This window comes from Adhaeribacter aquaticus DSM 16391, assembly GCF_000473365.1.
GTDB classification, from domain to species: Bacteria; Bacteroidota; Bacteroidia; order Cytophagales; family Hymenobacteraceae; genus Adhaeribacter; species Adhaeribacter aquaticus.
The window spans coordinates 3,797,707-3,855,377 of the sequence record NZ_KI421517.1 but is presented as its reverse complement, the minus strand read 5'-3'; the positions used below and the strand labels follow the sequence as shown (position 1 = coordinate 3,855,377).

49 protein-coding genes (2 of these 49 only partly in view) are annotated in these 57,671 nt (G+C 41.5%); 22 read left to right on the top strand and 27 right to left on the bottom strand.

The genetic code is table 11. The annotated features are described in order from the left end of the window. On the top strand, nucleotides 1-281 hold the 3' portion of the coding sequence (locus tag ADHAQ_RS0119255; protein ID WP_026464335.1) for an aldehyde dehydrogenase family protein. Its footprint begins 157 nt before the window's first position; only the last 281 of its 438 coding nucleotides appear in the window; its start codon lies beyond the left edge, outside the window; it ends in the stop codon at nucleotides 279-281. A 9-nt stretch (nucleotides 282-290) separates the two neighbouring features. Further along, nucleotides 291-908: an NAD(P)H:quinone oxidoreductase gene (gene wrbA / locus ADHAQ_RS0119250; RefSeq protein ID WP_026464334.1), complete on the top strand. Its 618-nt coding sequence runs from the start codon at nucleotides 291-293 to the stop codon at nucleotides 906-908. Nucleotides 909-980: 72 nt separating this feature from the next. Here wrbA and rpiA read toward each other — a convergent pair whose 3' ends face one another. The 18 genes from rpiA to ADHAQ_RS0119155 all read right to left on the bottom strand — a co-directional run bounded on the left by rpiA (nucleotide 981) and on the right by ADHAQ_RS0119155 (nucleotide 19,893). Then, a complete protein-coding gene (rpiA, locus tag ADHAQ_RS0119245) occupies nucleotides 981-1,649 on the bottom strand; it encodes a ribose-5-phosphate isomerase RpiA (protein ID WP_026464333.1) in 669 nt (222 codons plus the stop codon). Nucleotides 1,650-1,700: 51 nt separating this feature from the next. Beyond that, entirely contained in the window at nucleotides 1,701-1,991 is a 291-nt protein-coding gene (locus tag ADHAQ_RS0119240) for a GNAT family N-acetyltransferase (protein ID WP_026464332.1), read from the bottom strand. Nucleotides 1,992-2,010: 19 nt separating this feature from the next. Further along, on the bottom strand, nucleotides 2,011-2,646 hold the full coding sequence (locus ADHAQ_RS0119235) for an alpha/beta hydrolase (RefSeq protein WP_026464331.1): 636 nt from the start codon (nucleotides 2,644-2,646) through the stop codon (nucleotides 2,011-2,013). Between the two features lie 56 nt (nucleotides 2,647-2,702). Further along, nucleotides 2,703-3,638 (bottom strand): ring-cleaving dioxygenase, encoded by a 936-nt coding sequence (locus ADHAQ_RS0119230; RefSeq protein ID WP_026464330.1) that lies wholly within the window; start codon nucleotides 3,636-3,638, stop codon nucleotides 2,703-2,705. Between the two features lie 7 nt (nucleotides 3,639-3,645). After that, entirely contained in the window at nucleotides 3,646-4,356 is a 711-nt protein-coding gene (locus ADHAQ_RS0119225; protein ID WP_026464329.1) for a pirin family protein, read from the bottom strand. Between the two features lie 101 nt (nucleotides 4,357-4,457). Continuing rightward, nucleotides 4,458-4,994 carry a YceI family protein gene (locus ADHAQ_RS0119220; RefSeq protein ID WP_026464328.1) on the bottom strand — a complete coding sequence of 179 codons (537 nt, stop codon included), beginning with the start codon at nucleotides 4,992-4,994 and terminating at the stop codon, nucleotides 4,458-4,460. Nucleotides 4,995-5,412: 418 nt separating this feature from the next. Beyond that, complete coding sequence (locus tag ADHAQ_RS26325) at nucleotides 5,413-6,819, bottom strand: glycoside hydrolase 5 family protein (protein ID WP_169728016.1); 1,407 nt, start codon at nucleotides 6,817-6,819, stop codon at nucleotides 5,413-5,415. A gap of 95 nt (nucleotides 6,820-6,914) precedes the next feature. Then, nucleotides 6,915-8,276, bottom strand: a complete 1,362-nt coding sequence (locus ADHAQ_RS0119205; RefSeq protein ID WP_157433464.1) for a DUF2254 domain-containing protein — start codon at nucleotides 8,274-8,276, stop codon at nucleotides 6,915-6,917. 47 nt (nucleotides 8,277-8,323) lie between these two features. Next, on the bottom strand, nucleotides 8,324-9,145 hold the full coding sequence (locus ADHAQ_RS26320) for a TIGR04290 family methyltransferase (protein WP_034256929.1): 822 nt from the start codon (nucleotides 9,143-9,145) through the stop codon (nucleotides 8,324-8,326). A 113-nt stretch (nucleotides 9,146-9,258) separates the two neighbouring features. Then, nucleotides 9,259-10,350: a CgeB family protein gene (locus tag ADHAQ_RS0119195; protein ID WP_026464325.1), complete on the bottom strand. Its 1,092-nt coding sequence runs from the start codon at nucleotides 10,348-10,350 to the stop codon at nucleotides 9,259-9,261. Beyond that, on the bottom strand, nucleotides 10,347-11,456 hold the full coding sequence (locus tag ADHAQ_RS26315; protein WP_034257479.1) for a CgeB family protein: 1,110 nt from the start codon (nucleotides 11,454-11,456) through the stop codon (nucleotides 10,347-10,349). The genes ADHAQ_RS0119195 and ADHAQ_RS26315 overlap by 4 nt, the downstream gene beginning before the upstream one ends. Beyond that, nucleotides 11,449-12,585 carry a CgeB family protein gene (locus ADHAQ_RS0119185; RefSeq protein ID WP_026464324.1) on the bottom strand — a complete coding sequence of 379 codons (1,137 nt, stop codon included), beginning with the start codon at nucleotides 12,583-12,585 and terminating at the stop codon, nucleotides 11,449-11,451. Before ADHAQ_RS0119185 ends, ADHAQ_RS26315 begins: the two co-directional genes overlap by 8 nt. A 32-nt stretch (nucleotides 12,586-12,617) precedes the next feature. After that, the gene (locus ADHAQ_RS26310; protein WP_034256928.1) at nucleotides 12,618-13,715 is read right to left on the bottom strand and encodes a glycosyltransferase; all 1,098 of its coding nucleotides are present in this window, start codon (nucleotides 13,713-13,715) and stop codon (nucleotides 12,618-12,620) included. A 3-nt stretch (nucleotides 13,716-13,718) separates the two neighbouring features. Next, entirely contained in the window at nucleotides 13,719-14,759 is a 1,041-nt protein-coding gene (locus tag ADHAQ_RS0119175; RefSeq protein ID WP_026464323.1) for a Gfo/Idh/MocA family protein, read from the bottom strand. Between the two features lie 156 nt (nucleotides 14,760-14,915). Further along, nucleotides 14,916-15,923, bottom strand: a complete 1,008-nt coding sequence (locus tag ADHAQ_RS0119170) for an MDR/zinc-dependent alcohol dehydrogenase-like family protein (protein ID WP_211240597.1) — start codon at nucleotides 15,921-15,923, stop codon at nucleotides 14,916-14,918. Next, nucleotides 15,923-17,986 (bottom strand): GDP-mannose 4,6-dehydratase, encoded by a 2,064-nt coding sequence (locus ADHAQ_RS0119165; protein WP_026464321.1) that lies wholly within the window; start codon nucleotides 17,984-17,986, stop codon nucleotides 15,923-15,925. The genes ADHAQ_RS0119170 and ADHAQ_RS0119165 overlap by 1 nt, the downstream gene beginning before the upstream one ends. A 40-nt stretch (nucleotides 17,987-18,026) precedes the next feature. After that, nucleotides 18,027-19,145 carry an NAD-dependent epimerase/dehydratase family protein gene (locus ADHAQ_RS0119160; RefSeq protein ID WP_026464320.1) on the bottom strand — a complete coding sequence of 373 codons (1,119 nt, stop codon included), beginning with the start codon at nucleotides 19,143-19,145 and terminating at the stop codon, nucleotides 18,027-18,029. Nucleotides 19,146-19,173: 28 nt separating this feature from the next. Beyond that, nucleotides 19,174-19,893, bottom strand: a complete 720-nt coding sequence (locus ADHAQ_RS0119155; protein ID WP_026464319.1) for an SDR family oxidoreductase — start codon at nucleotides 19,891-19,893, stop codon at nucleotides 19,174-19,176. 382 nt (nucleotides 19,894-20,275) lie between these two features. Between ADHAQ_RS0119155 and ADHAQ_RS0119150 the strand changes: the two genes are divergently transcribed. After that, the gene (locus ADHAQ_RS0119150) at nucleotides 20,276-20,749 is read left to right on the top strand and encodes a hypothetical protein (protein ID WP_026464318.1); all 474 of its coding nucleotides are present in this window, start codon (nucleotides 20,276-20,278) and stop codon (nucleotides 20,747-20,749) included. Nucleotides 20,750-20,751: 2 nt separating this feature from the next. Here ADHAQ_RS0119150 and ADHAQ_RS0119145 read toward each other — a convergent pair whose 3' ends face one another. After that, a complete protein-coding gene (locus tag ADHAQ_RS0119145; RefSeq protein WP_026464317.1) occupies nucleotides 20,752-21,648 on the bottom strand; it encodes a sulfotransferase domain-containing protein in 897 nt (298 codons plus the stop codon). A gap of 265 nt (nucleotides 21,649-21,913) precedes the next feature. On the opposite strand from ADHAQ_RS0119145, the gene ADHAQ_RS0119140 reads away from it, so the two are divergent. The 9 genes from ADHAQ_RS0119140 (at nucleotide 21,914) to ADHAQ_RS0119090 (ending at nucleotide 31,875) form a co-directional block, all read left to right on the top strand. Next, complete coding sequence (locus ADHAQ_RS0119140) at nucleotides 21,914-23,554, top strand: ABC-F family ATP-binding cassette domain-containing protein (RefSeq protein ID WP_026464316.1); 1,641 nt, start codon at nucleotides 21,914-21,916, stop codon at nucleotides 23,552-23,554. Between the two features lie 457 nt (nucleotides 23,555-24,011). Beyond that, nucleotides 24,012-24,971, top strand: a complete 960-nt coding sequence (locus tag ADHAQ_RS0119130) for a bestrophin family protein (RefSeq protein WP_026464315.1) — start codon at nucleotides 24,012-24,014, stop codon at nucleotides 24,969-24,971. Nucleotides 24,972-25,295: 324 nt separating this feature from the next. Beyond that, nucleotides 25,296-25,802 (top strand): hypothetical protein, encoded by a 507-nt coding sequence (locus tag ADHAQ_RS0119125; protein ID WP_026464314.1) that lies wholly within the window; start codon nucleotides 25,296-25,298, stop codon nucleotides 25,800-25,802. 83 nt (nucleotides 25,803-25,885) lie between these two features. Further along, nucleotides 25,886-26,407, top strand: a complete 522-nt coding sequence (locus ADHAQ_RS0119120) for a PEGA domain-containing protein (protein ID WP_071781134.1) — start codon at nucleotides 25,886-25,888, stop codon at nucleotides 26,405-26,407. Nucleotides 26,408-26,907: 500 nt separating this feature from the next. After that, nucleotides 26,908-27,951 (top strand): alpha/beta fold hydrolase, encoded by a 1,044-nt coding sequence (locus ADHAQ_RS26305; RefSeq protein WP_051360034.1) that lies wholly within the window; start codon nucleotides 26,908-26,910, stop codon nucleotides 27,949-27,951. Nucleotides 27,952-28,054: 103 nt separating this feature from the next. Continuing rightward, on the top strand, nucleotides 28,055-28,852 hold the full coding sequence (locus ADHAQ_RS0119105) for a PhzF family phenazine biosynthesis protein (RefSeq protein WP_026464312.1): 798 nt from the start codon (nucleotides 28,055-28,057) through the stop codon (nucleotides 28,850-28,852). A 5-nt stretch (nucleotides 28,853-28,857) separates the two neighbouring features. Further along, on the top strand, nucleotides 28,858-29,304 hold the full coding sequence (locus ADHAQ_RS0119100) for a DUF1572 family protein (protein WP_026464311.1): 447 nt from the start codon (nucleotides 28,858-28,860) through the stop codon (nucleotides 29,302-29,304). A gap of 268 nt (nucleotides 29,305-29,572) precedes the next feature. Then, nucleotides 29,573-30,562: a 23S rRNA (adenine(1618)-N(6))-methyltransferase RlmF gene (gene rlmF / locus ADHAQ_RS0119095; protein ID WP_026464310.1), complete on the top strand. Its 990-nt coding sequence runs from the start codon at nucleotides 29,573-29,575 to the stop codon at nucleotides 30,560-30,562. 410 nt (nucleotides 30,563-30,972) lie between these two features. Next, nucleotides 30,973-31,875, top strand: a complete 903-nt coding sequence (locus tag ADHAQ_RS0119090) for an NAD-dependent epimerase/dehydratase family protein (RefSeq protein WP_026464309.1) — start codon at nucleotides 30,973-30,975, stop codon at nucleotides 31,873-31,875. Nucleotides 31,876-32,323: 448 nt separating this feature from the next. On the opposite strand, the gene ADHAQ_RS0119085 is transcribed toward ADHAQ_RS0119090, so the two are convergent. Then, a complete protein-coding gene (locus ADHAQ_RS0119085; RefSeq protein ID WP_026464308.1) occupies nucleotides 32,324-34,000 on the bottom strand; it encodes a pectate lyase family protein in 1,677 nt (558 codons plus the stop codon). A 204-nt stretch (nucleotides 34,001-34,204) separates the two neighbouring features. On the opposite strand from ADHAQ_RS0119085, the gene ADHAQ_RS26300 reads away from it, so the two are divergent. The 3 genes from ADHAQ_RS26300 (at nucleotide 34,205) to ADHAQ_RS0119070 (ending at nucleotide 36,454) form a co-directional block, all read left to right on the top strand. Then, nucleotides 34,205-34,756 carry a GNAT family N-acetyltransferase gene (locus ADHAQ_RS26300; RefSeq protein ID WP_169728014.1) on the top strand — a complete coding sequence of 184 codons (552 nt, stop codon included), beginning with the start codon at nucleotides 34,205-34,207 and terminating at the stop codon, nucleotides 34,754-34,756. 125 nt (nucleotides 34,757-34,881) lie between these two features. Further along, complete coding sequence (locus ADHAQ_RS0119075; RefSeq protein WP_026464307.1) at nucleotides 34,882-35,379, top strand: hypothetical protein; 498 nt, start codon at nucleotides 34,882-34,884, stop codon at nucleotides 35,377-35,379. Nucleotides 35,380-35,560: 181 nt separating this feature from the next. After that, nucleotides 35,561-36,454, top strand: coding sequence for a phytanoyl-CoA dioxygenase family protein (locus ADHAQ_RS0119070; RefSeq protein WP_084523908.1), 894 nt, complete (start codon nucleotides 35,561-35,563; stop codon nucleotides 36,452-36,454). Between the two features lie 85 nt (nucleotides 36,455-36,539). Here ADHAQ_RS0119070 and ADHAQ_RS0119065 read toward each other — a convergent pair whose 3' ends face one another. Next, a complete protein-coding gene (locus tag ADHAQ_RS0119065) occupies nucleotides 36,540-36,854 on the bottom strand; it encodes a hypothetical protein (protein ID WP_026464305.1) in 315 nt (104 codons plus the stop codon). Between the two features lie 101 nt (nucleotides 36,855-36,955). Here ADHAQ_RS0119065 and ADHAQ_RS28210 point away from each other — a divergent pair, with 101 nt between their 5' ends. Next, nucleotides 36,956-37,138, top strand: coding sequence for a hypothetical protein (locus ADHAQ_RS28210; RefSeq protein WP_157433463.1), 183 nt, complete (start codon nucleotides 36,956-36,958; stop codon nucleotides 37,136-37,138). Between the two features lie 606 nt (nucleotides 37,139-37,744). Here ADHAQ_RS28210 and ADHAQ_RS27375 read toward each other — a convergent pair. The 5 genes from ADHAQ_RS27375 to ADHAQ_RS0119030 all read right to left on the bottom strand — a co-directional run bounded on the left by ADHAQ_RS27375 (nucleotide 37,745) and on the right by ADHAQ_RS0119030 (nucleotide 46,619). Further along, a complete protein-coding gene (locus ADHAQ_RS27375) occupies nucleotides 37,745-39,922 on the bottom strand; it encodes a T9SS type B sorting domain-containing protein (RefSeq protein ID WP_026464304.1) in 2,178 nt (725 codons plus the stop codon). 445 nt (nucleotides 39,923-40,367) lie between these two features. Continuing rightward, nucleotides 40,368-41,666, bottom strand: a complete 1,299-nt coding sequence (locus ADHAQ_RS0119045; RefSeq protein ID WP_026464303.1) for a sensor histidine kinase — start codon at nucleotides 41,664-41,666, stop codon at nucleotides 40,368-40,370. 13 nt (nucleotides 41,667-41,679) lie between these two features. Beyond that, a complete protein-coding gene (locus ADHAQ_RS0119040; RefSeq protein ID WP_034256926.1) occupies nucleotides 41,680-43,101 on the bottom strand; it encodes an alkaline phosphatase PhoX in 1,422 nt (473 codons plus the stop codon). 365 nt (nucleotides 43,102-43,466) lie between these two features. After that, the gene (locus ADHAQ_RS0119035) at nucleotides 43,467-46,073 is read right to left on the bottom strand and encodes an MGH1-like glycoside hydrolase domain-containing protein (RefSeq protein WP_034256925.1); all 2,607 of its coding nucleotides are present in this window, start codon (nucleotides 46,071-46,073) and stop codon (nucleotides 43,467-43,469) included. 294 nt (nucleotides 46,074-46,367) lie between these two features. Next, nucleotides 46,368-46,619 (bottom strand): hypothetical protein, encoded by a 252-nt coding sequence (locus ADHAQ_RS0119030; protein WP_026464300.1) that lies wholly within the window; start codon nucleotides 46,617-46,619, stop codon nucleotides 46,368-46,370. A gap of 416 nt (nucleotides 46,620-47,035) precedes the next feature. Here ADHAQ_RS0119030 and ADHAQ_RS0119025 point away from each other — a divergent pair, with 416 nt between their 5' ends. The 6 genes from ADHAQ_RS0119025 (at nucleotide 47,036) to ADHAQ_RS0118995 (ending at nucleotide 55,622) form a co-directional block, all read left to right on the top strand. After that, nucleotides 47,036-48,220 carry a Gfo/Idh/MocA family protein gene (locus ADHAQ_RS0119025; RefSeq protein ID WP_026464299.1) on the top strand — a complete coding sequence of 395 codons (1,185 nt, stop codon included), beginning with the start codon at nucleotides 47,036-47,038 and terminating at the stop codon, nucleotides 48,218-48,220. Between the two features lie 464 nt (nucleotides 48,221-48,684). Further along, on the top strand, nucleotides 48,685-49,818 hold the full coding sequence (locus ADHAQ_RS0119020) for an MFS transporter (protein WP_026464298.1): 1,134 nt from the start codon (nucleotides 48,685-48,687) through the stop codon (nucleotides 49,816-49,818). 1,092 nt (nucleotides 49,819-50,910) lie between these two features. Further along, entirely contained in the window at nucleotides 50,911-51,423 is a 513-nt protein-coding gene (locus ADHAQ_RS0119015; RefSeq protein ID WP_026464297.1) for a cupin domain-containing protein, read from the top strand. Nucleotides 51,424-51,605: 182 nt separating this feature from the next. Further along, on the top strand, nucleotides 51,606-52,652 hold the full coding sequence (locus ADHAQ_RS0119010; protein ID WP_026464296.1) for an aldo/keto reductase: 1,047 nt from the start codon (nucleotides 51,606-51,608) through the stop codon (nucleotides 52,650-52,652). An 808-nt stretch (nucleotides 52,653-53,460) separates the two neighbouring features. Next, on the top strand, nucleotides 53,461-54,942 hold the full coding sequence (locus ADHAQ_RS0119000; protein WP_211240596.1) for a glycoside hydrolase family 43 protein: 1,482 nt from the start codon (nucleotides 53,461-53,463) through the stop codon (nucleotides 54,940-54,942). A gap of 374 nt (nucleotides 54,943-55,316) precedes the next feature. Then, nucleotides 55,317-55,622, top strand: coding sequence for a GIY-YIG nuclease family protein (locus ADHAQ_RS0118995; RefSeq protein WP_026464293.1), 306 nt, complete (start codon nucleotides 55,317-55,319; stop codon nucleotides 55,620-55,622). Nucleotides 55,623-56,507: 885 nt separating this feature from the next. On the opposite strand, the gene hrpB is transcribed toward ADHAQ_RS0118995, so the two are convergent. Next, nucleotides 56,508-57,671 carry the final stretch of an ATP-dependent helicase HrpB gene (gene hrpB, locus ADHAQ_RS26290; RefSeq protein WP_034256923.1) on the bottom strand. It continues 1,275 nt past the right edge of the window, so 1,164 of the gene's 2,439 nt are visible here — the last part of the coding sequence; its start codon lies beyond the right edge, outside the window; it ends in the stop codon at nucleotides 56,508-56,510.

Genomic DNA, 57,671 nt, shown 5'->3' with positions numbered 1-57,671 from the left:
TAGCCAAAGGTACCGCTAATTCCTGGCGCAACACCAAAACCCTTGAGCGACAGGAAATATTACTTAAAGCAGCCAACCTTTTAAAAGAGCGAAAAGCCGAAGTCGTGGACTGGCTGGTTAAAGAAGTTGATAGAACAGTAATAAAAGCAAACATGGAAGTGCAGCAAACCCATGACCTAATAGTTGAAGGTTCATCGTTTCCAACCCGAATGCACGGTATTATTCCAAACGCCTCTGTACCTGGTCAAAAAAATATATTCATATCTCTTATCCATAACTAAAATAAAACTATGGCAAACGTAAATTTGGCGATTATCTACTACAGTGCTACCGGCACTAATTACCAATTATCTAAATGGGCAGCCGAAGGTGCCCAGCAGGCAGGAGCAGATGTAAAAATTCTTAAAGTAAAGGAACTGGCACCGCCCGAAGCCATTGCTCAAAATCCGGCCTGGCAAGCCCACGTAGAAGCTGTAAAAGAAGAACCCGAAGTATCTTTGGCTGACCTGGAATGGGCAGATGGTATAATTTTTAGTGTACCTACCCGCTATGGCGTCATGGCGGCTCAACTAAAAGAATTTCTGGACTCTACCGGTGGTTTATGGTTTAATGGTAAATTAGCTAATAAAGTAGTAAGTGCCATGACCAGTGCACAAAATCCGCACGGAGGACAGGAAGCCACCTTACTTTCGCTGTATACCATGATGTTCCACTGGGGAGCTATTATCGCTGCCCCGGGCTACACCGATCAGGTTATTTTTGGCGCTGGTGGTAATCCTTATGGCACTAGTGTAACTGTTAATAGGGAAGGCATCCAGAATGATGCCCGGGAAGCTGCCATTCACCAGGCAAAACGTACGGTAATGGTAGCCAATTGGGTAAAGAATGGATTAGCTGGTGGCCAATAATTAATTTCAGCAGGCTAATTTCAGCAATAACCCTGTAAGGTAATTCACCAGAAATTAGCCTGCTTTTCCAAGTTAAGTTCTTAAAGTTATTGCACCGGTGTCGGAAGCAGAAATGATGGCATGAACCATTTCGTTGAGGAAGATACCAGTCTCTACCACCCCCGGTATTAGGTGAAGATCCTGGTTTAGCTTGGCGGGATTTTCAATGGGATAAAATTGACAATCAACAATTAAATTGCCGTTATCAGTTATAAATTTCTGTCCGTTTGCTTGCCTTATTAAAGGATTACCGCCCAATTTTTGTAATTGTTTCAGGGTTAAGTCGGCACCAAAAGGTACAATCTCTATGGGTAATGCAAACTTACCCAGCCTCTCCACCAGTTTAGTTTCATCTACAATAACCAGAAATTTTTTTGAATGATAAGCCACAACTTTTTCGCGAAGTAATGCCCCTCCTCCCCCTTTTATTAGGTTATTGTTCTCATCAACTTCATCGGCACCATCAATAGTCACATCCAGAAAGTCAACTTCAGCAAAAGTAGTGAGCGGAATTTGCAGCTCCCGGGCTAAATTTTCGGAAGCCAGGGAAGTAGCAATGGCCTTAATCTGTAAGCCTTCCTGCACCCGTTCTCCCAGTTTCTGTATAGCAAAAAACGCTGTAGAACCAGTTCCCAACCCTACCACCATATTATCTGTTACAAATTCTACAGCTTTTTCGCCAGCTATTTTCTTCGGATTCATGCTTAACGAGTTCTTTTTTTCTGATAAGTATAATTTAATTGCTTTAGGCTTTTATACTGCTTTTTTACTTTTTACCAAATAATGGTATTCCGGGTGCCGTTTCAGGTAAGCCAGCATATAAGGACAGAACGGTACTACTCCCAATTCTTCTCTTGCTGCATAATCTAATACATGCTTAGTTAAAGCAGCTGCAATTCCCCTACCCTCCAGTTCCTTAGGAACCTCCGTATGAAAAATTACCAAAGCACTAGGCCGCTTTTTATAATCGATAAAAGCTGTTTTACCTTCTACTGTGGTTTCAAAATGATGATTAATCTTATTATCTATGATTTCTAAATCCATACCGCCGGAGGATTAAAAATTATTTAGCAGATGCCTTAATCAAAATTTCTTTAGCTAGCGCTAATTCTTCCCCTGTTATTGTATGCGGCCGGTTTTTATATATTCTTTTAGTTACTACCGCCCCTTTATTTTCCATAATACTTACGGTTTCTTCCACCCTACTTACAGGCACATGCGGGTCCGGATCACCCGTAGTAATTAAAACCGGAGTTCCGGCAAAATTTCCCTGATAATTGTCTATAGTTAATTGTTGTCCAACCAAACCACCAGTAAAGATTAAAAGTCCGCCAAACTTCTGAGCATAGCGGGTAGCATACTCAGAAGTTAAACAAGCACCCTGCGAAAAACCCAACAGGAATATATTTTCGCTCGATATGCCTTGGTCCTGTATGCTTTTTACCAGCTCATCTATTCTTTCCAGGGCCGATTCCAGGGCCGGCTGATTTTGCTCAACGGGCGCCATAAAACTATATGGGTACCAACTATGGTTAGTTGCTTGTGGAGCAAAAAGAGAAAAATCTGCTACAGGTAAATTATTTGCCAGGGATAAAATACTTTCGGCAGTAGCTCCCCGACCGTGAATCATAATTAAAGCTTTATTAGATTCCATTAAGGGTCGTCCCTGGGTTATAATCTGGGTTTTATGGATATACATAAGAAGTTATTTTAAAGTAAGACGTCTGTATAAACTGCGGAACACGCCGGAAAAAATTAATCCAGCTTAGGTAAAACAGCTTCTATTTGCGCCCGACGCGCTTCGTACTGCGGCGGCAATAATAAACCTGAACCTAATTTATCCCAGGGCTCATCAATGCCAAATCCCGGATTATCAGTGGCAATCTCAAACAATACGCCTCCCGGCTCCCGGAAATAAAGTGAATAAAAATAATTACGGTCAATTTTGTCGGTAATGCCATGGCCCGCCCCTGCTACTTTCCGGCGGAACTGCATTAATACCTCTTCGTCTTTTACCCTAAATGCTATGTGGTGATTGGTACCGGCCCCACCTATACCCCGCGCTTCGTTTGGTAATTCCACTAAATCTATAATATTAGCCGAATCAATTGACTCTGTGATGTAGCGGTAGCGGTTGCCACTTTTCTCTAACAATTTATATCCAAAAATGTCGGTTAAAATAGCCGCAGTAGCTTCAATATGGCGTAGAGTTAACGTTACCCCATGAAAACCTTTGGTAGCCACCTCGGCTTTTATTTCGTCGGTTTCCCAGGCTACGCGGTTATCCTGTATTTTAGGTATAACCAGTTCTAATTTTAAGCCATCCGGATCTAAGAAGGTTATGTATTTTTCCCCAAACTTTTCGGAAGGTTTGTTGTAAATAACGTTATACTTTTCAAACCGATCAATCCAGAAGTCAAAGCTGCCTTCGGGCACAGAATAAGCAATGTTGGTGGCCATACCCGTACCGGCACTGCCTCTTCGGGCACCCTCGTAAGGGAAAAAAGTTAAGATAGTTCCGGCGCTACCCCTCTCATCGCCGTAGTACAAATGGTAAGTGCCTGGATCATCGAAATTAACAGTTTTCTTTAGCAAACGCAGGCCTAAGGTTTTGGTATAAAAGTCTAAATTTTTTTTGGCTAACCCGGCTATTGCCGTAATATGGTGCAGGCCTAGAATTGTATTTTCCATAATGTTATTAATGATTAATCGGCACCTCTATTAACAGGAATTTACTGTCGGATAAAAAACTGAATTGTAGGTGATCTGTTTCCCAGATGCCAATCCCTTCCCGTTGATTTAAGTTCTGTTGGTTTACCTGCAGTGTACCGCTGATATTATAAATAAAAATGCCTTTATTTAAAGAATTAAAGGAGTAAGTTAAGGTCTGTTCTTGTTCGAAATAACCCAAAGAAAGTTTAGCATTCTGGTTTATCCAGCAATGGCTTTGGCCTTCTTCGTTACTGACCACTGTCACTAATTTATTCAGTCGTTTCTCTTCCGGGAAATACCGGCGCTGGTAACGAGGAGTAATATTCTGCAGTTTTGGTTCTATCCAGATTTGCAAAAAATTAACCTCGTCCTCGCCAACATTATGTTCTTCGTGGCGCAAGCCACTGCCGGCACTCATTATTTGTACCCAATCTTTATGCACTACTTCTTTATAACCCAGCGAGTCAATGTGATTCATGGAGCCGGCCAGCATTATGGAAATAATTTCCATGTTAGCGTGCGGATGAATACCAAATCCATTCTTAGGCTGAACAAAATCATCATTAAACACCCGTAGTAAACCAAATCCAGCTCGGACCGGGTTATAAAAACCAGAAAAGCTGAAAATAAAATTGCTCTTTAACCAACCAATATCTTTTAATCCTCTTTCCGCTGGCTTATATAATTCAAATTTCATAGCATGATTTATATTGGTTTCTTGAAGTTTGTACGGGAAGTAATAAAGAAATATAATTATTACTTTTAATTACTTCGGCTTTTCAACTTTAACAATAAACTTTAAGCTTGTTTTACGAGCTGAATTTCGGCTTGCAGTTTTATTTCATCGCTTACTACTACACTACCCGCCTCGGTAACAGCACTCCAGGTTAAGCCAAACTCTTTGCGGCTAACTTTACCTGAAACGGTGAAACCAGCTTTGGTTTGTCCGTATGGGTCTACTACAATACCACCAAACTCTACCTGTAGGCTTACCGGCTTGCTGATGCCCCGGATAGTCAGGTTACCATCCAACTGGTAATTATCGCCGCCTACATTTTTATAACCGGTACCTTCAAACCTGATTTCTCCATGATTAGCCGCATCAAAGAAATCAGCTGAGCGCAGGTGCGTATCCCGCTGGTCATTATTGGTATTGATGGAATCAACATCCGCAGTAAATACGACACTTTCTGCTGACGTAAACTGATCATCTGCTGTCTCTGCTTCTACATGAAACTTCTGGAAATATCCTGTTACTGTAGTAATCATTAAATGCTTTACCTTAAACTGCACCTCACTGTGCATTGGGTCTAAAATCCATTTTGTTGTTGACATATCTCTATTGTTTAAATTGTTCTGCTTGCCATAAGTTTACTGACAATACAAATGTAACTACATTTAATGTATATACATACATTTTTAACTAAAAGTTTTTTTATTTTAAAATATTCTGGTTAAGACCTAAATCCTTGTTTGATTTTACTTGAGGATCAGCTTGTTAAATCGCATCAAAAAATTGATTAGGATCGGCAAGGAAAAAGGAATAATAAAATTCGGTTTAGGAAAGAGGAATAAGCCTCTACAATGGAAAATGATCCTCCCCTTTTTGTTTTTATTCAGTTTCAGAATTTTGCTAAACAAAAAAAATACTTCTGCTATAGCAGATCAGCTAGTAGACCAGAACCTAAGCGGAGATAAAAAAGGGATACAATAAGCGTGTATCCCTTTCAAAAACTTGTTATTTTTAAAGCTCTTATACTTTATCTCCTCTTATAGCTATAGCCATATCAGCCACTATAGGAGGCGGCGTAAGGGCGAGTTCCTCAACTCCTCTTTTTTCTACTTCTTCCGTGTGAATTACCATACCCGATATTGTATCAAAATAAGAAATAAGGTACCTGCTACTGGTTAAACCTGGTATGGAAATAGTAAAGCCAACCGGTTCTGCGACTTTAGACACTAAACCATTTTTTTCAATTTTATCTTTCCTTAAAAGCCAGACTAAAGCCTGGTGTTCGTCGCCACAGGCAAAACCAGAAAGAGCCGGCGAAGAAATTTTGATTTCGTGGTTTAAATTTTTTCTTTTAAAAAAGGACCAGCTAAGTAAAGGAAGAAATTTATTTAAGTTTTTTTGGGCTTCGCGCATGCCGTAAGTTAAAACGTGCGGATGCCGGTTAGGCCAACGCATACCACCTCCTGCCCCACCCGAAGCAAAGTGGGCCCATTGTATATGCCGGAAATATTCATCATCAAAAGGCGCAGGCAAGGTTTTATGTAAATCTTTAAAAGCATGTATAGGACCGTGCTCGCTGTCAAAAAAAGGCTTAGGCTGGTGTAAATGCTCCAGAGCCTCCCGAATTAATGCTCCGGTACAAATGGCCGAAGCTACTGTATTTTTGGGATGGTTAATGGTTTTAGCATCGTAAAAATGGGTGGTGGCAAAATCGAGTTGCGGATGCCGGAAAATAACGTCGGCCACAATAGGATGCTCATATAAAACCGGACCAAAAAGAGAAACTGTTTGCAAATGGGTCCGGCCATACAACCGCAATTCTACTTCCCGTAAGTGGGTACTTAATTCTACTACAAACTCATTAAAAACTTCAGGATTGTTTTCGGCATGGGCCGGGTGAATTTCATTCCATAAGTCCCAGGCAAATAAAGCACCACTGCTTCCCCAACGTTCTGCTACAAAGCTTAACCGGTTTTTGATAATTTTTAGGGTTTCCGGGCAAAGCAACCATTGTGAGCGCTTCCGGCAGGGCCCGCCATTGGCTTGGTTATAAGGATGATGGTTCCACCGGATCCACATCCAGAATGTATCATATGGGGTCAATAAAATACGCAGCCCATATTTCTCACACAAAGCAAAAAGATCATCCCAGAGCTTAATCATGTTAGGCTGAAATTTACCAGCTGGTTTTTCAAAATAACGGTTTTCCGTTTGAGCATACTCCAGCATAAACCGTAATACGGTAACTCCGTGCTCTACCAGATAAGCCAAATGACCTTCCACAGCTGCCATATCTTTTCGCCGGAATAATCCGGCAAAATCAGGCCAGGTAATGGCATCATTCTGCCCAATTGGCGTCCAGGCATTGCCTTCTTCAGTTATAAAATAAGGGGCTCCAGGAGCTACCTGGATCCAGGGCATTCCCATTTTCTTTAAAAACTAAGTTTAAAAATATGATACAATGTTTTAATATGGGGGTTTAAAATCTTCAGAAGCAGGACTTTTAAAGCAAAAAGAAGAAATCAGGTGCTGGTTATTGTTAAATTTTCCAGGGCTATTTTTCCTGCTTTAACCTGGCAGGTTTCCTGTAACTGGTTTAACATCTCGTTTACCCGTTTCCGATCCTCCCGATTTCTAATAAATTCATCAGCATCTTCCCGAATGGCAAAGGCATGCTTTAAAAGCTCAGGATAATATGTTTGTTCTTTTTTATTTAGATGTATAAGCGTTTTAAGGCAATCCAGAAGCTTCAGAATAACCATGACATCGTTTTTACCATAAGTGCGGATGGGTGTTAAATAATTAAACAACAATTTATCCATAGAAGACCGTGATAATATTACCCGCACTTTTTTATTCTGATCATATAGGTAGGTAGTTTCTTTGGTTTTAAGCCTTTCTGCCAATAATAAGGTCATAAAATCAATGGCATTATAGGCAGTACCAGGATCGTTTATACCCGGGCTTAACGCCTTAACCGCTATTTCGGTTATTTGCCGGAAATTATATTCATAATCAGGTGTTACCATTTCATCTTTAGAAAAGATGAAACACTGATATATTATATCATTTATATTTTTTACCTGGCTTACATCCCGGTTAAATTTTAAAAACGGTTTACCTATCACCATAAAAGTACCTAGAGGCACCATCACTTCCACCAATAAATCATGGTCAGTAACAAACTCCAACAGAACGTCTTTTTCTACTCGCCTTAAATATCCAGACTCTACACTACCAAAAACAACCCAATCATGTTTTTCTATTACTATCTCATCTGTATGATCTTCTATACTTATTTCGCCTTCCCGTTTAAATTCCTGTAGGGCTTTCCGGTAAATCCTTTTAATAATAGTATCTACCTGAATGGATTTGGAGATAGAATGAATAAAATAAACAAACAAAGCCAAACAAAGAATGCCGAACACCAAACCTAGCAAAATACCTATAACCGGAATGGTAGCATTTGATTTCCCGGGCTTAAAACTAAGTATCAGAAATAACGAGTAAATAATAGTGCCTACATTTACCCCCAATACCACCTGGTGTGATTTGTCAGAAACTAATCCGGGTATAACCCGGGGCGAAAGATTAGAGGAAGCCTGGCTTAACACAATCATAACCATGGAGAAACTAAACACCGTCAGGGTAATAGTGCCGGAAGCTAAAATATTTAAAAGTAAACGGGCATTATCCACGTCTTCTTTTAAATTCTTAAAAATAGGAATTTTGCTCTCGAGAAAAGAGCTAAGTCTCGTGCCTTCGAAATACCAGATACAAATAGCTAATACAAAATAAGAACAGGCTATTATGGTAGGCCAAAAAGCAATACTGCTGGTAATCGAAAAATAAGTTTTTTTTACAACTTTTGGAAATCTCTCCATGCCCGTTTCTCCTATTTCCAAGATTAAAAAAATGCTCCCCGACTACCTTATGAAGTGAGTGTACGATTTTTATCTGCTACTTTAGCTTTTACCGCTTCTTCCCAGTTTTGCCCGGTTGCCGATAAATACTCCGAGCTATTCCAGCTGTGCAACTGAGTTGGGTTTTCAGCATCAGGTTCGCAGATATAAATTTCGTGACCTGGTCTGCTTTTAATTTTAAAACCGCAAGAACGAAGCATTGCTTCAATACCAGCATGATTAGGCGCCCACCAATTTGTAATATCCCCGGCTAAGCGGTGTTCAATAAAGGCCATTTTCGGCCAGCCATCCTGCTGCATTTTTTCCCGCCCGTTGATAGGTAAATCTTCCGGCACTTCTGCCACTGCTTCACCAGGCAGGGTTAACGTCTGAAAAATCATCATCCGCTTAAGCTTTTGGCTTAAAATATCCAGCGATAATAAAGGATATCGTAAATGATACAAAACGCCCATGTACCAGATGAGATCAAAATTCTGGTCCAGGCGTGCCACATCGTATACCTGCATGTGGCGGAATTCAATCTGGTCGGTAAAGCCAAATTGGTCGGCTACCCAGGCAGCCTGTTTCAGGTAATGCGGATCTACATCAATGGCTAAAACCTGTGCACCTCGCTTGGCAAGTTCAATGGTATAAAAGCCGGCATTGCAACCAATATCCAAAACATTCCATCCGTTTAAATCAGCAGGAATATTGGGTTCTATTTCTCTCCACTTAAAAGCTGGGAAATCACCAAAAGCATGTTTAGGTGCCGTTTGGGTACCATCAGGCAAATGAATATTATGGAACCAGGGACCTAAGTTTTCAATTTCCTGCTGTATTGAAGTAGTCATGCATTTGTGGTTTATAAAAGTTGCCCTAGGTATACCTAAGGAGCCTTATTTTGGTTTAAAATATATTTTGGGTTCGGCAGAGATTACCATTTTCACTGGTAACTTCTTTGATATTAGACAGTTTTTAAGGCACCGGACAGTTCCCGCACATATTGCTCTACCTCCCGCGCCCGATGAGCGGCTGTGTGCCCATTCAGTACTTTCTGCCTTGCCCGCTCTCCTATAGCTTTCCGATCAGCCTCGGGAATATCTTTTAGGAAAGACAACGTATCTTTAGCTGAATAGGCTACTAATATTTCGGAATCAAAATCAAAAACGGAATCTAAGCCGTCCCAGTAATCGCTGATTATGGGGATGCCACAGGCTGCCGCTTCAAACAGCCGCACACTTGGCGAATAGCCGGCTTTAATCATATCAGCCCGGGTAATGTTTTGCGTAAAGCGCTGGCTGTTGTAAAACTTCCGGTGCTCGGCGGGCGGCAAATGCGAAATGTACTGTGTATTTGCTGGCCATTGCACCGAAGCCGGATACTGCGGGCCAGCCACCACAAATTTACCTTCCGGCCATTGGCGGGCCGCATCCAGCATCAATTTTTCCAGGGGGGGCTGACGGTCATCGCTGTAAGTACCTAAATAGCCTAAACCCCATTGCATTTCCTGTTGTTCCGGAAAGTATAATTCCGGATCAAAAGAACAATACAACGGCTTTGCTTTCGGCGACCCATACTTCTGCTCTAATACCTCCAGGGTTGGTCCACCGGTAAAAGATAAATATAAATCGTATTGCGGAATCAGGTTTGGATGAAGGTATTCAAAATCTTCCCGCTCCAGCTTAGCTAACGTAACGGGTGTATCTATGTCGTAGAATGCTTTTATGCCTTGCGCGGTATTAATCACCCATTGCCCTACCAGCACTCCTTCCGGCACATAAGAGCCAACAATTACTAAATCCGCTTCCCGTACCTGCTCGGTAAATCGGACCTTTAAATCATCTAAAGAAATATACAGTTCCGTTTTGCAATATTTCGGATTAGGCAAATCGCGGTTAGAAGCATACCAAGGCACATCCCGTTCCAGAAACAGTACCTCATGTCCGCGCGCTGCTAATTCCCGAACCAATCCCCGGAAAGTAGTAGCATGCCCATTACCCCAAGACGATGTAATCGATAATCCTATAATAACAACCTTTAATGATTCCTGCTTCATACTAACTCCTCAGTTTTGTTTGTTATTTTATTATACAAGAGCGTTTCCAGCTGATCAGCCCGGTGGTTATAAGTATGAGCTGATAAAACTTTTTTATAAGCAGCCTGACCAATGGCCTTGGCTTTTTCGTCAGTTAAACTGGCTACAATCTGCGCCACTTCTGCCCCACTTTTAGCCACCAAAATTTCTGTATCTGGCTCAAAGAAAAAATCTATACCTTCCCAGTAATCGGTAATAATACACGAAGCGGCACCGGCGGCTTCAAATACCCGGGTTGCGGGCGAAAAACCGTAGCGGGCCATGCTTTCCCGGCTGATATTAAGTACCGCTTTGGGTGTACAATTAAAAGCATTATGGTCTTTAGTATAAACGTGCCCAATGTATTTTACATTGGAGCTCATGGGTTTATCGCCCCAACCGCTACCTCCTATTATAAATTGCTGATCCGGCAACTGTACGGCCACGTCTAAAAAGAAATGCTCTACTCTGGCCTCCCGATCTGGTAATCTGTTTCCCAAAAAGGCTAAGTCGCAGGCAAAGTCAGGATTTGCCGCTACCGGAAAATGAGTAGATGTATCTAAGGCATTATAAATAGGCACACATTTTTTCGCTCCTAATGCTTCATAAGCCTGAATAACAGGTTCCCCGCCGCCGTAGGTCAACACCATATCGTACTGCGGAATGTGTTGCAGGAATGGGTCCTGAGGATTATGATGCACTCGGTCTAAGGTTGCTGGCGCATCCACATCCCAGAAAACAACCATCCGCTCTTTAGTTTGTAATTTCAAAACTTCCGCTTCCAGCAATTCATCAAAAACGCCAACGCCACTGGCTTTTACCACAATATCGGCCTCAGTTGCTTCTTCCAGTACTTTAAAAACGGCTTCTTCCGTAGCCGGATAAACCACTACTTTAGCCCAGTCCGGATCGGCCATGTCGCGGTTTTCCTGCCGCTGGTAGGCATCCGGTTCATAAAAAGTTACCTGATGCCCGCGTCCGTGCAAGGCCCGTATTATTCCCCGGTAATAAGTAGCTGCGCCATTCCAGTAAGCAGAAACCAGGCTGGAACCAAAGAAAGCTATTTTTAATTTTCTTTTATTATGCATAGAATATATCTTCATTTGTATCTACATAAATTTTAGCCGGGGCAATACCTAATTGCTCACAAATTTTTTCTAACTGGCTTATCCGGTGGGCGCAGGTATGATGACGATTAATAGCTTTTAAACCACAGGAAGCTAAATTTTGAGCGATTTTTTTATCGTGCAGCACAGACTGTAAATGTTTTTTCATTTCCTCGCCATTGTGGACTACTAAGAAATCATGACCCGGTCTGAACAAATTTTCGGCATCTTCCCAGGGAGCCGAAATAAGTGGTATGCCACAACTAAGAGCCTCAAACGGACGAATAGTTGGGATTCCCGGCAGGGCTTCTACATATGGCCGGCGAGGCACATGTACGGTGACTTTGTAATTGGCAAAAACTTCTGGTGCTTTGTAATTTGGTAGCCAGCCACCATATTCAATGCCGGCATCAGCCAGAGATTTCAGGGCATGTTCCGGATACCGAACCCCATAGATTTTAGCTTTTAAACCTAATTCTTTAACCGGGTTTATCAGGAACTCATGCAACTCAGCGGTGCGCTCTTCATCGCCCCAGTTGCCAATCCAAACCAGGTCACCAGCATCTTCGGTTTTGGTTCGCGGGTAAAACACGTAATCATCAGCTGCTTCGTGCCAGGTCCAGGCTTTTTTTGTCCAATTTTCTTTTAAATAGATATTTTTAATTACTTCGCCAAAAGCCAGCACCCCATCGTAATTACTTAAATCGTAGGCAGCCATGCTTCCTTTTTCTGTTACCGCACGGTGGTGCGTATCATGAAAAAGCAGTTTGTATTTACTCCTGGTCCGGTGTACCCCTACTCTTCTTACCAACTCATGATCATTCCATTCGTGCACCAGCACCAAGTCGGCCTCATTTAAAACGGCATCTAAATCCAGCGTTTCCAGATTATAAAAATTGGTTTTCAGGCCAGGATAGTATTTCTTTAGTTCTTCCAGCTTTTCTTCACCGTATTCACCCACCAGGTTTTGCAGGCTCCACCCATTTTCTGGTTCATATACCTGCACATCGTGCCCACGAACTTTTAACTCCTGAACAATACCCCGCAAAAAATGCGCATTTCCATGATTCCAGTCTGAAAGCAGGGAATGGTAAAATAACACTAGTTTCATAATTATGTTAAATTAAATCGTCGTCTTATCTGCTACTCTCTTTCAGAAATTAGCTGGTGATATACCCGGTAGTATTCAAAAGCCTTTTGTTTTCCGCTGTATTTCAGTCCCCGCTGTATAGCCCGGAAGCTCATAATATTGCGGATAAATTCATCCTCTATCAGATTATTCAGGCTGGTTTTTAGCTCATCCGGATTATTTGGGTTTACATAAGTAGCTGCCTGTTCCCATATTTCCTGCTGGCTCGGAATTTTACCCAAGACCAACGCACATCCAGAATTAGCGGCTTCTAAAGCCGATAATCCAAAAGGTTCGTATTTGGCCGGTAAAGCAAAAATAGATGCTCTACTGAGGTATTCTTTAATTTCAACTTCGTTAAGCTTTCCTAAAAAACGAATATTCCGGAACGGAAGATCTTTTCCTGAATCTGGGTGAGCAGTCTCCCCGGCCACATATACCGGCCAGCTTAATGAGGCGGCTACCTCGGCTAAGGCCTGAATGTTTTTTGCTTCGTCCCAGATACGGCCCATACTAAAAACAAAAGGTTCTTTTTTGCCATAGCGGAAATTATCGGTATTGCGCCCATTGTAAATTACCCGTTGCTTTTTAAAAGGGCCATATAAGGCAACTGCTTCCGCCAGCATAGCCTTAGACGGAGCCACCACCAGGTCAGCAGCCCGTAAGCCTTCCCCAACTTTTTCCTGGTAGGTATTCCAACTTTCGGGAGCCGGTTCATTTTTTACGGCCTGCCACCACGATTTTACACAGGAGTGCACCACCATTACCACTGGCTTTCCCCAGTTCAGGTTGCCATGCGGAAAATTATTCAGGTGAATTACATCCGGATTAAATTCATTTTTTATATCCAGTAGCCATTGGCCGGCAGCCTCCACATCTGTCCAGGGATTTTCCATCCATTCCAGCTTAAAGTTGCTTTCGTAAACCTGAACAAAAGGCAACTCTTTAACCTGTTCCTGCTGAAAAACAGATAAAGGTGCACCCATGGTAGCCAGAGCCACCTCTATATTTTCCGCTCCCAAGGCCGCCAAGAGCTCAAGCGAATACGTCCAGACACCTCCAATGGTATCGGCTGTCATTAAAATCTTTAGCGGTTTCCCGTCCTGCGCCATGAATTATTTACCGTAAATTCTATCCAGCACCTCGGCCACTTTTACAAATTCTTCGGCTTCCGGACTAAATGTTTCACCGGCCGCCAGGCGGTTCGCCCAAGCTACCCCGGCCCGGCCCGACCAATCGTCGGGTGGAAAGCACATAGTATGGGTTTGGGTACCATAATATCGTTCGGCCACAAAATCATAAAAAGAACCATTCGTATTTTTGAAGGCAACACCGCCGTTGGTACCGTAAAATACCGCACTGATGATGGCTTCCTGCCCGGCTGGCAAATTCCAGGAACAGGTTAACTGCACATGGGTACCGGTTTGTAAGTTTATGCTGGAATTTGCATAGTCTTCCACTATTACATCGGTAGCGGTGATGCGTTTGCCTTTACTGAATAAACTACTAGTAACTTTTTCTACTTCCGGAAAATTTAAGCACCACAAAGCCAGATCCACTAAATGCACGCCCAGATCAATTACACACCCACCGCCTGATAATTTAGGGTCATAAAACCAGGGTTTGTCGGGACCATAGGCATTATGGAAAGTTAACTCTACTCCATAAATTTCGCCTAGTTCGCCAGATTGCACTACCCGGTACACTTCCTGCATGGCTTTTGTGTAGCGATACGATAAATCAACGCCTAATAATTTATCTGCTTCCCGGGCTGCTTCTACTACACGTTTGGTTTCTTCTTTATTCCGGCCTAAGGGCTTTTGGCAAAATACCGCTTTCCCAGCTTCTAAGGCCGCAATGGTTTGCTCCGCGTGTAAGGCACTGGGCGTAGCTATCACGATGCCGTCTACATCGCCAGTAAGCATTTCCTTCAAATCATTAACAACGATAGCATTATCCGCGGTTTTTAAGGCTTCTTCTGAATTAACCTGAACTGGGTCGGCAATATAAACTACTTTGCCGGCCTGGTTATGAGCAATTACTTCCATTCGGTTACGGCCAATCCAGCCTACACCCAGGAAGCCAAGCCTGGGAAGTTGAATTGGAGTGTTTTCTGAAAGCGTGGTGTTTTTATCTAGTACTAAATCTGTTTGCATAGTTTTATTATTTTGCCTGTAGCATTAATGCTTAAGCATAGTCAGTTCTTCTTTTTTACCCGGCTTAAAAAACCCTGACAATTAGCTTTTCATTAGGGCTGGAATATTAATTTTTGATTTTTTCCGGATAGGATATCTACTTTTATTATACCGGTTTTAGAACGTTATCAAAGCTTTCATAAAACCATCCGGACGGTCTTGTAACATTTGGAAAGCCTCTTCTATATTCTCCAGGGCAAAAGTGTGCGTGTAAAGTGGCTGAGGGTTTATTCTTCCTGCTTCCACGGCCTCCACAGCTTCCTGCATACCTTCGAGGTATATTTTAGGATCCCGTTCGTGCGCATTTATTACATCAAGGCCCCGCCAGTTCCAGAGCTGCACATTAATAGACCGCATGCCATCCTGATGGAAACCGGCTATAATTAGTTTTCCCCGTTCAGCGGTTAATTCACCCGAAAGGTTTAAAGGCCATTCTTTCCCGGTACATTCAATTACCCGTTCACAAAATTTACCATTGGTCAGGTTTTTAACTTTTTCAATAATTTGCCAATGGTCGTCGAGTTTGATTAATTCGTCTGCCCCGCATTCCTCGGCTATAGTTAAAGAGAAATCCCGCTGTGATAACGCAATAACTTTGGCTCCGGCCTGTTTAGCCAACTGTACCAATAATGCTCCTAAAAACCCAATCCCAAGGATGGCGACGGTATGCCCGGCTTTAATATCAGAACGTTTAAAAATATTGATGGCACAACCCAAAGGCTCGCCCGGGAAAGGCACACCCGCCAAACTTTCGGGTAATTTTATCAAAGAGTCGGCTTCCGCCACATCGTATTGGGCATAGGCATTATAGGTTATGGCAGCTACCCGCTCCCCTACCTGTACGGAAGTTACTTCTTCGCCAATAGCATCTACTATACCCCAGCCTTCGTGGCCCGGATTACCGGCAGCTATTGGGTATGAAAACCACTCCCGCCCCTGCCAAACCGGGATATTAGAAGCACATAGACCGCAACCTTCCATTTTTATCCGCACCTGGGTTGGCCCAGGTTCAGGTAAAGTTACATCGGTTATTTCTACTGTTTGCGGAGCCGCTATTACGGCGGCCCGCATGGTGCCAACTTTTGTTTCTGTTAATTCAGGTAAATCTACTAATTCAGAATTCATTAGGCTACAACTACTTTAGGATCAACTTTTTCTTCGAGTAAAGCAAAATCGGCCGGCACTTCTATGCCACGGGTTTCGCATAGCCACTTATATAACTTGGCTACGCCTTCCTGAACCGAATGCTTAGGAAACCAGCCAGTGGCTTTTTTAAATTTGCGGATATCAGACACGTAATAGTGCTGGTCACCGGGGCGCCAATCGCCAAACTTGAGCGGAATTTTCTGGCCCTGAAACTCACCAATTAGTTCCAGTAACTCAAGTAAACTGGTCGTATTTTCTGGTCCTCCGCCAATGTTAAAGGCCTGACCTGAAATTTTTGGCATATGTTTCTGAGCAAGCAAAAACGCATCTACCAGGTCTTCCACAAAAAGTACATCCCGCACCTGTTTGCCATCACCGTAAATACTGATTGGGTTATTTTCAATGGCGCGAATAGCAAAGTGGGCTACCCAACCCTGGTCTTCATTGCCATACTGGTGCGGTCCGTAAATGCAGCTCATCCGGAAAACTACCGCCGGAATACCATACGTGCGGGCATAGTCAACCACATACTGGTCGGCGGCTCCTTTGGAGCATCCATACGGGCTATGAAAGTCAAGGGGACGCGCTTCACTAATGCCATGTTTCAGGATTGCCTTATCGGAGGGATTGTACCGGGAACCGTCCGCAATGAACAATAAATCTTCCAGCCCCCCATATACTTTATTGGTAGAAGTAAACACCAGTGGCGGCGGATTATCCATGGTCCGAATGGCCTCTAGCACATTTATAATACCACGGGCATTAATTTCAAAATCATTGATAGGAAAATCAAGGGAGGTGGTAACCGCTACCTGGGCTGCAAAATGAAATACCTGGTTTGCTCCTTTCATCAGGCGTTTTACGGTTTGCAAATCCCGGATATCAGCCACATGTATTTCCAGCCGTTCTTCGTAATTATCGTGCAGCCATTGCAGATTGCGCTCCACGCCATTACGGGATAAATTATCCAGAATTAGGACGCGTTTGCCTTCTTCCAGTAACCGTTTGGCTAAATTGGTTCCTACAAACCCGGCCCCACCTGTGATTAAGCTATATTTTTCTTCGGTTTTAAAATCTGTTTTCCGTTTAATACAGGTTAGCTTACTTAAACCTTCTATTCCATTTTCTGCCCACAGGCGGTACAATAATTTAGGAGTGCCATCGGTGCGCTTTAAGCCAAAATAATATTCCCGGTCGTCTACATGAAAGCCGCCAACTGTTGAAAGTTCCGGATCCAGATCGTGCATGCTGTACCAATAAACCTTAGCCACATCCGCTTTTAGAATATTCCGAAATTCCTGTAATTGTTTATACTCATCGTGTTGCCAGGTAGAGAACCCGGCTTCTGTAATCCAGATCTGAGCAGCCGAATTATTTTGCACCAGCACGTCCTGTACTTTTGCAACATTTTCTTCCCAGCCTTCCCATAACTGGTCAAAGACATCCGGGAAACCATGAATACCAACGGCATCTATGTATTGCATTACTCCCCGGTCAAACATCAGTTGCAGCCAGTTCGGATCAATAGGGCTCATTCCACCTAAAGCAGTTTTTTTACCCCGCTGTTTCGCCCAATAGGCCGCCCCACCCACCATTTCGGCAAACCGGAACCAGGATTTGTCTAACGTATAATCGTACTCCAGTTTATTATTGGGCTCGTTCCAAAGCTCCACCCACTCAAAATGTTCGCCCAGGTCCGTAATAATTATATCCAGAAAATCGGCAAATGCTTTTGGTGTAGCTGGCGGCGAGGAGGTACGCGGTGCTAACCCCAACGATGGAGGGGTATATAAAAAGCAAGGCAACAGGTTAACTTCTTTTGCCAGACGCGGAATTAGCCAATCATACCAATCCTTACCCGCCGGAGTATAATAATCGGCCCAGGAAATACCCGTCCGGAGTTCGGTCACTCCTAGTTCATTCAGTTCAGCCAGTACTTTCTCTACGTGCTCATATTCGCCGGGACGGAACCACTCTACCATACCTATAACCGGATGGGCAGTCTTTTCTTTTTCCACTATTAAATTCGTATTTTTTAACATTGTCCTTTCACATTTAAGCGTAAATCTGCCTCGGCAGAATTTAAACAGTCAACCCCCGGGAGGCTAATTCGGCGCTGGCTTCATTTACCCGGTCATAGGCTATTTGACCTTCTAACCACTCCGCCAACTCTAACAAACCACTATTAAAATCTACCTGCGGATAAAAGCCCAATACTTCATTGGCCAAAGAAATATCTGAATAACAATGGCGGATATCTCCTACCCGGTATTTACCTGTTATTTGGGCTTGTAAATGTTCTTTTCCCATTACTGCCGCCAGACGCTCCGCAATTTCTGAGATCGTGTAGTTATTTCCGCTGCCCACATTAAATACCTGACCGGCAGCTTCCGGTGTTTCCAAAGCCAGGCGGCAAGCTAAAGCGACATCGCGTACATGCACAAAATCGCGTTGCTGCTGGCCATCTTCAAAAATCATAGGCGGATTTTCATTCAGGAAACGGGAAGCAAAAATGGCTAATACCCCGGTATAAGGGTTAGATAAAGCCTGGCGGGTACCATAAACATTAAAGAAGCGCATGGCTACCGTTGGGATATTATACGCCCGGCCAACAATCAAACTCATTCGTTCCTGATCGTACTTAGAAAGGGCATATACCGAAGACAAACAAGGTGTTTTAGATTCCGGTGTAGGAATCGGTGTTAACTCCTGCCCATTTGAGTCCATTACTTCCCATAAACCGGCTTTTAGTTGTTCTAAAGGTCTTTCGAAAGCGGTTACTAATTTCCCGGTTTTATTTTGATAAAGCCCTTCGCCGTAAATACTCATGCTGGAAGCAACTACCAGTTTTTCTACTGGTTTTTGGGATAAACATTCTAACAGAACAGCCGTTCCGGTATTGTTTACATCGGTATACTCGCGGATTTCATACATGCTCTGCCCTACTCCTACCATGGCGGCCAGGTGAAAAACAGCATCTACTCCTTCTAAAGCTTTTAGCACCGCTTCTTTATCCCGAACATCCCCGATTTGCAATTCAACATCAGGATGCAGGTAGTCTGGCCGCTTACAGTTTTTGCCGTGTACCTGTTCCGACAAGTTGTCCAGCGCTCTTACTTCATAACCAAAATTAAGCAACTCATCTGCCAGATGGGAGCCAATGAAACCGGCACCGCCTGTAATCAATACTTTCTTCTTCATAGTTCTTTTGTTTGTTTTTGGTTTAAGGTTAAAAAGGTTGGAGGGTTGGCCTAACGGTTATATGGTTAACCGAAACCTCCGGCGGCTGCATGAGCGCATAAAGCACCGCATCAGCTACTGTTTCGGGTGCCAAAGCACCATAGCCAATATCGTCTGCTGTATGAAAACCCGAAATGGTATTTTTAAAAAAGGCCGTATCGGTTACACCCGGAGCAATGGTAATTACCCGTAAGGTTGGTAAAACCTCCAGGCGTAAGGTTTCGGCTACTGTTTGCAACGCGGATTTGGTAGCCGCATAAATACCGCCGTAGGGGTAAGCCTGGCCCGCTGAAACTGATGAAATAAAAACAACATCGCCCGAACCGGCAGCCAACATACCCGGTACAAAAGCCCTGATTAATCGCAAAGCACCCAGCAAATTTAGTTCAATTACTTTTTGCCATTTAGCCGGATCACCTTCTGTCAGTTTTTCATGAATGCCTTGTCCGGCATTAGAAATTAAAATATCCGGGTGACCAAAATGCGCATTAACTTCCCCATAGAGATTATCTATTTGGGCAGCATTGGTGATGTCGCAGGAAAAAGAAGTTATGCCAACAGGTAAATGATTGGGGGAAGAAATATCGGCTACGGCTGCCTGGGCACCTGCTGCCTGCAATTTAGCAGCAACAGCTAATCCGATGCCGGAGTGACCTCCGGATATAAGGGCATTTCTATTGGTAAGGGTATGTGGCGTAAACGTTTCCAATAAGCAATACGTATAGCGATATAGCTATATTTTGATTTACTATCCTAAAACGTAATTCTCAGCAAAAGGGTTGAAGAAGAAGAAGAAGATGCTTAAAAAAATTATAAATCTTTTCCTTAAAAGTTAATTTGTCTGGAAAAGGCATCCATTCTGAACCTGGAGCAGTCCTAAACTTTAAACTACTAATTCTAATTACCTACAAAACCTAATTAATGTTTGTATTTAATCAACTCGAACCAAAGTGCGGGTAAATGCAGTAATTTTATTTTTGAGATAAGAAAAAAACCTAAAACGCTTCCCTACGTTTCAGCCCATAATTTACTTTTTATGTATTTACCTATTAAAGGTTGTTTTTCAATATAAACAGGAAACTTAAGTTTTTATGGGTTCAGAAAATACTACTGATCAATTAACCAGAGCGTATTTAGCGGAACTTTTAGTAGGTGGCTTTGCCCCTACCGTAATTTTATTACGCGAATTTCAGTATGATAAAGCCGGCCAAATACTTAATGGTTTACATTTTTCTGGTTGGATTTTATTAGGCCACATGCGGGCCCGTCAAAATACGCTTCTGAGCTTTATGAAAGATCCGGAAAATAACCAGGATATCTGGCCGGATGCGCATTGGCCGGAAAACTATGCCCCTGCTTCTGCCGATGAATGGGAAAAAGCCATAGCGGAATTCGAAAAGGAGCTAAACGAAATGATAGACCTGGTTAAAAACCCGGAAATAGATTTATTTCAGGTGCAATCAAATGGCAAAACCCTTGCCTGGGCGGCCATGACTACCTTGCACCACAACGGTTACCACATTGGTCAGCTTAAAACCATAGGTCGGCAACTAGGGGTTTGGTAAACCTACTCCTGGTAAAGCGGGAGTTGCGAGGTAATAATCTGTTCTTTTAGTTCTTCAAAATAAGAGGCGGCCACTGGTGTAAAGGCCGGTAAACCTGATATCTCTTCCAGCGGGTAATTCAGGTATTGTAAAAGCGGGCCTGCCATTATAGCTGCTTTCTCTTGCTGCTCTTTTGTTAGTCCGTTCTTCCAATAATACGACTCCCCTTTTTTCAGGTGTTTTGGGTTTTGCTTCTTAAGTGCTGAAAAATGCATGGCTTCCGCCAGTTCCGCTTTTTGTTCAGGGCCTAATTCAATGCCCAGGTAAGTTAACAATCTGGTCAATTCTCCCTGAAAATCTGCTAAAAAGGCTTCATAAAAAGTTATATGAATATTGTAGGTCTGGCTAAGCCGGAGATGGTCATACACATGCCATACCCACTCGTGCATCAGGTTCTCAAAATTCTTTTGTAAAAACTTATCCGGGTCTGTTTCTGGTTGCGGGTAATATTTCAGCATATATTCCGAGGTGTAATATTTAGCCGCCGATATAGCCCTGTCCCTGGGGTCCCGGATGATGTACACTTTTTTATCAAACAAGTTAAAGACCTCGTCACTCTTCTTGCAAACCGGTGAATGCGTCCAGACGTGCGGGGTTTGCATAATGTATTCAGCCAGGTTCAGAACAGGCATTCTAAAAATACTACTGATCCGGTAGCTGTACTGCAAATCAGTTATTTCCAGCACATCAATTCCCGCCTGACTTGGATAATTTAAATCCCATTCCCGGGCAAGATTATAAATGGGCTGTTGCTGGATAAAAGTTGTGGTATTGTGGCCCGACCGGGACAAAATTTGCTGAATGATTTGATATAACCAGAAGTTACCACACTTGGGTACGCCACCTTGCAGAATATGCATGTATAACCTGTTTGATTTCCGACCTCTCCAGACGAGTTTTATATAGGAAATGTTTTATATTTTTTCCTCAAGAAACGTAGATGATCGGCACTTAAAGGGATAATCAGGAAAAGTTTTGGTCAGTTAACGGCTTACCCGTATTTGAACTATTTACCTGCATTTTTTTTTCTAAGTAAAACCTAAGGAATTATAGCATAACTGCCTTTAAAAGCTAAGGCAATAGGGAAATTCCTAGTATCTTTGCAGCCAAATATTTAAATAGCACATGATTTCAGTTGACGCGGTAAGTGTTGAGTTTAACGGTTCAGCCCTGTTCAGCAACATTAATTTTAATATCAATGAAAATGACCGGATTGCCCTAATGGGTAAAAACGGAGCCGGAAAATCTACTTTATTAAAAATTATAGCCGGTGTTAGTAAACCCAGCCGGGGCAAAGTATCAGCCCCTAAGGATGCGGTAATTGCCTATTTGCCTCAGCACTTACTTACCGAAGACAACTGTACGGTATTTGAAGAAGCTTCTAAAGCTTTTTCAAAAATTCTGGCTATGAAAACCCAGATGGAAGACCTGAATTTACAGTTAGAAACCCGTACAGATTACGAGTCGGAGGAATACAGCCAGATTATAGAACAAGTTTCAGAGCTAAGCGAAAAATATTATTCTATTGAGGAAATAAACTTTGATGCCGAAGTAGAAAAAACTTTAAAGGGCCTAGGTTTTTCCCGGTCTGATTTAAACCGCTCTACCCGCGAGTTTAGCGGTGGCTGGCGTATGCGGATTGAGTTAGCTAAAATCCTGTTACAAAAGCCGGACTTAATTTTATTAGATGAGCCTACCAACCATTTGGATATTGAATCGATTCAGTGGTTAGAGGATTTTCTGAAAAATAACGCCAAGGCGGTAATCGTTATTTCCCATGATAAAACCTTCGTAGATAATTTAACCAACCGGACGATTGAGGTTACTATGGGCCGCATCTACGACTACAAAGTTACCTATACCCAGTATTTACAACTGCGCAAAGAGCGCCGCGAGCAGCAACAACGTCAGTTCGAAGACCAGCAAAAAGAAATTGCCGATATTCAAGGTTTTATCGACCGTTTTAAAGGCACCTACTCCAAAACCTTGCAAGTGCAGTCGCGGGTAAAAATGCTGGAAAAAATTGAAATTATTCAGGTAGATGAAGTAGATACTTCGGCCTTAAGTTTAAAATTCCCTCCGGCTCCGCGTTCCGGTAATTATCCGGTTATTGTAGACAGCCTGACGAAAAAGTACGGCGACCATGTGGTTTTCCAGGATGCTTCCATAACCATTGAACGAGGCCAGAAAATTGCTTTTGTTGGAAAAAACGGAGAAGGTAAATCTACCTTGGTGAAAGCCATAATGGGTGAAATTGATTATGAAGGAAGCTTACAATTGGGCCACAATTCCATGATAGGCTATTTTGCCCAAAACCAAGCTTCTTTACTGGACGGAGAATTAACCATATTCCAAACTATAGATCAGATTGCAGTTGGTGACATGCGTACCAGAATAAAGGACTTATTGGGAGCTTTTATGTTTAGCGGCGACACAGTTGAGAAAAAGGTAAAAGTACTTTCGGGCGGTGAGAAAACCCGTTTGGCTATGATAAAACTATTGCTACAACCGGTAAACCTATTAATTCTGGATGAGCCTACCAACCATTTGGACATTAAAACCAAGGATATCCTAAAAGATGCTCTTAAAGCATTTGATGGCACCTTAATTTTAGTATCGCACGACCGGGACTTCCTGGATGGTTTGGCAGAAAAAGTTTTTGAATTTGGCAACAAGCGTATTAAAGAACACTTCGAAGATATAAACGGCTTCCTGCGTAACAAGAAAATGGAAAACCTGCGGGAAATTGAACGAACTGCTAAATAAGGTTCTACCACATAATATGTAACTTTAATAGCATTTCACTCAAAAATAAAAGGAGCTAAAGTCAATACAAAATGGCTTTAGCTCCTTTTAGTTTTAACCAGCCTTAGCGGAAGAGACAAGAATATAAAATAAGCTTCAAAAGCTCATAAAAGCAGGAATAATCTTATGGGTTCTGTCTGCACCCATATAATGAAAATTTCAAATTATCCAGAAGTAATAATCAGTAAAGAAGAGAGTATGGCAAATTCGGTAGCAATAGATGTTACATCACAAAACTTTAACACAATTAGGCTGATGGCTAACTATTTTAATTTAAAGTAGTCATTTAACAAATTCCCTACTAGGCTAATAAGAATCAGCATTTTACTCCCTTTATCCTATTTATATTAAACCTGTTTTTTGTCACCTACCCGAACAAATAAGATTATATTAAGGTAAAGGCATTAAAACTTTAATTATGCTGGTAAGAAGAAATATAACCTGGAACATGATTCTCCACTACACCTGGAAAAGCATGTTGTATTATATTTTACTCGCTATTGCGGTGTATCTATTACATGATTTTTATAAGGTACTAAAATTACATATTCCTTTTACTGCCATCACAGCTTTAAGTACGGCACTGGCTATTTTTCTGGGTTTTAAAACCAGTAATGCCTACGAGCGTTGGTGGGAAGCCAGGCAAATTTGGGGAGCATTGGTAAACTATAGCCGGGCCTGGACCCGACAGGTTATTACCATGATCATTCCTGCCAATAACGAGGAAGCCTCAATAGTTAAAGCCCACCAGTCCCGGATGGTGTACCGGCATATTGCATTTGTGCACGGGTTACGGGTTTTTTTACGGAAGAAACACGTGTATAATGATCGGGGCAAGGAAGAAATTTCTGAGGAACCCAATGAGTATTCAGATGCAAATGCTTTTATAAGTGCTGATGAGTATGAAGCTTTTATTCACAAACAAAACCCACCCAACTTTTTACTGGAGCAACAGGGCAAAGACTTGCAATTAGCTTTTAACCAAGGCTGGCTGTCCGATTTCCGGTTTGTAAAACTTGAAGAAACGCTCGTTGAATTTAATAATATTCAAGGCCGTAGTGAGCGAATAAAAAACACACCATTTTTGCGGCAGTATAGTTTCTTTTCCAGGGTGTTTGTTTTTATTCACGCTTCGCTTTTGCCGTTTGTATTTGTAGAAGACCTGAGTTGGGCCAGCATACCGGTATCTGTTATTATCTCTTTTGTCTTTTTATGCCTCGATTTAATAGGAGAAAGGTCTGAAGATCCCTTTGAAAACAGGTTGGAAGATGTGCCGCTAACAGCACTAAGTTTAACCATAGAAACAAATGTGAAAGAACAATGGGGCGATACTAACTTCCCGGCCAAAAAGGATGCTCCCGACGGCATTGTATTGTAGATATAGTTGGATTAAATTGTCCTGATTTATTTGATAATTGGCTGTTCACCATAATAAAGAGAACGCCATAAATATTACTGACTAAAAAAAGATAACAAAAACTTAAACGTCAGGAGGAAAATAAGTAAAAGTAAAGTATGTTATAAAGCAGGATAAAGAGGCTCCTATTGAGGGGCCTCTTTATTTTTTGTACAAACAGTCTGAATAGTGATTTTAATATATAGTATATTCGTTAATGTAGTTCCATATATCTGACTAACGGTAGTTGGATAACCGGAACAAGTTTCGTTTAGCCATTAGTTAGTTCTTATTAAAACACTATTTATGAAGTTATCTCTTTTAACATTAGCTTTTTTTATGCTAATTAGTGGTGTTTTAGCCCAAAAAAGAAAATGGGAAGTAGTATCAGGAGTAGGACTCCCTGATTTAATTCATATAGGATTAAATAAAAATCTTACTACTAGAAGTTCTTTAGGAGCTAATGTAGGATTTATTCCAGCCTCGTCAAAGATGCGTCAGTTGACCTTTGAACATAAGCTAAATTTCAAATATTCAAGAAAATTTACCAATCAACCTACGTGGTATTTTGGCCAAAGGGTTACCGGCTTTTATGAAGATAATGGTGAAATAAAATGGAGAACCATCTATTTAACCCCTAATATAGGTAAACATATAAATATATCTGATAAGTTTGGATTGAACGCTGACATTGGAACATTCATACAGATATGGCAAAAAATTAAAAGAGACCAATATTGTTTTGATTGTGATAGTGATGTGCGTTTTTTTGTTTTGCCAAGTATAAGAATTCAAGTGTTCTATAAATTATAGCTTTAACTACATAAAAAAAACAAGAACTAACACTGGCTAAAAAGCATTTTAGCCGCGGTCCGTTATGTAACATTCAAAACAGAATGAATAAGAAAAATCAAACAATAATGCCAAAGACGATTGCGCTGTTATTAACTGGTTCAATTTTATTAACAAGTTGTGCAAGCACGACACTGATACAATCAAACCCAAGTAATGCAAAAGTTTATCTTAATGGTGAACCAGTAGGAACAACACCTTACACTCACCACGATACAAAAATAGTTGGCAGCACGACTATGGTTAAATTAGAAAAAGAAGGTTATAACCCTTTACACACTTCCTTTTCACGAGATGAAGAAGTTGATGTTGGAGCAATTATTGGCGGAATTTTCGTTTTGGTTCCCTTTCTTTGGACAATGAAGTATAAGCCTACCCATACTTATGAATTGATGCCAAGTTCAAGTAACGAACCAACAACAATTAAAACCAATCCACAGCAAGATCAGAAAAAATCAAAGGCTGACAGGCTTAGAGAGTTAAAGCAACTACTTGATGAAAAGGTAGTAACTCAGGCAGAATTTGAAAAAGAAAAGAAAAAAATATTGGAGGAAGACGAAAAGTAAACGTGGCCTAACAGCGGCTACCCGCAAGCAAAAGTTTAGTGCTTATTAGAAAGTTCTGCGGTGAATACAAAACCCCGATCGGAATTAACAAAAAATAAAATTATGATATGGAAGGAATTATAAAATTATTCGGAAGTTTGATGGAGGGTATGGCTATGTTTTTTAACAGGAAGCATGCCAGCAAAACTTACCAAGATCGAACAAAGAATAAACAGAAATAATATGAATCGTTATTTCTGTAGTTAATTACCTAAATATCCCTTGGCACAACAAAAACCTAAATACTATAAATTGGATCAAAATGTTGAGACCTACCGGTATGTTGAAACAAGTCAAAAAACAGGCAATGTTGTCATAAACATTGTAGAATAATAAAAATGCCAGCCGCTAACGACAGCTAAAGCTCAACCTTAGGCCGACGTTTTACAGAAACATTGCAGCCAATTTGAATCACACATTACCAATAGTACTTAATCAATTATTTCGCAACTTTACTTAAAATGAAGCATACCTTTTTCCTAGTTCTATTCTTTTCTGTAATATCCTGCGGGTTAGCCGCACAAGCTAAGCCAATCAACGAGGAAAAGTTTGTCACAATTGGTGGCATAGAGCAGTGGGTAACCATCAGCGGGGAGAACCAATCCAAACCTGTTATCCTGTTTTTGCATGGTGGGCCTGGCAGCACGATGAGCCAGTACGATGACGCCATTTACGGCTACTGGAAAAAAGACTTTGTTCTGGTGTACTGGGACCAGCGAGGGGCAGGCAGAACCTTTGGCCGCAATGCCCCCGATCCGGTAACCGAGGATTACTGGATGGAGAACCCTTTGACTCTGGAGCGGATGACAGCCGATGGGATTGAGCTTGCCGAATACCTGGCCAGGCACCTGGGCAAGCGAAACATAACTCTTGTAGGAACCTCCTGGGGCTCTGTGCTTGGCGCCAAGATGGCTCTTGCGCGCCCGGACCTTTTCTCTGCCTATATAGGCCATGCCCAGGTTGTAAACTTCTACGAAGGATTTGCACACGCTTACAATAAAGTGTCTAAAATGGCCCAGGACGCCAAAGACCAGGAGTTGTTAGATAAGCTGAAGGAATTGGGCCCTCCCCCCTATGAGAATGCCCGAAAAGAAGGTCAGCTAATGCGTGTCATTAAAAAGTACGAAAGGCAGAACTCCACACCAGCCCCCGCCTCCTGGTGGAAGTTGGCCAGCTCCTATGATAATGAGAAGGACGCTAAGGACAGATATAACGGCGACGATTATTCTTTCCTTTACTCTGCCGGCCACAAAAAGATGGGAATAAAGTCCATGATGGCTGGAGTGAATTTCATGAACGATGGTTTGCGCTATAAAATACCAGTCTTCCTCATTCAGGGCGAGGAAGACATCTTGACTCCTAAAGAGCTTACCAAAGCCTACTTCGATAAACTGAAGGCTCCGAAAAAAGAGTTTGAACTGGTGCCGGGTGCCGCACACGGACATAACCAGGCAGTAGTTGACGCGCAGTACCGAGCAGTAAAGAAGTCTTTGAACCTCCAATAGTAAACCTGTTAAGCAAAAATAACTGTTTACCACATCACCTAAGAAGCACTAAAGCGTGCCATAGCCCAACCGTTGTGGCCCATAACGCTAATAAATATTAACAATGCATATATATTTTGTAGATTCATTTACCAGTCAAAAGTTTAAAGGTAATCCTGCTGCTGTTTGTTTAGTAGAAAGGGAATTGGACAATGAAACAATGCAAAATATTGCCGCGGAAATTGGGTTTTCGGAAACTGCATTTATCCAAAAAATAGCTAACAATACTTTCAGCATTCGATTTTACACCCCAAAAAAAGAGATTCCATTATGCGGCCATGCTACATTAGCATCGGCCAAAATAATTTTTGATGCCGTTAACCTGGATCAGATAAGCTTCTTCAATTGTGAAAACGTTGAATTACGGGTTAAAAAAAAGGATAGCAAAATTGAAATGCAATTTCCCATTTACGATACAGAAGCATTTGAGGTACCCAAAACTTTAATTAATGCCCTCGGAATTAACCAAATAGTAAACTCCCGGTATAGCCCTAAAAATAAAATTATTTTAATTGAGATTCATGATTCAGAAACCTTAGCCCAGCTACAGCCGGATTTTCTTGCTTTAGTTCATTCTTATAGCGGCATAAATGGCGTTTTAGTAACCGCTTCTTCTGTTGATCCCGAATTTGATTTTCAATATCGCTACTTTTGGCCATGGGCTGGTACTAATGAAGACCCTGTAACAGGTGGAGTTCAAACATTTCTGACTAAGTATTGGGCAGAAAAATTAAATAAAAATGAATTAAACGCTTTCCAATCTTCAAAAAGAACAGGTAAAATGACTACAAAACTTTTTGATGATTACGTTTTGATATGTGGCGAGGCTGTCACTGTATTTGAAGGTCAATTTAAAGATTAATCACTATGTTAATTGAAACCTTAATTGCAATTTTTACCCGAGATTTAAACCGGCTACGAAGTGAAATAACATCTTACCAAAAGGAAGAAAACATATGGAAAGTGGATGGAGACATTGCTAACTCAGCTGGAAATCTTTTTTTACATTTAATAGGCAACCTGAACACCTATATTGGTAAAGAAATCGGGAAAACAGGATATATCAGAAATAGGGAATCAGAGTTTTCATTAAAAGATGTACCGCGCCAGGAATTGTTAACTAAAATTGATGACACCATTGAGGTAATTAGTAAATCAATCTCCAACCTGGATGAAAGTACGTTAACAAAAGAATATCACATTTTAGTATTTGATGAAAAAACCTCTACTGAATACTTGTTGGTTCACTTGGCTACTCATCTCACCTACCACTTAGGACAAATTAACTACCACAGGAGGTTAATCGATAAATAAAGTAACCTAAAGTTTGTTCCTTGTTAACTTTAGCCATTGCTTGTTTTAGTAGGTACCTTTACCCTCTATGGCATAGGCCATTAATGATTGCCTTCTTTATTAAAGGATTATTTGTGGCAATTAGACAACCTATAATAGCATAGGAGTGAATTATATAGAATCTTTAAAAGAGAGGATGCATTAGGATGTTTATAAGTTAATTGGCTTAAAACAGGTTATTACAGGTTCAGGCTTTTAAAAAGTAAGTATCTTTGGGAAAAAGGAATATATGCGCACCGATAAGAGAGAACATCCGAAAGAGAAAACTGAGTTACACCCCCGTAACAAACACCGTCGGCGCTATAATTTTCATCAGTTAATAAAAAGTTGTCCGGACCTGAAATTCTTTGTAAAGCTGAATGAATACAAAGATGAAACCATTGACTTTTTCAATCCTGAAGCGGTAAAAATGTTGAATTGGGCTTTGTTAAAGCACTATTATAATATCAATTACTGGGACATTCCGGCTAATTATTTATGCCCTCCTATACCAGGCAGAGCAGATTACCTGCACCATGCTGCCGATTTGTTGGCCAGCTGTAACCAAGGAGACAAGGTTGGCAAAATACCCAGGGACTCTGGCATAAAATGCCTGGATGTAGGTGTGGGAGCCAACTGCGTTTACCCCATTATAGGGCATACCGAGTATGGCTGGTCTTTTGTAGGTTCAGACATAGACGCCATTTCTATAGAATCAGCGAATAAAATAATAGAAATGAACCCGGCTTTAACGGGGCAGGTAGAATGCCGGTTGCAGCCCAATAACAAACATTATTTTATCAACATCATCCAACCGGGCGAGCGGTTTGACCTGACTATCTGCAACCCTCCGTTTCATGCTTCGGCTGCAGAAGCTCGCGCAGGTACTTTTCGAAAAGTAACTAACCTGACCCAGAAAAAAGGAGCAAAACCACTCCTTAATTTTGGTGGCCAAAGCAATGAGTTGTGGTGCATGGGTGGAGAAAAAAATTTTGTAACCAACATGATCAGGGAAAGCCGGCAATTTGCAAATTCCTGCTTCTGGTTCACCACGTTAGTATCTAAAAGCGCTCACTTAAAAACCGTTTACAAAAGCTTGCAGGAAGTAAAGGCAGTGGAGGTAAAAACCATTGAAATGAGCCAGGGCAATAAAACCAGTCGCCTGGTGGCCTGGACTTTTCTGCCTCCGGCAAAACAGCAGGAATGGATAAAGGAAAGGTGGAAAAAATTGAAGCGCTAATAAACTATCAGGAAGGTTTAAGTATTGTATTTTTTATGCATGGATTACTTTTTTAAATTTATAATTAGTATTAAGCAGAACCAGAAACAGTAGATTTCCTTATACCTCAGTTACGGGTCGCAAACTTATTCAGGAAAGATTAAGCTCATAAAATTCAGTAAAAAGAATACTATCAACGATGCTATTCCTTCCCCCTAACAAAATATTAATAGCCAACCTGAAAAATGCATTTGATAAGTATTGAAGGGATAACCAGGCCTACTAAGGCATCAATAAATCATTACCAGTCATTAAACATAACATTTCATAATTTCTATATTTGTAAACACGACGGGTGCAAATGAGCTGGTATAGGCAACGCACACGTAATAGCTGGGGTAAAGTAGAATCATTATTAAACAGGAAACAACATGACTAAAAAGCGAATATTTTTTACGGGAGGTTCGGGAAAAGCAGGCAAGCACGTAATCCCTTACCTGCTTGAGCAAGGCCATCGGGTAATGAATGTCGATCAGGTGCCTTTGCATTACCCAGGGGTAGATAATCTGATAGCTGATATTACCGATTCCGGCCAAATGTTTAATGCCATGAGTTCGTATGCCGGACTAGATGAGTTGGAACCAGGAAATGGCGTACCACCATTTGATGCGGTCGTACATTTTGCGGCTGTGCCCAGAATTTTGATTAAACCAGATAATGAAACCTTTCGGGTTAATACTATAGGCACTTACAATGTAATTGAAGCAGCTGTAAAACTAGGTATTAAAAAAATAATTATTGCTTCTTCAGAGACCACCTATGGTATCTGTTTTGCCGACGGCAGAACCAACCCACATTCACTGCCTTTGGAAGAAGATTATGATGTTGATCCGATGGATAGCTATGGCTTATCTAAGGTAGTAAATGAGAAAACAGCCCGTAGCTTCCAGAAACGCTCCGGCTATGATATTTATGCACTTCGGATTGGAAATGTAATTGAACCTAACGAATACGCTGAACTGTTTCCGCATTATTTCCAAAACCCGGAAGTGCGTCGCCGGAACGCGTTCTGTTATATTGACGCGCGTGATCTGGGACAGATTGTAGATTTATGTTTGCAAAAAGATAGCCTTGGTTATCAGGTTTTCAATGCAGGCAATGATCATAACGGTGCCATTATTCCAAGTAAAAAATTGGCCGAACAGTTTTTCCCTGGTGTACCCGTTACCCGGGAATTAGAGGAACATGAAGCATTATTTTCCAACCGCAAAATCCGGGAAGTGCTGGGATTTAAAGAGCAGCATAACTGGCGGAATTACGTGAAGGGAGACTAACTGCCAATTGAACAAGATTAAAAAAAAACTTAATTCCCAAGGAAGAACTTGCCTTAATTTAGGTGCCAATGAATATTCTCTCTTTCGTTCACAGGCTAAATTTTAGCGATGAACTGAAGGAAACTGGCAAGATGTATATATCAGGGAAGTTTATTAGGTTTATATAGACTGCCATCAATTATAAATTTAAATAAGTGCGGCCTTTGTCAGTAGATAGTTTTATGTTTTCTTTCCCCTCTCCTCCAATACAGCCATTACTATAAATTATAAAGGTCGTCCTAGTATTGATAACAGAACGACCTTTATAATCTTCTATTCTGATACAAACGTTGAGGTGTTGAATAGATACGGATTCCTTACCCATCCGGAAAATCAAATAAATATTTATTACGGTTGCTTTGGCTGAAGTTAAATATTTATCGTCATTTCAAACCTTTAGTATACTGAATTAGGGCTTTTTAAGCAGCACATCTTGATTGGTGGTAACTTTTACATCTTTAAACATAAATGGGTTATCACTGATCCGTAAGGGTTTGCCGCTGGCTACGGTTACATTTTTTAGAACAACTTCCTTTGTCCTGATATAAGGAAACTTCTCTATATAAGAACCGGCCCTCATATCTGGGTTAAAATTTGCAAAAATGGTTGTTCCCTGATAATCGGCCGTATGTTTGGAATCATCGATATGGAGGTTTTCGATAGTAACCCGTTCCGGCATATAAGAAGTGTAGCCAAAATCATGCTGACCGGAATTAGCCCCGCCTATCAGGCTGGCGCTGGTGGGTTTGCCACCTGCGGGCACGAAAGTGCAGTTGCGAATAAAGACTTCTCCCTCCCACGTACTGCCGTAGTCAGAGCGCAAATTAATGAGGTTCCTGCCGTAGATAGTAGAATTTTCTACCGTTAATACTCCGCTGCCGATGGCGTTGATGCCCTGGTGGCCTAAGGAAGAGTTACGGATGGTGGCATTGGCAACTCCCATATGGGCATCGAACCTGGAAAAGGTACAATTATCATAAACCAGGTTCTTACAATAGTTTGACGCCATAATTCCCCAGTACTTGCTGTCGTTAATATCATTTGTCTGGCGGCAATTGACAAAAGACACATTGAGGGCCCGGTTAAGAGAGATGTCGTAAGTACCCATAGAAACCGGAGCTCCCGCTGAGCCAATGGTCTGGTACATCTTGTGTCCGGTCAGGAGGGTGTTTTGAACTGTTACATAGGAGCAATCGCCAATAATTATAAACCCATGATATGGAGCCCCGTTGTCTCCTTCGCCGGTTACCCGGTGCTCCAACCCATTTACCAGAACGTTTGATCGCCTGATGGCAATGCCCCTTCTGTAGTAGTTGTACTTCGATTCTGCCTGGTTGGCGATGGTGGTAAAACGTCCTCCGGAGATGGTCAGCTTTGTTTCGTCGATGGGGAGGGCAGTAATTTCTGTTATTTGATCGAAGTCCCAGATAATCGGGGCATTCCTATCCACATTCCCGTTTTTGTCCACCATAAAAATATCCGTCTGTTCGGCTCCATTGTCCTGGTTCAGCCCTAGCCGGATGTAACGTCTTATCTGGGAATTGGTAACGGTAACCAAGCAGGTTCCGGGTAAAGAGGCATTAATTTTCTCCTGGTTCCTCTTAAGTGAGGTAATTCCCGCCAACTTGAAAGGCTGCAGGTTAGAACTGACCACGAAAATAGGGGCTGAACGGTTTTGAACACTGGTATCGTCAATAATAAAGGAAGCCGTACCGAAATCAGTGTCTGTCTGGATAACCGCCGGGCGGTTCTTCCCACTGATGTAATAAGTAGCCCCTTCGTCGGCTTTCACAGAAAGCTGGTGCTGATTGGCGTACGCATGGGTTCCAGCAATGGCGTCTATAGCATCGGTCTTACCATCACCCTTGGCGCCGAAGTCGCTATAGCGAACTGACCCGGTAGCTTTAAATCTACTGGCATCCTTTGGAGATACATTAATTAATATTTCTCCCTTTTCATTGGTGCTGACTTGGGTTTTATTTTTTGTAGAAGTTATTATTACCTTTTCAGACGGGCTTTTGGCCTGCCCTTGTGCCGTACTGAATACAGTGGGAAATAAAAAGAAGAATAGAAGTAGGTATCTCATTAGGTAGAGGGTTTAATACAAATTAACTTTTGGGAAAATCAAAAAAACCTAAAAATCTAAACTTGCAACGAAAGGTCATCCTATGCCAGAAATCCACCAGCATAAGGGCCAACTATTTTAAAAATAATCACTATTCAGATAAGTTTTGGGTTTGAAACTTAATATACTGAATTATATCTAATGTATGTTTGTGTTTTCTGGAACATGAATAACCCTAATATGAAAATTATTACCCAAACTTCCCGCTTAATTATCCGTGAATTTAAACCTGAAGAAGAACACCTTTTTTTAGATATAGACGGAGATGATCAACTTACCAAATATATTCCCAAACGGACTGTTCAAGAAAGCAAACAAGTCTTTGCCAAAACTTTAGGAGAATATACTAATACCAGTGGTTTAGGTAGGTGGGGAATATTTAATCACGAAGATACCGATTTTATTGGCGTGTGTTTTTTGAAACCAAGCGAATACGACCAAAACAGAATTGAACTGGGATATAGATTTCATGTGAAATATTGGGGTTCTGGAATGGCAACAGAACTAGCCAAAGCCGTTGTTGCTTATGGCTTCGATCAGGTAAAGTTACAAGAGATTAATGCTGTAACTCATCCAGATAATGCTGCTTCACAACGGGTTTTAAGTAAGGTAGGATTTAAATATTATAGTGACGTTTTTTGGTACAATGAAATGGTGCCTTTATTCAAAATAAATAAGGCAGAAAAGAACAGCGATTTGGCTGGTATTACATATTAATACTTGCGTATTCTTTGTTAGGCTTAAATGTATCTTCCATTAAAAAAGCAAAACTAAACAATAACAATAATGCGCAAAACCAATTTTAAATCAGCACGTTAGCATACCTTTACACGTCCTTCTTTATGAGAAAATACTTAATTACAGTATTGACTTTAAGTGCCACTCTGGCATGGGGACAGAATCCTTTTTTAAGGAATAACATTTTTTTTGAACTAGGGGGTAATGGCGTTTATGGCTCCTTAAATTATGAACGGCAACTGACAAAACAGCCAGGATTAAGTGCCAGATTTGGAATCGGTACGCTTCATGGACAACGGGAAGGTATTAGTGATCCACTTACTTATTGGTTGACTATTCCAGTTAGTATTAATTATTTAGTGAATCTTAAAAACAATCAGTCTTTTATAGATGCAGGTCTTGGAGCAACCTGGACACCCCTGGAACTTTACTTTAAACTTCCTAAATATCCTGAAAGGAAAGGGTTTATAAATTATTTTCCTAGCATTGGCTACAGGAGATATACTTCCAAAAATTTAATGTGGCGCATTAACTTTACACCTGTCTTTTTTGAAGACTTTTTTTTACCATGGGCCGGTATTTCTATTGGCAAAAGGTTTTAAAAAGAATAAAACTTTTGCTAACACAAAAAATATACATTTTAAATGGCTGACCTACCTACTCGCCAGAATTGATTTTCTCTCTACCAGGTACGTTTGATTCCGTAACAAAACCCCTACCCGCTCGTTTGAAAAAGCTATAGATCATTGCCTGAATTATTTGTAGAATTTTAGCGGAAGGAAAATGGAAAATACTTGGCAGGAACAGCAAAACAACGGAACCGCAGTTTTAGCGGAGCCCTCTAAAATAATAAACCCTATTACCTCGCAGTATGATATTGCCCAAATTATGGGCGGCTTGTATGGCGATGGCATTATTGGTCTGAAAGGCGCTTTCCGGCGGGAATGGGCTGCCCAACTGCATGAAGACCTTTTACGCCTCTATGCCGAAGCTCTGGAACGACCGGGCGGAGCCGTAGGCCGTGGTCCTAAACGCCATTATGTAGAAATACATCCGGAAGATATCCGGGGTTTTATAGAGCTGGCCACGCACCCCTGGGTAACTACAGTTTGCGAAACCATTTTAGGACCGGAATACAAAATTGTAGAAATCGGTTTTGATGTGCCTAACCCGGGAGCTGTAAACCAGCCCTGGCACCGCGATTTTCCGGCTCCTGAAGATACCATACACGGCCGGAGGCTTAATTCCCTGGCTTTTAATCTTACTACTGTAGATGTAGAGGAAGACATGGGTCCTTTTGAAATTGCACCCGGCACACAATGGGATTTACCTATTAATTTTGACCATGAAATGTTCCCGCCTAAAGACCAATATGAACGATACGAAAGCCGGGCGCAACGTAAATTCCCACAAATGGGTGATATATCCGCCCGGTCGGCGCTTACCATTCATCGCGGAACGACTAATTATTCTAATAAATCACGTCCGGCCCTCGTATTGGGCGTAGATGCACCAGGAGCAAATAATGCCGAGCGACACGATTTGCAGGTTACCCGCGACTACTACGAAAGGCTTCCGGAATATTTACGCCAGCACCTGACTTGCCGCATAGTAGATAAACTTGAACCAATTGTACAGGCTCATACCATTGAAGGTTTGATGATGGGTGAAGCTTAGTAACCTGGAAGTTAAAAAGAAGAGGGCCGATCTGATGATCGGGCCTCTTCTTTTTAACTGATTTATTTCACTGAAACAGGTAAGGTTATTTTTTCCGGCTTTTTCCTTTTTTACCTAAACCCTTTATTCCTCCTTTGCCTTTCATCGTAACTTCCGCGGTAAAAGTGCCGGCTGCATCAAATGCTAAACCCATTACGGTGCTTTCAGTATTCTGTATAGCCACTAAATAATTGCCTTCACCGTTTTTGAAAGCTTTCACAAGCGTGGCTCCAGCATAGTTAGTAGAAATATAACCTGTAATTGTTGCCGGCAAATCAGCTACCGCTACTTCAGTACCATGTACTTTTTTAGAGCTTTTTTCGCTTACAAAGTTACCACTAGCATTAAACACTAAACCCACACGGGAGCCATCCTATTTTTTTACGTGCAACACAAAACTACCATCCCCAGTAGTGGCGGCCCGCTCAATGGTAGCATTAGGATAATTTGTAGTTACATAATTTGGTAACTGTTTCGGGTAAGTCGGTAGCAGGCACCTCCGTTAGCCCACAGCGGTTGCCCTTGGTGGTTCCGGCAGCAACAGTTGGATCGTTTACCGTGCTAGCGGTAGCTAACAGCACCACGACTGTAGCAGATAAATCTGCAGCTGTGGAATTACTTCATTCTGGTCGCAACTGGCAATAGAAAGCATAAGCCCCAACGAAAGGGCTAAAATAGATTTTAGGTTCATAAATTTTGTTTTGGTTTTAAAGGAATAGTTATAATTAAAGTATCAGGCCGGCCATACTGGTAAAAATTAATTCATAAGCAATATCTCTGTTCATTGGTGTAATACTGAATCCTTATATAACCATTACGCCCGCTTTTGCGGGCTACGTTGCCTCATGGAATTAAAATAATATTTTTTTGGGCTTCGACCTATACTAAATAATACGCTGGCCTGTTAAGCCCCCGTTGCCTGGGTAAGTAAAAATTGTTATTTTATTTGTAATGCCCGATGTACACAATCTTAATTAGCTGGCAGAATGAGGTTTATTTTAATAAGGCCAGGAGATTAAACTGAAACATATTTTTTATTTAAAAAGTGTTTCAGCCCCAGTTACTCCTGCTTGCAACACCAGATTTATCTTTAGAAGAGACCAATGAATATTTAATTGGTAAAATAAAATACCCTTTTGTAAATGTATTCTCTGGCCAACATAAACAACTTCAAAAGCCTAATTACTTTTATAGCTGGCCTTATTGGCCTTGCCGGATATAAAAATAATCTCGGAAAATACCTCAGAAAATTTATCTTACTTTGGTAACAGTACCTTTAAATTCTTTATCGGAAAAAGCAACAATATAATAATAAATGCCATCGCCTACATTGTTGCCATCCCATTTAAACTGGCGGTCATTGCTTTTAAACACTAATTGGCCCCATCGATTAAAGACTTTTATATCAGAGAAAACACTTTCACAAAAATTTGGCGGCAATGTTGGCATCTCAAAAAAATCATTCAGTCCGTCATTGTTGGGGGTAAAAATGTTGGCGGGAACAAAAGTGGCCGGCGTTTCATTAAATACCTTAAAAGTAACGGAAATGGTTTGCGGCGGGAAAGGTTTACAAGTTTCTTCTGCCACCATAAAATTTACTTTAAATTCATTTTTATTTTTAATGCTACAATCCGGCGACCAGGAAAATAATGAATTAGCTTTTCCTTTTCCCGACACAGCCTTGAAAACCATCCCATAATCAGCTAAATTAAAGCCATCGCCCGAGGCTGTTAACCTTATCAGATCTAAATCAGGATCTGCCGAAAATATACTATCCGAAAAATCAGCCCCAAATAAAATTTCATAAGTGCGGTTGGCCAAATCAGCGGTAATGGTTGGGCTTTGGTTTGCATAATCAGGTATTACTTCAATGGTGGTAGTAGCTATTACTACTTTGTCGCAAACAATGGTAGTAGCTTTAAATTCTAATAAGTAAGAACTCTGATTTAAGGCCTTGCAATCTATAGGCCAGGTGAATTGGCTGGTGGCTCGTCCGGGATTGGAAGCTGCCGGAAATTTAATGTTTTGGCTGGCTACATTAAAGTTTTGTCCCAACAAACTTAAACTTACCAGGTCATTGTCAGAGTCTAACCCGGTTACCTCAAAGGATAAGGTTTCACCCATTCGGGGTTTAAACACCATGGTACCCGCCGAGGTAGAAATAGTTGGTGGGGCATCCATCACTGGCTCTATCAGGAATGCCACCTGAATGGTATCTTTTTTAGGCAGGCTGCAGCCATCATCCGATAGGATAAAATCTATATAATAAACCTCTCCTTTGGAGTCCAGGCAAGGACTAAAACAAACTGAGGTTTTTAAAGAATCTATCCTTCCATGCCGGTTTACCATTCCGAAAGTAATATTTAATAATTTTTCAGTGCTGGCAAAATTTACAGGTTTGGCTTCAATGGTCAAATTTTCATCGATATCTGTATCTGATAAAAATAAGTTCAGGCAACGGTTATCTGCAGTACCAATCTTAATTACCTGGCCTTCCTGGTAAAACGTTTTAGCACCGGGTGCTTTTACATTAACAGCAGGTTTATTGTTCTTCGGACAGTTTAAAACTAAAATCTGGAAATCGCGCCTTACCTCCCCTATTTTAACTTTATTACGGTATTCCGAACACTTAACTCCAAAAACAAACAAGCCTAATTGGCTGGGCCTGACCGACAAAAAACCACCTTGAGGCGTTATAGAAATGGCAGGATTTCCAGGAATTTGGTTATTTAATCCTATTCCGGATATCCACCGAACGGGAGCGTAAGGTGCCGGTAAAGCTACCGGTGCAGCATTATTCATACTACTCCATCCGTTCAGGGGCGTGACCATTTCATATACCAATGAATCTCCATCCGGATCGGTACCTCCAAAATTATAATAAAACAACTCATTTAAGCAGGCATAATCACTTACCGGCGCAAATAATTCGGGGGAAGAGTTACGAAAAACCTGGCCATTTCTGGAGACCGCGGGAAACTCCAGGTAAAAAGCTTGACCGGCTACGCCCGGGTTTTCAATATTACTGATTACGCCATTCCGGCAACACCGCTCCCAAACCATGTAATAGCCATTCGGACTAGTATAGATGGATTCGGACAAGGTAACATTTTGAGTATATACTATTTTATTAGTACTCAAGGAGCCACTGGTACAGGCTAAAAAGGTATATGGCACCGGCGACTCCTGGGGATTTCTCATAGTAATATTGGTTATCCGGATATTCGTACCTTTTTCAAAAATTGAGACAAATATAGTAGGATCAATTGCGTCCCGATTACCATTCATATTATCAAAATACATATTTAATGTAATTTGATAATTGGACCCAGCCAAGTATTTTAGTTGTAATTCACCGCCCACAATGTGCGTGGCGGAAGCAGATAAACACCAGAATAGCAGCAACAAAGAAAGTAAAAACTGCTTCATACAATGACTAAATGGTAAACAAGACTTGGAGCTAAGCCTCATAAATAAATTTAATTAGTTTCCAGCAGTTTTATCCTATAATTTCCATAATTTTTAAAACCTTAGGTTCCAGAAATTCTGGATGTAAAAAACCTATATTTCATCTAGTAAAAAGTACAGACAAATTTAATTCAGGAACCTTGAACGTAGCAACTTTATAAAAAGGCAGGTGAACCTATATAAATTTTTTAACAAGTCGGTGCCAGGAACTTATTTAAAATCAAACCAACCTGTGTTTATAAAATATTACTACAAATAAGTAAACGGCTTAGTACCCAATAAGCAGTAAAAAGCATTTCTCATCCTAGTTTCCACCTTTTAGGAATAAAAAAATAACTGATTTAAAATGGGAAAATCAAATTACCAGATCAGGTAGAAAGGGTTTAACTAAAAAATAACGTAACAGCTAATTAAGACAAAGCGGGATAGAAAAATAAAAGGTAGTTCCCTGGCCAGGCGCGCTTTCGAACCATATTTTCCCATTCTGGGATTCAGCAAATTCTTTACACATAACCAGGCCCAGGCCTACCCCTTTTTCCCGGCTAGTACCATAGGTCGATTTTACATGTAAAGAGAATATTTCCGGTTGTTTTTCATAAGGAATGCCCAATCCATTGTCTTTTACCATTAACAAACAGTGTTCATTATCCTTTTTAGAGGCTTTTACCATAATTTCGCCAGTAGCCGGGGTAAACTTTATGGCATTGGTAACTAAGTTCCGGATTATGAGCTGCAACCGGTTGGCATCCGCCTGAATATGTAAATCCGGGGCAATGGAATAATTAAGCGTAATTCCTTTTTTACTAGCTAATTGCTGCTGGCTCACTAAAGTAGGCTCTAGGGTACTATAAACATTAGTTTTACTTAAAATTGTTTCTTGTCCATCTATTTGGGATTTAGACCAGGAAAGCAAGTTTAAAAGCAATTCCTGTGTATTTTTTGTAGTCCGTAATAAATGGGTCCTTACTTTCAAGCGTTCTTCTTCGGTTAAATCTTTTTCGGTTAGCACCTCCAGGTACTGCTGAATTGTGGTAAGTGGAGAACGCAGATCATGGGATATGATTGAAAATAGCTTTATTTTTTCTTTATTGGCATGTTCCAGCGCCAGCGCTTTTTCTTCGGATGATTGGCGCTCCAGAGAAAAGTTTTTACGGATATAAGCTGTTCCGGTGTATATCAGCAATATAGAAATTACATAAGCAGAAATCACATCGGTAAATTGACTGAACCTGCTTGCGTAAGACTCTTTAACCCAGCCCGGATGCAGGTAATCAAAAGTTAAAAGCGAAAGGACGATAAAGAGGTTAAGCAATATCCAATAAGGGTATTGTTTGGCTGGTGAAACCGCAATGAGCAGGAAAAAAGAAAGCACCAATAACAACAGCGTGGGGCCGTTTAACCCAGAATTATAAAAATAATTTACCGCAAACAACAGGTGGATTATAACTCCCGAAATAATAATACTGAAATTAAGCTTATCCTTAAACCGCGCCAAGTAATACAAATAAGATTGGACCAGCAACAAACCAATTGATAGCCCTGCGGAAACCGGCAGTCCTACATAAAAATTAAAAGGTATATGATAGGCAATGGCAATTAAAACAACTACACAAATAGAATTAAAAATACGGCTTTCCAACGAAAATTTATTGGGTTCTCCAATGAGGTGTTGCCAGAAAGCGTTTATAGAAGCTAATACTTTCAAAGTAAAAATAACATTAAGCCGGACTTTTCCAGGGGCCGGTTATGGCAATTGTTAAGCCGGGATTTTGAATATTAATAAATAAGGTTTTTCCAGATGGCGAAAATACTGGTCCGGCAAATTCTGAATCCGGATAACCAATATTCTGCGCAATAACATAAACTTCTCCTTTGGGTGTAATTCCTAAAATGCGGGGATTGGAAATATCTTCACATATTATTACATCGCCCCAGGGACTTATAGTAAGGTTATCGCATTTCTGAAAAATTTCAAAATTGTTAGGCTCCAGGAATAATTCCAGTTTGCCTGGCTCTTCCTGCTCCCGTGGATGCCCTTCGTATTTACTGGGTTCATAGCGAAAAATTTGTCCTTTGGCATTTTCACCTCCCGATGTACAGGCAAAAAATACTTCTTCTTTTCCGTACCAAATGCCTTCCATATTGGCAAACCGGGCTCCGCCCTGCTGAAAGCCGCGCAACCGTAAATCATTATTAGGAGCTTCTACCTCATCTAAATCCAGCCATTCTACCGCAAATGATTTTTTAATTGGGAATTTATCGGTGCTTAAATCTGGCCAATTACGGGTATCGGCACTTTTCCAGTCCCGCAAGGAAAGGCATTGCAATTTACCCCCTTGTTGCAGCTGACCGTATTTTTTGGGTTTAAACCGGTAAAACAGGCCATCTGCCATATCTTCGGTTTGGTAAACAATACCAGTTACGGGCTGAACGGCTACCGCTTCATGAACAAATCTGCCCATTGCTTTTAATGGAATTGGTTGGGTTAAGCCATTTGCTGCAGCCGGAACTTCAAAATTATAACCATGATCTTTTTCCAGCACCCCAATGGAATCATGAGGGTTAACCTTATCATTCGCTTTTAAACCAGTTTCTTCGCAGGTAATCCAAGATTTCCAGGGGGTTATTCCGCCAGCGCAATTCCGGATAGTGCCCGCTAAACTTAAGAATTGTTTCTCAACCCTTTGGGTATTTTCATCATAAAGTAAGGTAGTAGTGCCACCCATACAAATTTGGGTACCCTGCCCATAATCATAGATCAGATTCTTATCAACTTTATTTACCAGGCTGTTATCCGTTCCATAGGGCCCCAAAGTAGACCCGGGAGATAGCTCATGATTTCGGATAAGGGCAACTTTCCCGGGCGTATTTTCAAAAGCTCCCATACCATCAAAATAACCTGGTGTAATTAATTGATCACTCATGGTCTCGCCTTTCTGGGAGATAACTTTACAAGAAAAGCCGCTGGGTAAATTTAGAATACCGTTGGCATTGTTTCCTAATGGTCCATAACCAACCGCCAAAGTACCGTAGGCTTGCAGCGGGATAACGGCGGCCTTAGCCGCTAAATGCGTTAAACCCATAAAACCCAGGCTAACCAATCCAGAGCTCTTTACAAACTGACGACGACTTATAGCCATGCTATGAATTTTTAGGTTTATTGTTGGTCAATAATAACCCTCTTATCTGGATATTATTTCCAGCTAAATTTTAAGGCCTAATTTAAGTTAAAATTTAATTAGTCGCCTATTTATTTGAACTTAATAAAGAAATAATAATACGTTTTTTCAGGAGACTTCACAAGCTACATAATGAGATTAAATCAGTATAATCCTAGTCAGTATAATCCTAGGTAGAGCTGAAATATCAAAACCTATAAGCAGATAAAAAAAGAATCCATCCGCAGACTTTGGGATGGATTCTTGTAAGAAGTTAAACCATTTGTTTGCCACAGTCATTATTTATTCCTGACCTGCCAAGAAATAATAATTTCGGCCTTTTTTATTTAATCTTCCAATAACAAATTGGCAATTAAAGCTGTCCAACCGGTTTGGTGCGAAGCACCCAAACCTTGTCCGGTATCGCCGTGGAAGAATTCATAAAACAAATGCAAATCCCGGAAATGCTCGTCTTTGCTATATTGAGCATGGTTACTATGGTACTGGTATTTCCCTTCCGTATTTTTTTCAAACAACTTTAAAAGACGTTTGGTTAACTCCTGGGCAATTTGCTTTAAATTTAATTTATTGCCGGAGCCAGTTGGGAATTCGTACACATAGGTATCACCATAATATTTATAATATTTCTTTAGTGACTGAATAATCAGGTAATTTAGGGGCAACCAGATAGGACCGCGCCAGTTGGAATTACCTCCGAACATAGAAGAAGTACTATCGCCGGGCTCATACTGAATTACATGGTGCCGGTCCTGGTAACCAAATACATACGGATGCTCGAGGTGGTATTTAGATAAGGACCGAATTCCATATTCCGACAAGAATTCATTCTCGTCTAGCAAGCGCTTCATAACATTTTCTAACCGGAACCCCCGCATAATGGAGAACAGGTGATTGCCGTTTTCATTCTGTACCTCAATGTAAGAGATTAACTGGGCCAGGTCGGCGCGTGTACGTACAATACCCATCACCCGCCGTTTAAACTCCTGCATTTGCCCGAATAGTTGCCCATGAATAATTTCAACGGCCAATAACGGAATAATGCCTACTAAGGAACGTACTTTTAGCCGCTCACTTTTACCATTATCTAATAATACGGCATCGTAATAAAAGTTGTCTTCATCGTCCCAAAGCGAAATATTGTTTTCACCTATGTTATCCATGGCCCATCCGATACTCAGGAAGTGGCGGAAAAATTTAGCCGCTGATTCCTCGTAAGCCGGGTTTCTTTTAGCCAACTCTAAAGATATCCGCAGCATATTCAGGGAAAACATAGCCATCCAGCTGGTACCGTCTGCCTGTTGCAGGTTTTTAATGCCAGGCGGCATTTGGTTCCGGTCAAATACCCCGATATTATCTAACCCTAGGAAGCCTCCTTCAAACAGGTCGGTTCCGGTAACGTCTTTTTGATTTACCCACCAGGTAAAGTTCATCAACAATTTTTGGAAGGCTCTTTCCAAAAAATCCCAATCTGATACGCCGGTTTTCTTTTTATCGGTTTCATAAACCTTCCAAACCCCCCAGGCGTGTACTGGTGGATTTACATCGCTGAAGTTCCATTCGTACGCCGGAATCTGCCCATTGGGGTGCATGTAATATTCCCGGAGCATCAGCAACAACTGTTGCTTGGCAAAACTAGGATCAATGTGGGCAAAAGAAGTAGCATGAAAAGCCAAATCCCAGGCTGCATACCAGGGATATTCCCACTTATCCGGCATCGAAATAATGTTCCGGTTTGTCAGGTGCTGCCAGTTGCTATTTCGTTTATGGTTGCGGTAAGTAGCCTTATCGTTGTGCTCCCCGTTCAGCCATTTGTAAACATCAAAATAATAAAATTGCTTAGTCCAAAGCAAGCCGCCAAAGGCGCGTCTGATAATTCGTCGCTGCGGAGAAGTAAGTTTGTCGGTATAAATAAATTCCTTGTAGTACCGGTCTGATTCTGCTAACCGCTTGGCAAAGATAGCATCAAAATCATGCCATGGGTTTTCTACCCGGCTACGTTTTAGCCGTACCCGAAATACCTGAGATTTACCTGATGGAATATCTGCCTTATACCAGATAGCCACCTTGGTTCCTTTTTTCTGAGGATTTATAGTGGGCCGTTGATGTACTATAAAATCATTAATGCCATCCTTTACAAACGGAAACTCATTAGATGATTTATAAATACGCTGGTTATTGGTTTCGTTTTCACAATATAATTGCTCTCCCCCTTCGTGGTACATAAAAAACACCCCGTTGCGTTTAGAGCTGGTTTTTACACAGTTATCCTTTAACGAAACCAGTTCAGGCCGGGAAAACTGTGGGTTGTGCTTCCAGTAATTGCGAAACCATAAATGAGGCAGTACATGAATAGGAGCAGTTTCCGGTCCCCGGTTATGTACTGTAATTTTCATTAGAATATCCTGACGACCGGCTTTGGCATATTCTATAAAAATATCAAAATACCGGTTTTCATTAAATACCACCGTATCCAGTATCTCGTATTCCGGCTTCAGGCGATCTATCCGATTATTGTGCACCAGCTCATTATAAGGAAAAGCAGCGTGCGGATATTTATATAAAAATTTACAATACGAATGAGTCGGCGACGAATCCAGGTGATAATACAATTCCTTTACATCTTCCCCGTGGTTTCCCTGCTCATTGGTAAGACCAAAAAGTCGTTCTTTTATTATAGGATCGTTTCCATTCCAAAAGGCCGGAGCCAGACATAATATCTGCTGATAGTCGCAAAAGCCGGCAATTCCTTCTTCTCCCCACCGATAAGCATTACTACGGGCCAAATCATGCGTAATAAAATTCCAGGCATTCCCATCCGGGCTATAATCTTCTCGCACGGTTCCCCATTGCCTTTCGGCTAAATAGGGTCCCCAGGTCTTCCAGTTGCGGTTCCGGGGAGATTGTACTAATCGCTCGTATTCTTTACTAATCATTTTTTTTCAGGCATCAAATGCCAATATAAAGGAAAATTGACGCAACTTTTACACATTACTAAAAGCTGACCCTAATTTTATATAGCAGCAATTAATAAAACACCAGCAAATATCACAAAATATAAACCAAATCAATAAATGGTTTTTAAAATTTATTGTGATTTATAAGAAAAATTAAAAATCTGAAAGAATTAAGATTTTTTAAGGACAGGCTTTAGAAAACCAGAAAGGAAGAGAGGGGGAAATCAGTTAGGCTTGTAAAGTAATACCATACAAACCTAACTTTTAATATATTTATTTATCTAGTTGGAATAATTTATCCAGATAATCAACAACAAATTCACTGCAAAGATAAGGTGTGGTTAGAAAAGAAACTGGCATAGGTAAAGATTCGCGATCAGTATGCTGCACGTTTTCCAGGTAAAAACCTAAGAAATAACCCAGGCTCCACATTACCCCCAGAACTTCTGAAATAGTATTACCTAAAGCCGTTGAAATAAGAATACAAACAACAACTAATTTTAAATTATTTACTAAATTTAACATACAGACAAATTAGAAACCAACACCAGATTTTTTTTAGAATTTTTGAAACCTTTATCTACAAATTTCGTAACGATTCAAAATTAATAAAAATTATTATTATATCTAAGCAACCTGCCCAGCAAATTTAAAATTAATATTTAATTAATATATTACTATTCATATATTTACAACTTCTACTTGCTCAACAGGGTAAGTTTAGATCCTCTCTTCATATTGCACTTTCTCATTATAAATAAGCTGAAATCAATACTAGGATGAAACACCTGTTACCATGGGTGCCGCTAACTACACGGTTCCCTTACTTGAAAATTATATCCTACTTTTAACAGGACCAGTGTTCATTCCTCCTTTAATTGTTTTATGTTCTGGTTTAGTTCCTTATATTTAAAATAAGTTTATTTGAATATTCCACCACTATGCCTAATAATTACAACAATAACCGAAGACGGTTTTTAAAAAGCACGGCTGCTACTGCCGCCGGATTTACTTTACTATCCGGATTAGCTTCTGAATCCCTGGCCAGTTCTGCTTCATCGTTTCCTGCTTCTGAACCAGATAATCAAAAAAATAACCTTACAGCACCTGCTCCTGCACGCATCAGGTTTTCCGTTATTGGCATTAACCATGGTCATATTCACTCTCAAATTGAGGCGGTTAGCCGGGGCGGAGGACAATTAATATCGTTTTTTGCCAAAGAACCGGATTTAGCGGCCGACTTTGCTAAACGGTATCCGCAGGCAAAAAAAGCCCGGAACCAGCAGGAAATCTTAGAGGACAAATCTATCCATTTAGTTTTAAGTGCCGCTATCCCTGACGAACGGGCACCGCTGGGCATTCAGGTAATGCACCACGGAAAAGACTACATGGCCGATAAACCGGGCATTACTACTTTAGCGCAATTGGCAGAGGTAAAGCGCGTGCAAGCCGAAACCAAACGCATTTATTCCATTATGTACAGCGAGCGGTTCGAGAACCGGGCAACTGTAAAAGCAGGTGAATTGGTAAAAGCCGGTGCTATTGGTAAAGTTATTCAAACTATTGGTTTGGGTCCGCACCGCATGAACTCCAAATCGCGGCCGGCCTGGTTCTTTGATAAAGAAAAATTTGGAGGTATTATTTGTGATATAGCTTCACACCAGTTCGACCAATACTTATATTTTACCGGTACCACGCAAGCCGACATTGTTGCTGCCCAGGTAGGAAATGTAAACCACCCGCAATACCCTAACTTTGAAGATTTTGGGGATGTGATGCTGCGCGGTAATGGGGGTACCGGCTATATTCGGGTGGATTGGTTTACCCCGGATGGCCTTAAAAGCTGGGGCGATGGCCGGTTAACTATCCTGGGAACGGAAGGCTTTATTGAAATACGCAAGAACATAGATATAGCCGGGCGTCCTGGTGGCAACCACCTTTTTCTGACAAACCAGCAAGAAACGCAATACATAGATTGCAAAGACGTACCGCTTCCTTATGGAGAACAATTAGTAAATGATATTGTAAACCGCACTGAAACGGCCATGACCCAAGCGCATTGTTTTCTGGCAACCGAACTGGCTTTGAAAGCCCAAAAGCAAGCTCAGCCATTAAAACTTACCTAACTAAAATTAGCTTTAGGCTATTTTTATAAGTTGTGCAATGGCAAGAATATCTTTATCATAAGAATAAAGATATTCTTGCTAAATTTAAAGAACACCAAAGTTTTAAAATCTGGTTTAGCATTTTTGCTCTTATATGGTTAATAACCTATATAGGTCCTGGGATCGTATGAAAGCTAAAAAAGCTAAGCCATGGACCCAATGAAAATTTTATCTATTATTGCCCTTCCCGCCGCCGCCGTTGTTTTAACTATGAGAATGTACCGACTCTTCAAACCAAAAGTTTAACTTATATCTTGCCCTCAACTATTTTATTCGCCTTACTGGAAATAATCTCATAAATAGTTATCAAAGGTTATTTCCAGAGGTATTCTTTTATCTTTTTTAGGTAGTAAACCTACGCCATTTCCCCTATACCTAAATAGAAGGAAATAAAATCTGCATATTTGTACCCAGATTTTAGTAGCATGCATTCTTTAAAACAACAGCGCCTTTCGCTTAGCATCTTTTTTTTTCTTACTGGTTTTAGTTTTTCCAGCTGGACCTCCCGCATCCCAACCATAAAAGCAGCATTAGACCTGAATGAAGCCGAACTAGGCTCCATCTTGTTTGTAATGCCAATCAGTTCTTTAATTGGACTTACTTTTTCCGGTTGGCTCATTAGTAAATTTGATAGCCGGGTTCCTTTAACAGGCTCTTTCTTAGCCAATGCGCTTTGTTTGGTACTAATAGGCTTAGCCAGCTCTACGGCTTCGCTGGTGGTTGCCCTCTTTTTATATGCGCTCAGTATGCGTATTTTAAATATAGCCTTGAATACCCAAGCCATTACCCTTCAGAAACAATTCGACCGAAAAATAAACGGTTCCTTCCATGGCTTATGGAGCACTGGTGGTATTGTGGGCGTTGGTTTTACCACTTTATTGGTCTCATTAGGTGTACCTATCATCCCCCACCTGATTATAGTTTCATTTCTTTTGTTGTTAATGACCCTTTATTTTTACAAGTTTTTGTTAAGGGGTGATAAGTCTACTTCCGGAAACAAACTTGTTTTTGGTAAGCCCGATCCATTTATCCTGTACCTGGGTTTACTGGTATTTTGTGCGGCCATTTGCGAAGGGGGCATGTTCGATTGGAGTGGCATTTATTTCCAGAAAGTAATAAAAGAAGAAGTATTCACCGCTGGCTATCTGATATTCATGATTTTTATGGCTACTTCCCGTTTTGTTTCCGATCGGATAATCGAAAAAATTGGAATGGCAGCCACCTATATTTTTAGTGCCTCATTAGTCTTCGTAGGGATACTTTTAGCTATTCTGTTCCCCAGCTACTGGCCGGCCATGGTTGGTTTTTCATTGGTAGGCTTTGGTACGGCCTCAGTTTTCCCGATGACCTATTCTTTGGCTGGAACTTCCAAAAAGTATTCACCGGGTATGGCTGTCTCGCTTATTGCTACCTTTGGGGTGGTAGGTATGCTCCTTGGGCCACCTATGATAGGGTACCTGGCGCATGCATTTAACCTGAAAATATCCTTTATAACTTTTGCCATTGCCGGTATCATGCTTATTCCTATATCGCAATTATTTTTTCGGCTAGAGAAGTAAAAGAGAAAGAGCATGCAGTAGTTACTGCTCCTGGTTTGGGTTAAATGATTTCCTTCGGTAGGAGAAAACCTCTTTTAAAGTATTGATGCTAATAATTAGCTTCTGCCTAAGTTCGTTCACTGCCGCAATGTCTCAATTGCGCCAACTTAGCCTTGCTTTCCAGGGGGCCAACGAATGCCTGCAACACCGAAGCCCTAACAGGCTATAGCCGACCAAACTAGTGAAATCTTATGGTGCCTTCTTTTAGTCATTCTGAATTTGTGGAGGTTCCCCTATGAAAAAATAACTACTGCCTACCACTAATGGCGGTACTATTTAGATTCCTCGCCAGGCTCGGAATGACGGAGGGTTATTGTAATTTCAATCCTCGCCAGGCTCAAAGTAAGCCAAGCCAGTTTCAGCGGTTTCCAACGCTTTTAATATGACAACTATTTGTTATTAAAATCTTGGATTAACCTTCTTCCTAATAAGAAGCATTAGATACTTCTTCCTATTAAGGAACCTTTAATCTTGCCAATATAAACTTTCACTAATATTTCCCTGCCAATTAAATTAAGCTTATCCCCCCAAACTGCCTATATTTTGATTAAAACCTCCTCTTGAATGACAAAAAATACTTACTTACTTACTTACTTACTTACTTACTTACTTACTTACTTACTTACTTACTTACTTACTTACTTATGGTCATCCCGAGCGGAGTCGAGGGAACTATGTAATATTACCATGTCTTTACGGCCGCAGGCAGTAAAGACTTACTATAAATGGCAGCATGGACTAAATCCTGCTTGCCAGCGGCACTATAAGCCATGACAACCAAAGTATAGTACAAGACAAAAAGATATACAATACCAATCTGGTAATAAGAACCTTTTAATTTTCCGGGGTAGCGGTTAAAAGTAGGCGGGATCGGAGCTAGAAAAAAAGATTAGCCATCCGAACATGCCAGGCAAGACTCACCAATCATACGGCACCTGAGGCTTAAACATCATCATTAGCACCAGACCATTACAAGAAGATCTCTTCCTCTTCCAATAGCTAAACAAAGAAAACAGAAAACCTTTATATTGAACGTCTGTAAAAAGAGAACCTATGCAACCACCACTCCAACCCGAGACCTTTCTTTTTAAAGACGATGGCACTATCCCAAATAGCCAATTCCCGTTGTTGTTATACCGGCAGGTATTTACCGAACGCGACACGCTGGGTGCTAAATGGCTGGAAGATAAATTTGCCTCCCATCACTGGACAAATTCCTGGCGCTGGGGCGTGTATCCTTTTCACCACTACCACAGCAATACCCACGAAGTATTAGGCGTGTTCAGCGGATCGGCTAAACTGCAAATGGGCGGTGAAAAAGGAAAAGAAGTAACGGTGCAGGCAGGCGACATAATGGTAATTCCAGCAGGTGTCGGCCACAAGTGCATCAGCCACAGCGACCACTTCACAGTGGTTGGGGCATACCCCGACGGCATGCGTGCTGATTTAAAAAGAGGAGATAAAGGAGACCGGCCCCAGGCTGACAAGAATATTGCAGCAGTTCCTTTTCCCAAAACAGATCCCCTATTGGGCAACAACGGCGGTTTAATTACCATCTGGAAATAAGCAATAGGCAGGTTCTAATTACTTCATACTTATTTCCAGATTAAGAAATATTACAAAAATTATTAAAGTTACTTTTTTTTAGCTTTAGGTAGTAGCAGTGCTTTTTTCCAATTTTTATTCCTGCTATTTTTTACATTTCTGAAACAGACACGTTAAAACCTGATTTAAACAAAATACAAACTATGGAATTCAGACAATTAGGAGGATCGGGCTTATTTGTACCCGTTTTATGTTTTGGCACAGCTACTTTTGGCGGCGCCGGCGATTTTTTTAAAGCTTGGGGCAGTACACAGGTAGAAGAAGCAACCCGGTTGATAGATATTTGTATGGATGCCGGGGTCAACTTTTTCGATACGGCTGATATTTATTCTGATGGTTTATCCGAAGAAATATTAGGCAAAGCCATTGCCGGTCGCCGGGATAAAATGATCATCTCCACCAAAGGTACTTTCCCGTTTGGTAAAGGGCCCAACAACCAAGGCTCCTCCCGTTTTCATTTAACGAGGCAAGTGGAAGGCAGTTTAAAACGATTGGGCACCGACTACATAGATGTATACCACATGCACGGCTTCGATGGCAATACCCCTGTGGAAGAAACCTTGCACACGCTGGATACTTTGGTGAAGGCAGGTAAAATCAGGTACATCGCTGCTTCCAATTTTTCCGGCTGGCACCTGATGAAATCCTTAGCTGTTTCCGAGAAATACGGCTGGGCAAAATACATAGGGCACCAGGTTTATTATTCGTTGGCCAACCGGGAATACGAATGGGAATTAATGCCTTTAGGCTTAGATCAGCAAGTAGGTGCCTTGGTGTGGTCGCCGTTAGCTGCCGGGCGTTTAGGCGGTAAGTACCGGCGCAACCAACCATTGCCGCAAGATAGCCGCATAGCCCAAGGAGGTAGCCCGGTGCCGGAAGCCGTAGTAAACGAAGAAGTATTTTATAATACTTTGGACGTGATGGACGAAATTGCTGAAGAAACCGGTAAAAGTGTAGCCCAGGTAGCTTTAAACTGGTTATTGCAACGGCCAACCATATCTACCATTGTTATAGGGGCCCGCAACGAAGAACAGTTAAAACAAAATTTGGCTGCCGTTGGCTGGAACCTGACCAAAGAACAAGTAAAGCGTTTAGATAAAGCCAGCGAAGTGCCTACTATCTACCCGTATTGGCATCAACGCCAAAATACTAAATTAAATCCCTTACCAGATTTTTATGGAAAGTTGTAAGTAGATTTTAACCTTTAATTCCTTCATAAATTCAATATTTAGGTTGTTGCGAGTCTTTCAGCTCGTGACAACCTGTATTCTAGACTCTATGGGCACTCGCTTTTAATCTAAGCAGGCAAGGGCTTTTATATGGTACGTTTCCATCTTCCAATGAAAAATGCTACCTGTTGGCTTCGGCTTAAAGTCGTTTCTTGCCTTGGCCTGGTTGATTTAAAGGAATAAGGCCCCTTGATATTGCACTGCAGATTGTTCCCTTCCCCCTTATTTTTAAAACTTTTACTCCGCCGTTACCAGAAACGTAAAGAGTTTACACTGCTCAATTTTTTTAAATTTCCTTTCTAGCCTTAGATTTCATTCTTAGCCTTAGCTTCCTTTTCTTCACCGAAGTAATTAATTGTCATCCTGAGCCTGTCGAAGGATCTATTGCCTACCGCTTTAGTGGTAAATCTTTACTTACTTCGCTCGTAAAGACATAAAGGTAATCCTTAGATTCCTGGACAGGCTCGGAATGACTTTTATAGATTTTACTGTAATCGAAAGGTGCAAGAATTTGTGTACCAAACCTCAAAAGAAAATAATTAAAGGAGTCAAATAAATAAAAATCACTCAAAGCACCCTCCTTTACTCCAAGCTGTTTACCTAATATATAATTTTTCAACTATACTTTACACCATTAATTACCAGGCTCTTATTCCTTTGTTAACTAACTTATTTAATCCAGCTTTTCAAAAAGCCTTCGGAACTTAAAAAACTTAACACCCCCACTCTCAGTATTAGAATTTGATTTTGCACGTAGAATGGCAGATTTATGGAAAATAAAGTAATGCAGGAGCCGGATATTGAAATAAGGCTAACTTCCCCGGAGCATATTCCTTTTAAATTTTCAATAGGTATCCGGGAGGCAAGTGATAGTGAGAATTTTGGCCACACCCTTGAAGTTACCGGTACCAATCCAGAAACCGGAACTGAAAAGACTATCCACTATCAACTGGCCGATAAAGCCCACAATGCTTACCTGGACTTTTATGAAAAAATGGCTCGTGAATTTAACCTTAGGATGCCATTGAACCGGCAGCCCCGAAAAGCGAAACCTGCTACCAAAATTCCTTACCGCCAATTACTAACCCAAAATTTTAATAAAGATATTCAGTACGGATACGGCGATCCGGCTGTGCTTCGGGTAGAAGATGATTCAGGTGAAGCCCCCTGGTATTACCTTGTTTCCACTACCAACGATTCGCCCGAAGCTTTCCCGATCCTCCGCTCCCAAAACCTGGTGGATTGGGAATTTGTCCGCTTTGTTTTCCCGCTAGGGCAAAAACCACTTTGGGCAGCTGAAGGAGAATTAATCAGCGATTACTGGGCACCCGAAATGCATCAGGTCGGCAATGAATTCTGGCTGTACTTTGTGGCCCGCGATAAACATAGCCGCGAACTGTGCATTGGTATGGCAAAAGCCAGCAAACCAGAAGGACCATTTACCTCGGAAGATGAACCTATTCTGACAGGGAACATCATCGATCCCCATGTTTTTGTACAGGAAAACGGTACCGCTTACCTGTACTGGAAAGAAGACAACAACGATGTCTGGCCAGGAAAGCTTATTGATTTACTCCTTTCCCAACCAGAATTATTGCCAGTCCTTTTTCCAAATCAGCAAGACCAGGTTACGGCCTCCTTTATCCTGACGGTCTGGCCGTGGGCCCGAATGCTGGAGCCTATGGAGCGTTTTTTGGTTATTCAGGTGCTGATTGAAGCTATTACTTCCCGGTACCTGGAATGCTACCACTTACTTAGCCATTTGTTGGAAAATCATCCAACTGAGGTTCAGGAACAAATCCGGGAAGTGCAAGCATTTATGAAAACGCCTATGTTTGCGCAGCAGCTCTCTCCAGATGGCCGGACTTTAATTGGAACCCGCACCAAGATTCTGGAGAACGACCTGGAATGGGAAGCGCACTTAGTAGAAGGCATGTGGATTTCCCAACAAGGAGATAAATATTACTTGTTTTATGCCGGTAATGATTTCTCTACTGACCAGTACGGTATTGGGGTGGCCATTGGAGATTCTCCGTTAGGACCTTTCCAAAAAATGCAGCAACCTTTCTTGCAAACTACAGCCGAATGGTGGGCACCAGGGCATCCTTCGGTAGCTACCGGCCCAGATGGCAAGCCAATGTTGTTTTTACATGCCTATTTTCCGGGTCAAGCCGGATACAAGCAGTTTCGGGCTTTATTAGCGGTAACGCTTCGATTTGAAAGGGATAAAGTATTAATAGAAGAAGGTTAATAGGTTTTTACCTGGCTATTTTTTTAAAGAGTACCTTTTTCAAGGTTTAGGTTATAACTGACTCCTTAAGTCCCTGTTCGCTCATAGTCGCGGGGCCCCGTATAATCAGGGAAGTAAGAACCTACTATAAGGACGGGCTAGCTTTCATTTCTCCGGCTTCGCCTCCGAATGCCTGCGGCACCGGAATTCCAGCAGGCCCTCACCGTCCAAAGGGAAGAAATGTGCTTCGTCTTTCCTGAATTTGATTTTCTCCAATCTCATTAACCATCACTATTGGTCATCCTGAGCGAAGCCGAAGGATCTCAATAATACCGCAAAACAAAGGAAAATAGTGTTTCCCTCTACCTGAAATTTACTCCTTCGTAAAAGGGTACATGTTCAACAGCAATTACTTTGTTTACATTACCACCAATCCTAATCGCACTACCTTTTACATCGGGGTGACGAACGATTTACCCCGCCGCCTGACGGAGCATTTTGAACAAAGTGGTAAACCTCAAACTTTTGCCGGCAAATACTTCTGCTATAACCTGCTATATTTCGAGCCGCATACTACCCCGGAACACGCCATTGCCCGGGAAAAGCAACTAAAAGGCTGGAGCCGCAGCAAAAAAGAAGCCCTGATCAAAAGCCAGAATCCGGAACTGAAGTTTCTGAACCATTTGGTAATGGAAGGTTAGTTGGACTAATTTTTCCTGAATAAAACATTCTTACTCGCAACCTCTCTCCTTTTCCTAAAGCCTTTATAAAATCCGTCATCCCGAGCAAGTTCAAGGGATCTAAAACCTACTGTTATGGTATTTAAGCGAAGCTTTAATCTTCTGACTTCCTTATCCGGAACCGCGGTACTACTTAGATCCTTCGACAGGCTCAGGATGACCTAAGGTGGTAAAAGTTAATATGTAATAATTAACTAAAGGGCTTTTGAAGCCTCCTCCAAGGCTATTCCAAGGTTATTTTACAGGCTTAAAATTCCGCTAATGCCAACTTGCCGCCTTCTAGGTTTACACCACCAATTCTGCATTCCGTAATTCATTCAGACCTACGCCACCTCCTAACGTCATCCCGAGCGAAGCCGAGGGATCTATTAAGTACAACTATGGTAAATGAGCAAAGCGAAATTGACCTTGCTTTTTTTACACGCGATGGCATTGCTTAAGCGGTAATACTTAGATCCTTCGACAGGCTCAGGATGACCTGAATACAGAAACGGGTAAAGTAAAGTAAAGTAAAGTATAAATAGGTAGCTATCACTTTTGTGTATTTCAATAAATATTCGCTACGCATTTCAGCATCCTACACCTTTAAGTCATTCCGAGCCTGTCGAGGAATCTAAGGATTACACCTATGTCTTTAAGAGCGAAGCAAGGAACGACTTACCACAAAATCGGTAGGCAATAGATCCTTCGACAGGCTCAGGATGACGTAGGTGTTATGGTTAGTCCAATGAGCTCAGAATAGACGCGGACGCTGGAGTTATTTCTAAATCCGTTATTTATAAAAGTTGATGTAATGTTCTCCTTAAAATGCTTACTTAACTAATTAATTATACACCAATTTTATCGTTACTTCCACTTTACCTTTGGAAATTGCTTCTCCAAATCAGCTTTCAACCCGGTATATTCTTCCTGCCAGAACTTTGCTAAATCCGTAACCGTGATCAAAGGCTTTAAAGCTGGCGTGAGTAAGTGCAATTCTACGGGCATTTCTCCTTCGTCTATTACCGGTTGCTCGGTCCAATCCAGTACATCCTGCAACCGGATTTCCAGTACCGGCGGGTTACCATTGGCGAAATATTGCAGCTCCATCGCAGAACCATCAGGTAAGGTAAGTTCTGCAGGTGCTAAGGCATTTAGGCGGGCTTGCTGATCAGCATCTAAAAACTTTTGCAGAATGGGCAGCAAATCTATTTGGAATAAATCTTCCGGATCTTCTACCGTTTGTAGAGCAAGCCGCAGCCATTCCCAGTTGGTAGCCAGCAAGGTAGGCGTGCTCACGTCGGGCCACAGTTCCTGGGGGCGCCATTTGCGCAAGCTTAGCACCCGGTTTTGCCATTGGGTTACAGCTTCCGAAAAGTTTAGCAGTTCCTCGCCTTCGCGTTTCAGGGCTTCTGATATAGCGGCGGGGCGGGGTTTGTCATCGGGGGTAGGCAGGGGTTTGCGTTGCAGCACAATGGAGCCAATGCGCAAATCCATGGAAGCGGTGAGTTCGCCGTCGGTGGTGTCCCAGGTAATGGTTTCCTGTTTTTTTACGAGCGGGGCCAGATCTTTGGGGTTCAGCGGCGAGGCCAGGAATATTTTACCCATGCCTTGGCGGGCATCCATGTTAGCCACGGCCAGCCAGGGGTCATGGGCGAGGTCGTCGCGGTAACCGGCCTGAGCGTAGTTGCCGTTGGCTAATTGGAACTGCGCGTTGTTGCCGGGGCGGGCGCAGGCAATGCGCTCGGGGTAACAATGGGCCAGCAGCACGCCGGTTTCGTACGGGTCTACGGTGCCGTTATCGGGTTGCATCTCGAACATCCGGCGGTACTGGGCGGCTATTTTCTCTATTTTCTTTAGCGGTTTACCCCCTACATTTACTTGGCGGTAGCGGCGCAGGGCCTCGATGCGCAGGTTTATATCAATGCCGGAATCACGGGGCAGCGGGTCGCGCTCTTCCAGGATGGCGGCAATATCGGTAGCCAAGGCCAATTGGTCGGTTTCTTCGGCGGCCAGCAGCATGTGGGCAAT

What these genes read in the sequence shown, in the direction of transcription:
- wrbA (WP_026464334.1), top strand. Translation starts at nt 291, where the DNA reads ATGGCAAACGTAAATTTGGCGATTATCTACTACAGTGCTACCGGCACT.
- rpiA (WP_026464333.1), bottom strand. Translation starts at nt 1,649, where the DNA reads ATGAATCCGAAGAAAATAGCTGGCGAAAAAGCTGTAGAATTTGTAACA.
- ADHAQ_RS0119240 (WP_026464332.1), bottom strand. Translation starts at nt 1,991, where the DNA reads ATGGATTTAGAAATCATAGATAATAAGATTAATCATCATTTTGAAACC.
- ADHAQ_RS0119235 (WP_026464331.1), bottom strand. Translation starts at nt 2,646, where the DNA reads ATGTATATCCATAAAACCCAGATTATAACCCAGGGACGACCCTTAATG.
- ADHAQ_RS0119230 (WP_026464330.1), bottom strand. Translation starts at nt 3,638, where the DNA reads ATGGAAAATACAATTCTAGGCCTGCACCATATTACGGCAATAGCCGGG.
- ADHAQ_RS0119225 (WP_026464329.1), bottom strand. Translation starts at nt 4,356, where the DNA reads ATGAAATTTGAATTATATAAGCCAGCGGAAAGAGGATTAAAAGATATT.
- ADHAQ_RS0119220 (WP_026464328.1), bottom strand. Translation starts at nt 4,994, where the DNA reads ATGTCAACAACAAAATGGATTTTAGACCCAATGCACAGTGAGGTGCAG.
- ADHAQ_RS26325 (WP_169728016.1), bottom strand. Translation starts at nt 6,819, where the DNA reads ATGGGAATGCCCTGGATCCAGGTAGCTCCTGGAGCCCCTTATTTTATA.
- ADHAQ_RS0119205 (WP_157433464.1), bottom strand. Translation starts at nt 8,276, where the DNA reads ATGGAGAGATTTCCAAAAGTTGTAAAAAAAACTTATTTTTCGATTACC.
- ADHAQ_RS26320 (WP_034256929.1), bottom strand. Translation starts at nt 9,145, where the DNA reads ATGACTACTTCAATACAGCAGGAAATTGAAAACTTAGGTCCCTGGTTC.
- ADHAQ_RS0119195 (WP_026464325.1), bottom strand. Translation starts at nt 10,350, where the DNA reads ATGAAGCAGGAATCATTAAAGGTTGTTATTATAGGATTATCGATTACA.
- ADHAQ_RS26315 (WP_034257479.1), bottom strand. Translation starts at nt 11,456, where the DNA reads ATGCATAATAAAAGAAAATTAAAAATAGCTTTCTTTGGTTCCAGCCTG.
- ADHAQ_RS0119185 (WP_026464324.1), bottom strand. Translation starts at nt 12,585, where the DNA reads ATGAAACTAGTGTTATTTTACCATTCCCTGCTTTCAGACTGGAATCAT.
- ADHAQ_RS26310 (WP_034256928.1), bottom strand. Translation starts at nt 13,715, where the DNA reads ATGGCGCAGGACGGGAAACCGCTAAAGATTTTAATGACAGCCGATACC.
- ADHAQ_RS0119175 (WP_026464323.1), bottom strand. Translation starts at nt 14,759, where the DNA reads ATGCAAACAGATTTAGTACTAGATAAAAACACCACGCTTTCAGAAAAC.
- ADHAQ_RS0119170 (WP_211240597.1), bottom strand. Translation starts at nt 15,923, where the DNA reads ATGAATTCTGAATTAGTAGATTTACCTGAATTAACAGAAACAAAAGTT.
- ADHAQ_RS0119165 (WP_026464321.1), bottom strand. Translation starts at nt 17,986, where the DNA reads ATGTTAAAAAATACGAATTTAATAGTGGAAAAAGAAAAGACTGCCCAT.
- ADHAQ_RS0119160 (WP_026464320.1), bottom strand. Translation starts at nt 19,145, where the DNA reads ATGAAGAAGAAAGTATTGATTACAGGCGGTGCCGGTTTCATTGGCTCC.
- ADHAQ_RS0119150 (WP_026464318.1), top strand. Translation starts at nt 20,276, where the DNA reads ATGGGTTCAGAAAATACTACTGATCAATTAACCAGAGCGTATTTAGCG.
- ADHAQ_RS0119145 (WP_026464317.1), bottom strand. Translation starts at nt 21,648, where the DNA reads ATGCATATTCTGCAAGGTGGCGTACCCAAGTGTGGTAACTTCTGGTTA.
- ADHAQ_RS0119140 (WP_026464316.1), top strand. Translation starts at nt 21,914, where the DNA reads ATGATTTCAGTTGACGCGGTAAGTGTTGAGTTTAACGGTTCAGCCCTG.
- ADHAQ_RS0119130 (WP_026464315.1), top strand. Translation starts at nt 24,012, where the DNA reads ATGCTGGTAAGAAGAAATATAACCTGGAACATGATTCTCCACTACACC.
- ADHAQ_RS0119125 (WP_026464314.1), top strand. Translation starts at nt 25,296, where the DNA reads ATGAAGTTATCTCTTTTAACATTAGCTTTTTTTATGCTAATTAGTGGT.
- ADHAQ_RS0119120 (WP_071781134.1), top strand. Translation starts at nt 25,886, where the DNA reads ATGAATAAGAAAAATCAAACAATAATGCCAAAGACGATTGCGCTGTTA.
- ADHAQ_RS26305 (WP_051360034.1), top strand. Translation starts at nt 26,908, where the DNA reads ATGAAGCATACCTTTTTCCTAGTTCTATTCTTTTCTGTAATATCCTGC.
- ADHAQ_RS0119105 (WP_026464312.1), top strand. Translation starts at nt 28,055, where the DNA reads ATGCATATATATTTTGTAGATTCATTTACCAGTCAAAAGTTTAAAGGT.
- ADHAQ_RS0119100 (WP_026464311.1), top strand. Translation starts at nt 28,858, where the DNA reads ATGTTAATTGAAACCTTAATTGCAATTTTTACCCGAGATTTAAACCGG.
- rlmF (WP_026464310.1), top strand. Translation starts at nt 29,573, where the DNA reads ATGCGCACCGATAAGAGAGAACATCCGAAAGAGAAAACTGAGTTACAC.
- ADHAQ_RS0119090 (WP_026464309.1), top strand. Translation starts at nt 30,973, where the DNA reads ATGACTAAAAAGCGAATATTTTTTACGGGAGGTTCGGGAAAAGCAGGC.
- ADHAQ_RS0119085 (WP_026464308.1), bottom strand. Translation starts at nt 34,000, where the DNA reads ATGAGATACCTACTTCTATTCTTCTTTTTATTTCCCACTGTATTCAGT.
- ADHAQ_RS26300 (WP_169728014.1), top strand. Translation starts at nt 34,205, where the DNA reads ATGAATAACCCTAATATGAAAATTATTACCCAAACTTCCCGCTTAATT.
- ADHAQ_RS0119075 (WP_026464307.1), top strand. Translation starts at nt 34,882, where the DNA reads ATGAGAAAATACTTAATTACAGTATTGACTTTAAGTGCCACTCTGGCA.
- ADHAQ_RS0119070 (WP_084523908.1), top strand. Translation starts at nt 35,561, where the DNA reads ATGGAAAATACTTGGCAGGAACAGCAAAACAACGGAACCGCAGTTTTA.
- ADHAQ_RS27375 (WP_026464304.1), bottom strand. Translation starts at nt 39,922, where the DNA reads ATGAAGCAGTTTTTACTTTCTTTGTTGCTGCTATTCTGGTGTTTATCT.
- ADHAQ_RS0119040 (WP_034256926.1), bottom strand. Translation starts at nt 43,101, where the DNA reads ATGGCTATAAGTCGTCGTCAGTTTGTAAAGAGCTCTGGATTGGTTAGC.
- ADHAQ_RS0119035 (WP_034256925.1), bottom strand. Translation starts at nt 46,073, where the DNA reads ATGATTAGTAAAGAATACGAGCGATTAGTACAATCTCCCCGGAACCGC.
- ADHAQ_RS0119030 (WP_026464300.1), bottom strand. Translation starts at nt 46,619, where the DNA reads ATGTTAAATTTAGTAAATAATTTAAAATTAGTTGTTGTTTGTATTCTT.
- ADHAQ_RS0119025 (WP_026464299.1), top strand. Translation starts at nt 47,036, where the DNA reads ATGCCTAATAATTACAACAATAACCGAAGACGGTTTTTAAAAAGCACG.
- ADHAQ_RS0119020 (WP_026464298.1), top strand. Translation starts at nt 48,685, where the DNA reads ATGCATTCTTTAAAACAACAGCGCCTTTCGCTTAGCATCTTTTTTTTT.
- ADHAQ_RS0119015 (WP_026464297.1), top strand. Translation starts at nt 50,911, where the DNA reads ATGCAACCACCACTCCAACCCGAGACCTTTCTTTTTAAAGACGATGGC.
- ADHAQ_RS0119010 (WP_026464296.1), top strand. Translation starts at nt 51,606, where the DNA reads ATGGAATTCAGACAATTAGGAGGATCGGGCTTATTTGTACCCGTTTTA.
- ADHAQ_RS0119000 (WP_211240596.1), top strand. Translation starts at nt 53,461, where the DNA reads ATGGAAAATAAAGTAATGCAGGAGCCGGATATTGAAATAAGGCTAACT.
- ADHAQ_RS0118995 (WP_026464293.1), top strand. Translation starts at nt 55,317, where the DNA reads ATGTTCAACAGCAATTACTTTGTTTACATTACCACCAATCCTAATCGC.